This window comes from Cyclobacterium salsum, from assembly GCF_010119245.1.
Taxonomy (GTDB): Bacteria; Bacteroidota; Bacteroidia; order Cytophagales; family Cyclobacteriaceae; genus Cyclobacterium; species Cyclobacterium salsum.
This window is the reverse complement of sequence record NZ_WNKG01000005.1, coordinates 230686-288356: the sequence shown is the minus strand read 5'-3', so window position 1 is coordinate 288356 and position 57671 is coordinate 230686. Positions and strand designations below refer to the sequence as shown.

Below are 57671 nucleotides of genomic sequence, written 5' to 3'. Positions count from 1 at the left end.
TGGTCGTCGGAATGGGCCATGATCAAGGCTCCCATAAGCCGGGTGCTCACGCCCCAGGAAGTGCCCCAAACGTGCTCCAACCCTCCTTCCCGGGTAGCAAATTTCACATCAAAAGCCTTGGCAAAGTTTTGCCCCAGGAAGTGGGATGTTCCGGCCTGCAGGGCTTTGCCATCTTGCATCATGCCTTCAATGCAATAAGTAGCCTCGGCTCCGGCAAACTTTTCGCTTTCGGATTTAATACCTTTGATTACCGGTAGCGCCATGAAATTTTCGGCGAATTCAGCATATACGTTCAGCATTCGTAAAGTTTCCTCCTCTGCTTCCTTTTTAGTCTCGTGGGCGGTGTGGCCTTCCTGCCAAAGAAATTCGGAGGTTCTCAGAAATAACCGGGTTCTCATTTCCCAGCGGACCACATTAGCCCATTGGTTGATTAGCAAGGGCAGATCCCGGTAAGACTGGACCCAGTTTTTATAGGTGCTCCAGATCACGGTTTCAGAGGTGGGCCGAACGATAAGTTCTTCCTCCAACGCTGCTTCCGGGTCCACGATTACTCCTTTGCCTGAGGGGTCTGCCTTTAGGCGGTAATGGGTGACTACGGCACATTCCTTCGCAAAGCCTTCTACATGGCTGGCTTCTTTGGATAAATAGGATTTGGGAATAAATAAGGGGAAATAGGCATTTGAATGCCCTGTCTTTTTAAACATCCGGTCCAGTTCGGCCTGCATTTTTTCCCAAATGCTAAAACCGTAGGGTTTGATCACCATGCAGCCCCGTACTGCACTGTTTTCAGCAAGATCCGCTCTTTTCACCAATTCATTGTACCAGAGGGAATAATCCTCACTTCGTTTTGGTAATCCTTTGCTCATCAGTATTTCTTTGTTGTAATAAAAAAACTCTTTATATTCGATTCTTGATCTCAGGCAAATATAATTTAAAAAATGATAACCCTCCTGCTATATTAGCGTATATAGTATATGAGAAATAAACTGAAAACCCATGATTAATTTCAATCCAATTCGGACCCTAGGTGCATTATCAATTCTTGGCCTCGCTGCATGCAGTACTAGCTACAATGCCAGCAATGGCGGACAAGAAATGGATAATTTGTATTTTATGGCATCAGATGCCCGAATCGCTACTGAATTTGCCGTAAAAAACAACAACCCGGAAAATTTCGAGGAAATAGAGGAAATACGTTCTTTCGACGGAGAAACAGATAATTTCTCTGCCAAAAACGTCAATCCGGAATACATCGCCAAATACCAGCGATCCACCTCCCCTGCCGAAGAAGGCACGGTCTATTTTGACGATTCCCAGTCAGATGGTGAGCAGGCACAAGGTCAGCCAAATATAAATGCCTACGACAACTACCGGGGATCCGGTGGAAACAACCCAGGTATAACCAATAACTACTTCATGAATCCCATGATGGGTATGGGCATGAACCCCATGATGGGAATGGGCGGCATGTTTAACCCTTACTTTGGCTCCGGCTTCGGAGGAATGGGCATGGGCATGTATGACCCTTTCTGGGGCTCCGGCTTTGGTTTCAGGCCCGGATTCAACCTGAGCATAGGCATGGGTATGGGAATGGGCTGGGGAAGCCCGTTCATGAGACCTGGCTTTGGATTCTATGATCCTTTTTGGGGCTCAGGCTTTGGCTTTAGGCCAGGATTTGGAGGTCTCTATGGTGGAGGCATGTGGGGTAGAAATATTTATTCGCCTGTCATCGTTCTTCCCGGAGGTAATGAAGGTAATAGAAGACAGGTGGTTCAAGGTGCCAGACCTGGCAGGGCTTCTTCCCTGGCAAATTCTGCCAGCAGATCTACCAGAAGTGCTGCCCAACCTAGCTCATCCAGAGCTTCTGCAAGAAGAGAGGCTATGAGCAGTAGTGCGGTAAGTAGAAATCGATCCGCAGGTACTACTAATTCCTTCTCTAGATCTCAAAATGATTATTACAATTCGGTGTCTGCTGCGCCATCCAGAAGAAATATTAATTCGCCTGCCATGAATCGGGCTGGAAATACTTCTACCCGCAGCAGCTACAATACACCTAGTCGGAGCAATACGTACAACAGAACGCAAGCGCCTTCGAATTCCAATTCAAGGAGCTACAATTCCCGAAGCAATACGCGTTCAACCTATTCAACTCCAAGATCTAATAGCAGAAGTTCATCTCCTTCCTACAACAGGAGCCAAACTAACAGAACGACGACACCAAGTTATCAACGACGTTCCACCTCCCCCAGCAGAAATTCTTATTCTGCGCCATCGAGGTCGTCTTCATCTTACAGTACTCCTAGCAGGAGTAGTTCTGGTGGTGGAGCTTCCCGAGGAGGTAGCGTAGGAGGCAGTAGAAGAGGGAATTAATTCCCTCTTTTTTTCTCCTTTTGATCTTTTCCTATTTTTTTACTTTCTCGATATGCCTTTCGGATCCCATTTCAGTTAGAATCGTTTTACCTTAACTATCAATCTTTGCGCAGTATTTTTACATTAACTTAATTTCCTGATATCCGTTTCGGATAATAAGTCTTTCTTATTTCGTTCACCCGGTAAGCTGGCAGGAAAATAATCGATCGACGTAATTTGTTAGCTTCAGTAAAACCCAATTCAGTTGATATGAAAGGATTAAAATTGATTTTAGCCTCTTTGGCCATACTTGCCTTTAACGCACCTATTTTAAAGGCTCAAAGTGGGTATGTAGAAGATGCGCTTCGATTTAGCCAATACGGTGCAACCGGCTCTGCCCGGATAAATGCCATCGGTGGAACCCAAAATTCGTTGGGAGGCGATATTAGTAATGTGCATGGAAACCCGGCAGGTTTGGGGTTTTTCCAAAATTCAGAATTTAGTTTTACAGCAGCCTACGGAGATTGGAATTCAGAAACACTGCTGCTGAACCAATCCCGGGGACTCAATGCCACTAATTTTTCCATTCCCAACATAGGTGCGGTTATCAGCAGAACCAAAGGCCCCCTCGAAATTGGTGACTGGAGAGGAGGCTCATTCGGTATCAGCCTCAACAGGCATTCTACCTTCAATCAAAGCTTCGGTTATTTTTCCGATCAATTGGATCAGGGATCCATTTTGGATTATTATACAAACCTGTACAACGATCAGGGGGTCCCAAGTGGAACAGACGGGCTGTTCTTTGAGGCTTTCTTAATCAACCCGGCAAATGGCGGCTATGATTTTGTCCCCAATGCCACGAATGCGCTGGAAAAATCCGAAACCGTGGAAAATGAAGGCAACCTGACGCAGGTTAGTTTCTCTTACGGTGGCAATTATAAAAACAAATTCTTTATCGGTGGATCATTGGGGATCAATACCATTTCATTTCGTTCAACCAGAACCTATGACGAAGAGTTTCTAGACGATGCGAATCAGACCACGCTATTCAGTTCCTTGCAAGAAAACCTATTCCTTGACGGGTCAGGCATCAACCTGGGACTTGGTGTCATCTACAAACCGATAGACCGGTTAAACCTGGGGTTAAATTTTAAATCCCCTACCTGGAATCGCTTGAATGAAGAATATGATGCCGATATTTTTGCGGATTTTTTCCCTCCCTATGAAGACCCTGAATTTGGAACCATCGCCGAGTCAGATGCTGAAACCGATATTTTCATCAGCAGCTATAACCTGAGAACCCCTATGACACTAGGGGCTGGTATGACTTACTTTTTTGGAAAAAGTGGATTCATATCAGGAGATGTCAATTACCTGGACTACAGCACGGCGAATCTCCGTTCTAACGTATTCAATACCGAACAAGACAACACCGAAATCAGCCGGCTGTACGGACAAACTATTAATTACAGTGTTGGCGGAGAATATCGGATTCAAAAACTAAGAATAAGGGCTGGCTATGCCTTTTATGGAGATCCATTCGGCGAGTCAGGTAATTTGGACCGCAGCACTACCCAACTATCCGGAGGAATAGGATTAAAATTACCAGCCTTTAGCATCGATTTTGGGCTGGTTAATCGCCGGTTTAACAGTTATTACACCTCCTACCCAGATGCAGATCTGGCCACTACAGATAATAATCAAATCAGCGGATCGCTGACCCTAGGGTTTAATTTTTAACAAAGGCATCCAGGATGATATCAATAACTCAGGGGAAATATCTTCTCCCCTGAGTTTTATTTTTGCCTTTTCGTAAAATGAACAGCGCTCCACATACATGTTTTTCAACTTCAGGATGATTTCGGACGTATCCATTCCTGAGAACAAAGGCCTTAATTCCACCTGTGTTTGAGTAAGTCGTTCCAGAATATGATTGAGTGGGACATCTAAAAATACCGAAACTGCACTGCCATTGATCAACTCCATATTTTCGTTGTAACAAGGCGCTCCACCACCGGTAGCCAGAACAAAAGCCTCTTCCCTCTGAAGGAGCCCGGACAAGACCGCTGTCTCCAGTTTCCTGAAGTAGCCTTCACCCTTTTCCGGAAACAGGGAGGCGATTTTCTTTCCCTCTTTTTCCTCTATAAGATCATCTAAGTCATAAAATGGAAAATTAAGCCGCTTCGCCAATTCTTTGCCCAAGGTGGATTTCCCACTGCCGGGCATGCCAACCAAGACTATTTTTTTGGGATCTATCATGGTGAAAACAAGTTTTTGGCCGCTTCCGGAGCAGGGGTATTTCGAAAGTGGTATTTGCCCAGCACCGTTCCATCTTCCAGGAACACCAGCCCGGGATTGGAGCGGATGATGGTTTTCACCACCGTGGCATCAGCCATGTAGTACCCCAGCTTCAGGCCATTTTCCGCTAAAAAAGTTTCCATTTCCGCCTCTGATGAGGCAGCCACTAATACCATACGCACATCCGTACCCTGAAATGCATTGATCAGGGCACTGATCTGCTCCATATGGTTGATGGAAAGATCCATTTTGGATATCTGGTGAGAAAGAAGTAACACTTTTTTCCCACTGAGGATTTCTTCCGTATGGTCTCCCTGATCGTTCCAGATGGCGAAATCGGAGATCTTCGGTAGTGCCTCGGGGTTTTTTAGTTGCATTTCCACAAACTCATAGCTTTCATCCGAGGGGTACTGGTCGAAGGTCATCGTTTCACCGTCCTTTTGCATGACATACCGGTACTCCAGGTTTGCCGAGGGCTGCATGGCATTGGAAATATTAACCCCTTCCTTGAATGCCCTGAAATCAATAAAGGGAAGGTTTCGAATGGCGAAAATGGCGAGCAACAAAGAAATAATCAAGGAACCAACGGTCATCCACTTACCAGCGGTACTGCTTCCCTCCGGAAGGTGTTTTCTAAAAATAGCCATGAATAAGATCAGGCCTAAGAGAACCAGATCTTTATAAAAAGACTCCCAGGGGGTCAATTTGATGGCGTCTCCAAAACAACCGCAATCCGTCACCTTATCGAAATAGGCGGAATAAAACGTAAGAAATGTAAAAAACAGAATCATGGCCAATAGCAGGTAGACACCCGTTTTTATCTTCCAGCCCGTCAACACCATGATACCAAGGGCTACCTCCAGTACGACCAGGATTACGGCTACCAGCAAGGAGATGGATTTGAGTGGCTCGAAGAGGGGGGAAATATCGGTGGCAAACACATCAAAATATTCCTGCATTTTAATAGAGGTGCCCACGGGGTCATTCACCTTTATCAAGCCGGAAAATACGAACAGCCCTCCCACCAATAGGCGGGCGACATATAACAAGGTCTTAACGATCATCTTGATTTAATTTTATCATACAAAATACGGCATAATTGAGCATGTCCTGATAATTAGCGGCCACTCCTTCGGAAACCAGTGTTTTACCCTGATGATCTTCAATTTGCTTGACGCGCAACAATTTCATTAAAATGATGTCGGTGATCGATGATACCCGCATGCCTCTCCATGCTTCACCATAGTCATGGTTTTTGTTGGCCAGTAGCTCACGGGTAGCTCCCACCCACTTGTCATAAAGTGGTTCCAATTCCTGAAAATCAATTTCCATGCGATTATCTTCCCGCAAGTCCAGCTGCATTAAAGCAATGAGGCAATAGTTAATTATCCCCATAAATTCATCTTTGATGGGATCGGTCACTTTTTGCTTGCCTTTTTCCTGGATGGAACGAATGCGTTGCGCTTTGATGAAAAGCTGGTCTGTCAGGGAAGGAAGCCTTAAGATTCTCCAGGCAGTACCATAATCCTGCGTCTTCTTCTTAAAAAGTTCTTTACAAAGGCCAATAACTTCATTATATTCGCTTGCGGTTTGCGTTTCCAAAGCAATGGTGTTTTTATGTTAGAAAATCTGCATTCGGATAGTAAGGCCGAAGATACTTTATTTCCTCCAAAAATAACACTACAGATTAAAGGAAACCTCTTCGCTTTGGACAGCCCCTGGATTATGGGAGTCATTAATAGCACACCGGACTCGTTCTTCCCAGGCAGCAGGACGGCGACCATTCAAAAGGAAGTATTGGACAAAGCCGAATCCATGATCAGTCATGGGGCCCGAATTTTAGACATCGGAGGATACAGCACTCGTCCTGGAGCAGCCTTTGTGCCTGAAGAAACCGAACTAAAAAGGGTCATTTCCGTTATCACTGATATAAAGGAAAGGTTCCCCGAAGTACTCCTGTCCATAGATACGTTTCGAAGCGGGATAGCCAAAGAAGCGGTTGCAGCTGGTGCTGATTTGGTAAATGATATCTCGGGAGGTAACATGGACGTGGACATGCACGAAACGGTCGGTAGACTGGGCGTACCTTATATATGCATGCATATGAGAGGGACACCACAAACCATGCAGGCGCAAACCGACTACGATCATCTCGAAAAAGAAATGTTGTATTTTTTTTCCGAAAAAATAAGAAGTTGTTATGAAGCTGGCATAAAAGATGTTATTGTAGATATTGGACTGGGTTTTTCGAAAACGTTGAAGCAGAATTACCGATTGATCCGTCAGTTATCCCATTTCAAAATCTTACAAACGCCGCTGCTGGTTGGATTATCTCGTAAATCAATGATTTACAAACTATTAAACCTTAGCCCCGAAGAAGCGCTGAATGGCAGCACAGCACTTCACATGGCTGCCCTGATAAATGGGGCCAACATTCTCCGGGTACATGATGTAAAAGAAGCAAATGAAACGATAAAATTATATAAACAACTCTATACTTGAATTTACTATTTAAAATAGGCTTCCTGGATGTTTCCCTGGTCAACTTAATCGACATTACCCTGGTAAGTGTTCTCATCTATCAGGTCTATAAGTTGATGCGGGGAAGTGTGGCCATTAAAATCTTTTTAGGATTTTTATCCATCTATTTGATTTATCTGGTGGTAAGTGCGGCTCAGATGGAGCTTCTGACCATCATTTTAGGCCAGTTTATGGGTGTGGGTGTGCTGGCTGCCATTATCCTTTTCCAGCAGGAAATCCGTAAGTTCCTATTAATCGTCGGCAAGTCTTCGATTTTTTCAAATGAAAACCTTTGGCAGGAATTGCTGTTTTGGAGAAAAAGGGAAAGCCTTGCCTTTAACGTGACACCTATTATTGAGGCCTCCAAAACGCTATCTGGAAGTAGCACGGGTGCCCTGATTGTGCTATCCAGAAATTCAGAATTAAAATTCTATGCTGAAAGTGGGGATCTGATTGATGCCGTGGTTTCCAAGCGTTTGCTGGTATCCATTTTCAACAAATACTCTCCTTTGCACGACGGGGGGGTCATTATTTTTAGTGGCAGGGTCAAGGCGGCCCGTTGCATTCTTCCCGTCACAGAGCGAGAGGTTCCGGCCCAGTTTGGACTCCGCCACCGCGCTGCCATTGGCATGTCCGAAGCCACCGATGCCCTGATACTGATAGTCTCCGAAGAAACCGGGCAGGTATCGCTGGCAAAAAATGGGAAAATATTACACAACTTGTCCTTTCAGGAGGTGCGGGAAATCATCAATAACTACCTTACCGGGGAAGAGATTGACGAAAAGTTTGAACCCATCAGCCAGACGGATAAGCCCCGGGATTTTAAAAAACCTACTGAAGTTTAGGGCTTAACTTTTCCAAAGTTTTGAACTTTGGAAAAGCTTAAAATTAAAAGCGAATTGGAAATCCGTGGCCATATGTGGTGAACCAATATTAGGCACCACAGATTACTCAGATTCTCACAGATTGAATGGGTGCCAAGCCCCAAATACCTTTACGAATCGGTAATGATCAACTATGAATCACAAAAGGAGTAACAAAGGTTTCTGTTAGGGTAGTAACAGCGCCACAAAAAAAATCTGTGCGAATCCGTGGCCATCTGTGGTGAACCAATGATAACATCCATTAGCCAATTACACCCAGTTCCTTTCCCACTTCGGTAAAGGCGTCGATGGCTTTTTCCAGGTGTTCTTTTTCGTGTGCCGCCGACAATTGCACGCGGATACGCGCCTCTCCTTTGGGCACTACGGGGTAGTAAAAGCCAATCACATATATGCCCTTTTCCAACAAGCGTTCCGCCATTTTTTGAGCCAGCGGGGCTTCCTGTAGCATGATGGGCACAATGGGGTGCGTCCCTTCCTTAACCGCAAACCCCGCCTTGCGAATACCTTCCCGGAAAAAGCGCGTGTTGGCTTCCAGCCGGTCCCGAAGTGCTGTGGTTTCCGATAACAGGTCAAATACGGCAATGGAGGCCCCTGCAATGGCCGGTGCCAGGGTATTGGAAAACAGGTAAGGCCGGGATTTTTGGCGCAGGAGTTCGATGATTTCCTTTCTGCCGGAGGTAAACCCACCGGAGGCCCCTCCCAGCGCTTTGCCCAAGGTCCCGGTAATGATGTCCACCTTGCCCATCACACCCTTCAGTTCGTGCACGCCCCTACCCGTTTTCCCCATAAAGCCGGTAGAATGGCATTCATCGGACATCACCATGGCCTGGTATTTCGCTGCCAGGGCCACGATTTTATCCAGTTGGGCGATGGTGCCGTCCATGGAAAAGACCCCATCGGTCACGATCAACTTGTGCCTGGCACCTTTTGCCTCCGCTGCCTGGAGCTGCGCTTCCAGGTCGGCCATGTCGTTGTGGCGGTACCGAAACCGCATGGCCTTGCAAAGCCTTACCCCATCAATAATGGAGGCGTGATTTAACGCATCCGAAAGGATAGCATCTTCGGGCCCCAGGATCGGTTCGAATACCCCACCGTTGGCATCAAAGGCCGCGGCATATAAAATGGTATCTTCCGTACCCAGAAATTCCGAGATCTTTTTTTCCAGTGTTTGGTGAATGTCCTGGGTGCCGCAAATAAAGCGAACCGATGAGAGACCAAAACCGTGGCTATCAATGGCTGCTTTGGCCGCTTCGATTACTTTTGGATGGCTGGACAGCCCCAGGTAGTTGTTGGCACAAAAATTCAGAACCCGGCTACCGTCGGCAAGCGTTACCTCCGCGCCCTGAGGGGAATGGATGACCCGTTCTGATTTGTAAAGCCCTGAAGCCTTGAGATTTTCAATTTCTTTCTGCAACTGTCCTTGAATACTGCCAAACATGTTTTTTTCATTTTGTTCCTGATACCCGGGTTCTGAGTGATGAATTTACAATTTTTAAAGAAAAATGACAGCTGATTGTATAAAAATTCTGAAATTGTAGCGTTAAATCACTCAAATCAAAATAAACCCGAATGGAGAAGGTATTGGTAACCGGGGCTGCTGGACAGCTCGGCACGGAATTGACACAGCAATTAACGGAGGTATACGGCACAGAGGCGGTCATCGCCAGCGATATCAATCCGAAAGCAAAAGCCACCTTTCCCTATTGCCGCTTTGTTGTCCTGGACGTCATGGATCGGGAGCGGCTACGAAAATGCATCAAAGAAGAAAACGTAACGCAAGTATACCACCTGGCTGCCGTCCTTTCTGCTTCTGCTGAAAAAAAACCGCTTCTGTCCTGGCGGGTAAACATGGATAGCCTCCTGCATTTGCTGGAACTTGCCCGGGAGTTTAATCTGAACAAGCTCTTCTGGCCCTCCAGCATTGCCGTGTTCGGTCCGGACAGCCCCAAAATACAGACCCCACAGCAGGCCGCCAAGGAGCCCGTCACTGCCTATGGCATAGCCAAGCTCGCCGGTGAGCGCTGGTGTGCCTATTATCACCAGCAGTATGGGGTGGACGTGCGCAGTCTGCGCTTTCCTGGTCTGATCGGTTACAAAGCCCTTCCCGGCGGGGGCACGACCGATTATGCCGTGGCCATTTTTCACCAGGCCCTGGCCGGCAAATCATTTCGGTCTTTCCTGAGAAAAGACACCCGCCTGCCCATGATGTACATGCCCGATGCCATCAAGGCTAGTCTTGCCCTGATGCAGGCCCCCAAGGATAGGATTAGCATCCGCTCCAGCTACAACCTGGCGGCCATGAGCTTCAGCCCGGAGGAATTGTATCAGGGAATCCTACCCTACTTTCCGGAATTTAACATAACTTACGAACCGGATTACCGGCAAACCATCGCAGATGGCTGGCCGCAGTCCATTGACGACCTGGAGGCAAGAAGGGACTGGGACTGGTCCCCGGATTACGAGCTGCCTGCCATGATCCAGGAAATCCTTCAGGAACTGCCGAAATGGATTCAACACAAAAAAAGCGACTTATGAAAAAGCTGGCATACATCCTTCTGTTTGCGGGAGCAATTTCCTGTGACGCTCCTACCGAAGAAAGCCGATACGAGGGAGAAACTGAAGATGAAATGGTAAACCGGGAAGAACTGGTATTGGACAACACCTTTTCCACCTGGATGCATTACGAAGGCCTTCTTCCCTGTGCAGACTGCGAGGGGATCCGGACGGTACTCAAACTGGAAAACAGTCCCGATAAGAAGGAGCGCGCGTATGAACTGACCGAAACCTACCTGGGTACCGAAGACGGGGACCGGGAGTTTGTCAGCAAGGGGATTTACGAAGTGGTCTACGGCCTGGAAAACAACCCCGGTGCCATGGCCATCCGACTGCTGGATGAAAACAGCGCCGCTGTAAAAAGTTTCCGGCAAGATGAGTTCGGCACCTTGCATTTACTAGACGGGGAAGAACAACCCATTGTCTCTGATCTGAATTATTCGTTGAAACTGGTGGAGCAATAGGCCGCCGCTTGTGCTCGCACCCATCCGAACAGTGACAGTCATTAAAAAAGCACAAAAACGGGTGGATTCCCTACCGGGAAAAGCCGTTTTGTGCCTTGTTGTGACCTTTCCAGCGGAAGGTTTGGTTGGATTATTCGCTACCTATGCCTGTTAGCATGGCTCAGGAAACCGGTTTAACCCTTCCATCGTTTGAGTCCATTATCCATTTTAAGCCGGAGCCGGGATCGTTTTTTGACCTTGGGTTGATGCATGGTGATGCAGTGCAGCCCCCCACCACTGTAGTTAAGTTCGGTAGCATGGATCGTCACCACTTTTCTGCTTTTAAACACCTCCTGAAACGCCATTTTTGCCTGTTCGTCCTTTTCCCGGATAAAATCGGGGTCGCCCGGCGTGTAATAGGCGGGTATTACCACCAAGTTATTGGTTAAGACAAAGTTTAGATAGCTGGTGACAGGGGTATAATAAATTGGTTGACCGTTGTATTGTCCCTGATCAAAAATAATCGGGGCCTGCGGTACCCGAATGATCTTAAATGGCTTTCCATCCTGATCCCGGGCATTTTTCAGGATCTGATAGCTTTCTTCCAGCCGTTCGTGCACGACCTGGTAGAAGGGATCCAAGGGGAGATCTGCCGGATCTACCTGAGCCAGCAAGATGGTGTGGCCGTCCGCAAACCGGCAAAACTCATCCAGGTGCCAGTGCACCCCATTGCCGTAAATATTGTCGATCACGGGTCCATGATCAAACAGATCGTCCTGCGGAATACCCCTTTTGAGCCAGATAACATTTTTTTGATTTAGCCGTTTTTTGTATTCGTTCTCAATCTCTTCCAGGCTAAGGTCCGGATTGATGTATTTTTCATGCCCTTCGATTAAAATAATCGTTCCCCGCCCGTTGATCTCCCGACCACCTCCGGCGCTATACAGCCTACTTCTCATGAAAGGGATCCTCATTTTGGTGGCATACTGTTCGCTGAACAGATTGTATTCCAGGTTTTCTTCGTGGGGATAATGAAACGTCACCATTTTCTCCCGACCCGCTTCATCCTGTATAAGGATCGGTCCATAATCTCTGATCCAGATATTGTCCTTTTCCAATTCAAAAGGGGCAAGGCTGACATTTTTTACATTGATTTTCCGCCCTTCTAATAATTTTTGCAGGTTTTCGGGACGGTGATTCCGTTGGTTGTAGAAAAGTGTCACGTGATCATCCCTGGCGATCTCCTGGATGAGTTTCAGGGAGATTTCCTGGAATTGGGCTGTCCAGCAGATAAAGGTGCTCTCCTGTGGATCAAATTCTGCCGCAGGACCAGCCGAGCGTGGTATTTCAGCATCCTGCTGGCATGCATTGACAAAGAACAAGATGCAGGACAATCCTACAACTAGACAGCTACGCAAACCTTGCATCCCTGTCAATCCGGCCATGGTATTCATGTCAGGCCACTGGTTGATCGCATTTTTTATACATGATTGAAAAACCGGCTTCACCGATCAAATTTACTAAAGCAAGTTACAACAAGATTCTAAATAAAATCTGAATTTTACGAAGCCCCGGGGAATTACCACGGGTGCCAATGAAAAGGCAACTAATTGCCCGGCACAGCCCATGACCGCCGATGATGGAAGGCCAGGATATCCTCCGTGTGAAAGGTTCGCTGACTTGGAAAAGCTTTGCTCCAAAGCGAACCGAGCCATGCCCGAGGATAGCCCGTAGCACAAGGATATTCAGGGGTTCGGGGGCTGCCTTTTTGCCAGAAGTTCAGCGGCGACTCTGGCTTGCGGGGAACGCCTACGTGTAATTTCAGAGGGATTCTGTTTTTTTCTGATAAAAAAATTACTATCTTTTTCTCATATTTTTTATACCGATGAAAACCATTGTGTTAAAAAACGCTGTTTTTGAGGGATTGCCGGTGATCTGCCTGGAGTTTCCCTATGATTTTTCTTTAAAGGAGTTGGTCAAAACCTACCCGGAATGTCAGTGGTCCAAAAAGTACAAGACCTGGTGGGTTCCGTATCGGGAGGATAAATTGGATGCTTTGTTGCTGTTTTTCCGCGGCAAGGTCTGGTTGGATTATTCCCAACTTAAAAAAATCGACATTGCGAGGGAATTTCCTAATACCATCAAACTGGATGTTAAAACAGAAACAGAAATACAAATTTTTATAGAATGGATGAGGAATAAGCGCTATGCAGAAAGCACCATCAAAACCTATTCAGGAGCATTGATATTATTTTTTAGTTTTTTAGACAACAAAGAGATAAGCGAAATAGAGAATGAAGATCTCGCCTATTTCAACACCCACTACATTATCCGGAAGGGTTTTTCTGCGAGTTATCAAAGTCAGTTTATCAATGCTGTCAAGCTGTATTTCAGCATCAGGCAACATAAGAAACTAAATCCTGAAATTATAGACAGGCCAAAGAAACCTAAATTGTTACCAAATGTATTGGCTAAGGAAGAAGTAAAAAGGATTTTGAATGCTCACAAAAACCTGAAGCACCAGACCATGCTTTCGCTGATTTATGCCTGTGGACTACGGAGAAGCGAATTATTAAATTTAAAAATCACTGATGTGGATTCCAACAGAGGCTTACTCCTCGTTCGACAGTCCAAAGGTAAAAAGGACCGGGTCGTACCTTTATCAGCAAAAACCGTAGATTTGTTGAGGGAGTATTACAAATTTGAGCAACCAATGGTTTATTTGTTTGAAGGAAAAAAGTCAGGCTCCAGGTACAGTGAGGGAAGCTTGCAAAAGGTATTAAAGTCTGCAATAGCAAAAATTGGGATTAAAAAACCGGTTACCTTACATTGGCTTAGACATAGTTATGCTACTCACTTGCTGGAAAACGGCACCGATCTTCGGTATATCCAAGAGATTCTCGGCCACAGGAGTAGCAGGACGACCGAAATCTATACACACGTAACCGACAACAGTATCAGGAGAATCAAATCCCCCTTCGATGACCTATAATAAAAGTAAACAAAGGTATACAGATCTAACAAGGGATTGTTGGATTTATACACCTTTGGTAAATAGATATACAAGTTGTAGCCAATGATAAGAAAATCAATGCAAACAGAAAATCACTTTTCAAATGACAGCATCTAACACAAAGAATGAAAATAATAATAGACAAAAAAACCGCTGAAGGAATACATCATTCTTTGAAAGCATCATTGAAAACCAAACTAGAAAAAGAAGGGTTTGAATTCAAATCTTATTTCGACAAATCTGTGGGTCAGTTTACACTTAGAAGTTATGAATTTGATAAAGGCTTCAACTTCAATATACTGACAGGGGATATTGCATCATTTTTTGAACTTGAGTTTAAAGAAGATCAAAACAATTATTTACGTTTTTTATTTGTTAAAAGCGGTGAGCTGGTTCATAAAGTCTCTCCAACAATCCGTTATCGAATTACTGATAACTATTCTTGCATGGTAGCTGCAAAAGGGAAACAAAAACAATATTTTGCTTTGCCTATTCAAAAAGACGTTGAAATTCTTTTCCTTCAAATAGAAACAAAAAGTTTTTCTATCGATTTAAAATCTGACTTCTTTCAATTTCCAAGTGAAATTGGAAATGTATTGAAAAATGAAAAAATGGACAGCCATTTTATTTACCACAGCAATTACACGCTGACGATGTCTGATACTATCAATGAAATTCTGAATACCAAAAAACAAGGCATTGTAAAGCGATTCTTTTTGGAGTCAAAAGCTTTAGAATTGCTTTGGTTACAAGCAGAACAATACAATTTGGAAACAAAACAAGGTTACAACCCGAAAGAGTTAAGAAAATATGATATCGGGATTTTGAGGAAAGCTAAGGACTACATTCATGAAAACCTTAACCAAAAACTCACGCTAGCCATAATTGCTCAGGAAGTGGGTACCAACGAAACCAAACTTAAAACAGGTTTCAAAAAACTTTTCGGTAAAACCTTTACCGAAATAGTACAAACAGAACGCATGAATAAAGCCAAAGCTTTACTGGAGGAAGGGCATTTGAGTGTTAAAGAAGTTACTAACTCCTGCGGTTACCAAAGTGCATCCATGTTTAGTGTACAGTTCAAAAAGCGGTTTGGATTGTCTCCTAATAGGTATTTACAATCTCAATAAGGCTTTTATCTGTCTTTATAAGGTATATTTTAATCTTTTTACTATAAGTAAACAGATATTAGATTATTTTTATCTAGCGAAATCCGAAAAGCTTTACGAGTAGGAATAAAAATGAAACCTATATAAAAATGAAAACAATTAAAAATTTAGCAATTATTGGCATTGTGGCACTAATGACATCTTGTGCAAGCACAGCCAAGTTTCCTGTTTCAAGTTCAGTTCCTGCCGCAGACATTACTGCTAAGAAAAAACAAGACAAGAACAATAACTATGTTATTGAAGTAACCGCAAGGAATTTAGCTGAGCCAAGCAGATTGAGCCCCTCTAAAAACAATTACAGTGTTTGGATATTAGTGGAAAACGGTTCCGTTAAAAACCTTGGGCAACTAATCAATAAGAATGCAAAAAAGGCTATTCTGGAAACCACTACTCCTTTTAATGTAAAAGAAATATTTATTACAGCAGAAGAGCAAGGTGATTCCAACTATCCTTATGGGCTAGAAATTTCTAGCACCACTTTCAATAAATGATGAATGAAATTCATTAAATCATTTGTACTACTACTCTTTATAGGAGTAGTGGTCATTTTTATTATACAAAATTTGGAACTCGTTGTTTTGAATTTTGTGGTATGGAAGGCTGAACTTTCCTTGTCTATTGTTAGCCTTTCATTTTACATTTTAGGGGCACTTTCGGGAGGTATAGTTTTTTCTATGCTTAAAAAGCTATCAAGCAACAGTTCTAAAAAAGATACTAATTATTAACAATTAAATACTAAACAAAATGAACAAAGAAGAATTCAAAGCGAAAGCTAACCAAACTATTGATGAAATTTCAGCAAAAATCAATGAGTTAAAAGCAAAAAAAGAATCGGTAAAAGAGGATGCTAAATCCAAATATGAAGAAACTATCAGGGATTTAGAATCAAAGCAAACCGATTTAAAAGCGAAGTACAGCGAGATAGAAAATACTGCCGAAGACAAATTGGAAGAAACCAAAGAAGCGTTTTCATCTGCTTCAGACTCTTTTAAGGAAGGGTTTGATAAATTAAAATCCTTATTTACTGTCGTTGTATTAGCGTTAATTTTAGCGTCTTGTGGTTCGTCTGACAAAGACAATAAAGAAACAACCATGGAAGATGTTAAAGAAGAAATGTCTGACGTTGTGGATGTTTCTAAAGATTTAGCTGCTGAAAAATGGGAAGAACTAAACAAACAAGTGGAAGAATTGAAAGTTGATGTAAAAGCAAAAGCAGATAAAGCTGAGGCAAAATATAATAGTTTGAGTAATGATGCCAAGGAAAAGCTAAAATCTCAAATGCAAAAGTTAGATGAACAACGAGCTGACCTAAACAAAAAAATGGAAGAATACCAAGCAGCAGCAAATGATAAAAAAGAAGGGTTAAAAGCTGAAATTGATCAACTAAAAACTGCTTTAGATGAAAGCGTTTCAACTTTTGAAAAAGAAATGGACGAAGGTAAAAAGTAGTAAATGGAAAATGCTACTCAATTCTACAATGATGTAATTCGCTACTTTGCGGCAAATTACATCAACCTTGCTTTTATTTTAGCATTTGTAGTAGTTGGGTTTATAATTTCCAACTTCCTGCAACGCAGAGTGAAATTGAGGTTAGCAAATAAATCGCCCAATCACATCACGGCTAATTTCACCTCGCAAATAGTAGGGTTTATTCTCAAGTCAATAGTAGTTTTCACTACCCTAAATTTACTTGGGCTAAGTTCTTTTACCAATAAATTACTTGCTGGTGCCGGATTGTTAACCTTTGTAATAGGTTTTGCATTAAAAGATATTGGCGAAAACTTTTTGGCGGGAATTATTCTCGCATTTAAAAGTCCATTTAGGTTGGATGATTTAATTGAAGTAAACGGCATAACAGGTCATGTAAAAGACATTAGCATTCGAGAAACAATGGTGAAAACTCCCGATGGAAAAGATGTTTTTTTACCCAATGCCATTCTTCTCAAAAACCCCTTATTCAACTATACGCTGGATGGGTACTTACGATACGAGTTTACAGTAGGAATTGCCTATGAAAACAACCCAACAGAAGCTATTAAAATAATCATTGAAAAGGTAAGTAAAGTGGAAGGTGTTTTACAAGGTGACAAAAAGCCAACAATAGCGATTGATGAACTGGCTACAAACTCTATCAACATCAATGTGAAATTTTGGATAGACACCTTTAAATCCACCAAACGTTCGGTTCATAACAACATTCGTTCGCAAGTGATGAATGACGTTGTTGAAGCTCTAATAGCAGGCGGTTTTAGTTTGCCTGCATCCATTGTGGAGTTAAAAAATTATGAACCGTATGGAAATTTGAACCTAAATATTGAACAAAAACAAACAAATAAATCATGAAAAACTACAGAAAATTAGGTTTTGACAGTCAAGAAACCGCAGAAATTGCAAAAGCTTTAAATGCATTAATGGCTAACTACCACGTGCATTATCAAAAGCTAAGAAATTATCATTGGAATGTAGAGGGACACGAGTTTTTTGAACTTCACGAGTTTTTTGAGTTAGAGTATAATGCAGTAAAGTTACAAATTGACGAAATTGCTGAAAGAATACGTGTGTTCGGTAAAAAGCCAGTAAGTACATTAAAGGAGTATCTTGAAATGGCAGAAATTCAAGAAACGAGCAATACTCTTGAAGCAAAAGAAATGTCAAAAGAAATTTTAAATGATTTTGAAACGCTTATCTCTTTATGCATTGATGCTCACGAAAAAACATCATTAGCAGGAGATTTAGCAACTTCTGATTTACTGATTGGCTACATTAAAAGAACTGAGAAGAGCCATTGGATGCTAAGCTCATTTATTAAATAATACTTTAAAATCAGCTCAATATGAACACACTAAAATTTGTAGCAATCATTGTAACTTGTGCACTACTTGCATCTTGTTCAGACCCGGTCAAGTTCCCAGTTTCAGGTGATGTACCAGCTGCTGATATTACGGCAACTATAAAAAAGCAAGGTAAACCCAACTATTTGGTTACCATTGAAGCCAATAATTTAGCAGCTCCTCAGCGATTAAAAACACCTAAGAAAATCTATGTCATTTGGGCAGTTTCAGAAGCAGGTGTAGTTCGAAATGTAGGGCACTTCACACAGGAAAATGCCGAGAAAGCCACCTACAAAGCTTCATTTCCCTATCAACCAGTAGAAGTGTTTATAACTGCAGAGAATGAAGAAGGTAATTGCACACCTCAGGGAACAGAAATATCACGGGTAAGGCTGATTAAAACAGATCAAACCAAGAAAAAATAAAACACACAGCGAAATCCGAAAAGCTTTACGAGTAGGAACATTTATTTACAATTAATATTTAAACAAAATGAACAAAGAAGAATTCAAAGCCAAGGCGAAACAATCTATTGATGAAGTTTCAGCAAAAATCAATGCGTTGAAGGCAAAAAAAGAATCTGCCAGTGGGGACGCAAAATCTAAGTATGACGAAGCAATCAGTGATTTGGAGTCAAAACGATCAGACTTGGAAGGTAAGTATGCTGACCTTAAAAATGCCGCTGAAGACAAGTGGGATGACGCAAAAGATGCGTTTTCATCTGCTTCAGATTCCTTTAAGGAGGGATTTGATAAATTGAAGGGCTTATTCTCTTAATTAATCAACAGGGCTTGTAAATCATTTACAAGTCCTGTTTTTATCTAAAAAACGATGAGGGTATCATTTATTTTCACCTTACTTTCTTGCCTTTTATTGTTCCATCAAAAGGCAAACGCTCAGGTTCTACATACCGAGAATTTTAATGTAATTATTGATACTACAAAAGTTCTTAAAGGCAATTTTACACCAAGTTTCAGGTATCGAAACTTAAAAGAAGATTTTCTTGAACTAGCAAATACTGCTGATGTATCTTTTCGCTTTGGGAAACACGCCTTTACTGTAGCAAACAGAATTGAATATAGCTTTCTGGGGGATGAAAATATTTTGAGTGGTGGATTTCTCTATCTGGAATACGTCAACATCCAAAGCAAAAAAATAGCTATTGAACCATTCTATCAAATGCACTGGAATGAAGTTAGAGGATTGGACAATAAATATGCAGGTGGAATGAATTTGCGGTGGAGAGCATTGGTGAAAAACAATACAGGTTTATATTTTGGAATAGGTAGTTTGTATGAATTTGAACGATGGAATTATTCAGGAGTGCCTGATGATTTATTGCCAATAGACCAATCGGCTATTGAAGTGAACCGATTAAGGGGAAATAGTTATGTGAGTTTCAAACAAAGTTTCGGAGATTTATTTGATTTAGACATAAGTGGATACTATCAACCAAATCTTTCTGATTTCTTTAAAAACCATAGACTTGCAAGTAGTTTTGAACTGACATATAATATCACTAAGTATATTGGATTGCGATTACTTTATCAAAATATTTATGACTCTGCCCCTCTGGTACCCATAGATAAGCTTTATCATGATGTAAACTTCGGTATAACCATTTCGTTTTAAAATTAGTAATTATGAAAAAACTGCTCTTTTTTTGGAAAGAATTACTTGCTACGTTTTGGTTTGTACCTGTTATAATTATTGGTTTAGCAGTATTATTGTCAGTAAGCTTAGTTTCATTAGATAATATTGTAAACATTTCGCAAGAAGGTTGGATTCGATTTTTTTTAGTAAATAGCTCCGATTCTGCAAGAAGCATTTTATCCACTATTTCAGGCGCGATGATTGGTGTTGCAGGAACAGTTTTTTCGGTAACACTGGTTGCTTTGACTCTTGCCTCTTCTCAATTTGGCCCGAGACTGATAAAAAACTTTATGTATGTGCGTCTTAACCAAGTTGTTTTAGGCTCATACATTGCCACTTATCTTTATTGTCTACTAGTTTTAAATGCTATCAAAGACGGAAACGGATATACTTTCATTCCATCCTTTTCTATTCTTGTCGCCATTTTAGCTGCCATAGCAAATATTATTTTGCTTATCGTATTTATACACCAAATTGCGGTAAGCATTCAAGCTGACAAGGTGATTTCTGATATATCAGACATTATTTCAAAGCAAGTAGAGACACTTTTCCCAGAAAAAATGGGAGATGAACTGAAGGGAAAAAAAGATTTTGATGAAGACAAAGTAGTTTCCGAATATCAAAAAACTATCTCTATCAAGTCTACTAAGAGTGGATATCTGAGATACATAGACAGCGAAGCGATATTAGAGATAATAGCCGACAATGATTCCTTATTTGAATTAAAACACAGGCCCGGTAGTTTTATAGTAAAAGGTGAAGAGATTGGAGTAGTTTATTCAAGCACGGAATGGCAAGAAGAATCTATAGATGAGCTGGTGTCCCAATTTGTTTTTGGAAAAACAAAAACATCTCAACAGGATTTGGAATTTTCGATTCATCAAATGGTAGAGATTGCGGCCAGAGCATTATCACCAGGAGTTAATGACCCTTATACTGCAATCGCTTGTATTGACAACCTAACAGAGACTTTATGCTATTTGGCGCAAGCTAAATTCCCTTCAAAGTATCGTGTTGACGAAGACGGAAAACTTAGAGTCATTGCTGATGTTTTAGATTTTGAAGGAGTACTGGATGCCGCATTTAATCAAATCAGACAATTTTCAGCAGGAAGCACGGCCGTAATTATAAGGCTTGTGGAAGCATTGACGACTATCCAAAATTTCACCAAAAAAGAAGGTCACAAAAAGGCGATAATTAATCACGTTGAGATGGTGTTGCGATTAGGAAAAGAAACCATAAAAGAAAAAAATGACCTTGACGATTTGAAAAAAAGAGTGAACCAAATTTTAAAATAATGAAGAACCACTGGCTACAACAATGGCTATACGTAATGCGGGCGAAAGTGCTGATATGAAAGTAATTACATTAAATAAACTAGCAGCTAAACGGAAAGTGTAGTGCCTTGAAATCCCGCACTACGCATAGCCGAGACCGTTAGGCTCCAGCAAAAGAACGTTTTAAAATGAAGTCTATATCCAGAATTTTGATAAATTTAAACTATGAAGCATCTAACTTTAACTATACCTGATCATCTTGACCTGGATGAGAGGGAGACAAAAAGATTCCTTGCGGCAAAAATGTATGAATCCGGAAAGCTGTCACTCGGACAGGCCGCAGAATTGGCTGGGTTGTCAAAAGTGGCATTTTCGGAGATTTTGGCTGATTATGATGTTTCTTTAATCAACTATCCACCTTCGGATATCCCAAAAGATGCAGCACAATTCTGATAGTATCATTTCAGATACCAGCTGTTTAATAATTTTGGGTAAAATTGATGAACTTGAATTATTAATGAAGATGGGAAGGAAGGTATTTGTGACTCCGATCATTTTAAAGGAGTTTGGAAAAAGCCTGCCTGATTGGATTTCGGTAGTGTCGCCGGAAAATTCTCACTATCAACAAATTCTGGAAATGGATCTGGATGAGGGGGAAGCAAGTGCAATTGCATTATCCCTGGAAATGAAAAACCCGATCTTAATGATTGATGAACTAAAAGGCAGAAAAGTCGCTGAAAAACTTAGTTTAAGGTATTCCGGAACTTTTGGCTTAATCCTTAGAGCCAAACAAATTGGATTGATAAAAAGCGTAAAACCCATACTTGAAAAAATAAAAACCACCAACTTCAGATTTGATGAAAAGCTTTTTGAAAAAGTTTTGGAACAAGCAGGGGAATGAAAAAAGGAATGCCAGAGCCTAACATCACCTTGGATCCATCAGGGGTCCCGGTAAAGATTTTATTTTGTACTTTTAATAAAATCCGGTCAGGGAAGGAAGCGTAGGTCTCCGAAAAGACCCGTCGGCTCCAAGCTGAGAACCGTTAGCACCAATGCTTAAAAAAATAGAAAAATGAAATATTTTACAATTACAATCGCAATCTTCATCACTTGTCTCACCACTTATGGCCAGGTAGAAGTCAATCCCAACGGAAAGTTCTTTAACTATAACGGAACTAGAATCTATTATGAGGATACAGGTAGCGGGGAACCTCTATTGTTGCTGCATAATTTTTTTAATACGGCCGATTCTTGGGAGCCTCATGTGGAAGTTTATTCAAAGCAATTCAGAACCATTGCAGTCGATATGATGGGCCATGGGCGATCCGATATTTATAATAAAGATGATTCTGCTTTTAGACATGGGGAGTATGCAAAGATGATTTTTGCGTTGTTGGACTCATTAAAATTAGATAAGGTAAGTGGAATTGGAGCAAGTAGCGGTGGTTCCACGCTACTTTACCTTAATGTAATGCAGCCTGATAGGTTTAAATCGGTGATTACTGTCGGGGGTCATCTTTATTACAGTAAGCATGCCAGGGAGTGGATAGAACAAACAGGAATGGACCAGTTTATGGAATGGGCGGCAAATTACGATACCGAAAAACAAGAATATTTAGCAGAGACGTTCTGGGAAATGCGAAAATTTTCTGATGGAGAACCTTCTTTTACTCCGGATATGTTAAATACCATTAAGGCAAAGTGGTTAGTCGTAAACGGTGATAATGACACGCCCGTTCCAATACAGCATGCGTTAGAAATGTATCAAAATATACCCAACAGCAGACTTTGGATCGTTCCTAACGGAGGCCACTTACCTCATTTGGTGCCGGAGATTCAACCTGAGTTTTTAAGGATTTCACTCGAATTTTTGACCGGGACTTGGGATAGGAATAACTAACGCCACTGGTGATAACAGTGGCTATAGCAAATAGGGCGTGAAGTCCTATTCCCATTGGCCTGGGCGTATTTTCGAACACCGCCGAATCTTTTGGATTCGGCATTTATGAAGAATAAGATAAATACGAACGCAAAAGATTCGGCTATGGGCTTGGCGGAATGGCCGGTGCTTGCCGACCGCCCTACTTGCCATAGCCGAAGCCGTTGGGCGTCAGCTTAAAAAAACCGACCCGAACAAAATCACGAAAAATACTGTTTCTATTTTTGGAAACTCTCATTATCTTTGTAACGTTTAACAAGACAGTATTGAATGAGATTTTTCGAGACAAAGTTCTTAGAAGAAGCGGACGAGTTCATGTCGCAACTCAACCCTAAGACAATTAAGAAAATCTTTTACAATATTGACATTGCTGAACAGACGAATGACCCAAAACTTTTCAAGAAACTTCAAAAGGACATTTGGGAGTTTCGGACAAAGTTCGCAGGACTTCAAATCAGACTTCTTGCCTTTTGGGATAAGACAGATAACAAAGAAACTTTGGTAATAGCGACCCACGGTTTTATAAAGAAAGTTGACAAAGTTCCGGCAAACGAAATTGACCGGGCAGTAAGACTGAGAGACAAATATTTTAACAACAAACAAAAAAAATGATCATATGGCACCTAAAGAATTAAAGACATACTCACTTGGCGAAATGAAAGACAAGTATATCGGCAAAGTTGGGACACAAGAACGAGACGAATACGAATACGAACTTCGTATGGACGTTTTGGGTAAAATGATTAAAACAGCCAGACAAGAAAGAAATTTGACCCAAGAAGAACTTGGAAAACTTGTTGGAGTTCAGAAAGCTCAAATCTCTAAACTTGAAAGTAGTGCTAACAGTGCTACCATTGACACTATATTAAAAGTGTTCAAAGCATTAAAAGCAGAAATCAATTTTAACGTAAAACTTGAAGACAATTTTATTAAACTCGCTTGACAGAAAAGAAAGCTGAACGCACAACAGCACCTACCCAAAAGGCGGGGTTTCGTGTTCCAAAGACAGTTTTGTGGTTAATCAAACATTAGTTTTTCAAATCAAGTTTATGATAAAAGCCCTGCCCTTCTTGTAGCTGCAAAACGTTATGCTGCATTTTAAATTTTTCAAACCGGAAACTTTTACTTATCTTCAGCGTTAGTAACGTGAAACAGAATAATTAGTGATAAAATCTTTTGGAGACAAGGAGACCGAAAAAATCTGGAATGGCATGCCATCCAGAAAGCTACCCGGAGAAATACAAAATGTGGCAAGAAGGAAATTAAGGATGATAAACAACGCCCAAATCATCAATGATATACGGATACCACCAGCAAATCACTTAGAAAAGTTAAGTGGAAAATTGGAAGGCTATTATAGCATAAGGATCAATAAACAATGGAGAATCATCTTCAAATGGGAAAATGACACCGCTTTTAAAGCACAAATTGTAGACTATCATTAAGAAAGTTTAAGAAATGGGAAAATTAAAAAACATACATCCAGGGGAAATACTAAAGGAAGAATTTTTAATCCCGCTTGAAATAACTGCTTACCGGCTTTCCAAAGAAACATTTATCCCCCAGACCAGAGTAAGCGAAATCCTAAAAGGAAAACGTCGGATAACGGCTGACACTGCTTTGAGGCTCTCAAAATTTTTCGGGACGTCAGCTAAGTTCTGGCTAGGGCTCCAGGACGATTTCGATCTAGAAGAAGAGAATATTTCAAAACAAACTGAACTCGATAAAATAAGACAGTTTGAAGATCACGCAGCATAACCTTAGCTTGGGGTCAGCGAGCGGTTCCCGGGAAAATAAAAGTTCAGTACTTTAATTAAAATAAAAGAAGCACGATTTGCCAATCGAGTGGATGGCCGCAGGCCATAAGCCTGCGGAGCACCCCTCACGATTTATACCAAGCATCGGGACCACCAAGCGTATGGGTCTCGTACCTGCCCCCCATTTCGGCTCATAGCTAAAATGATTCGCCGCGGCGAATCATTTCTTAACGCTCTGCCCCAGTTCACTGGATTGTAGGTTACGCCCGCCTGAATGACGGCATCGGAAGCACCTCCTACTTTTGTTTGTTATTACGCTTTTGGATCCGTCCGATTCTTTTTAGATAGTCATTCTCGATTTTTCGGAAGTCATCTCTTCTCATTTATTGAAAAATCTACTATCTTGTTAAGGTGTCTGTAACTTACTGATAAGCAGTTAAAGTAGCTGATACCGAAAGCCGGGAAACGGCTGCGTAGCCATGCTACCTTGTACTGCGATAATTTCAGCTGAAGTAATGATCGAAAAATCCCGTTAAACCCGGCCAGCATCCGGAAGCCCATTTCCCGAAACTGGCACGTGAAAAATCCGGAACAACCATTCAAGCAGTTGCCATGGGTCCTAATGATGCTTAAGGCCGGGCTGAGTGGCACCCATCATTCGGTCCGGAAGCTTCAACCCAACATCAACGAATAGGCCTACAGATACAATCGACTTAAAATGACAGAAGGGATGATTGAAATTCTAATGCGACCGCTGGTAGCAAAGCCACCTTATTCGTACAAAGTGTTTAGTTAAAAAGTGCCTTTTCCCATACATTCAACACCAGCAAATGAATTTTCTTTTGAAAACAGAGCGACTTGAGCTGGCACCATTTAAGCGTTCAGACGAAATGCTATTTCTCGCGCTAAATACGAATCCCTACGTTCGAAAGTATTTATGGGATGATCAGGTAATTGATGCAAAAACGGCATCAGAAATACTATGCCAAAACGAAACACACTTCGAACAGGATAAATATGGTCTTTGGAAAATTCACTTGAAGCAAAATGGGGGTCTCATTGGCTATGTGGGTTTATGGTTCTTTTTTAATGAGGAGCAGCCTCAATTAATCTATGCGCTGCTAGAAGGCTTCACCAAGCAGGGATATGCGCAAGAAGCCAGTGCTTCAATTATTGAATATGCTTTCAAGAAGTTAGATTTTAACTATTTGATAGCTGCTACCGATGAGCCACACATTGAATCGCAAAAAGTCGCAAAAAAACTAGGTATGTCATTTATTGAAAAAAGATACGAAGACGAAAAGGCGACGTTGTTCTTCAGATTAGATAAACATTAAGTTAGTTATCAGTAAAGAATAATGACACTACAAGAATTTACAAAACACTTTGAAAGATCGAAACCGCAATTGAAATTATACTTATTTCGTATGACAGCAAGTATTCAGAATACGGAAGACATCGTTCAGGATACCTGGATAAAAGCAAGCTGTAACCTGGCATCATTCAACGGTCAATCAAGCCTGAAAACCTTTTAAATCAACCTGACATTATTTCGTCCTATCTGATAGAGGGTTACCACTACGTAAATTCGTTAAAGTCAAAATAAAGCTAGATGCTATGGAAGCTAAAAAACACGCCGCTGTGATAAGACTACGAGCCGCTTCAATAAATGACCTTGAATTGGTTAACTATTGGGAAACGAAACAACATGTTATTGATTGTGATCCAGACGGTGAGTGGAATTGGGAATTGGAGCTCAACCGGGATCCCGAATGGAGGGAACAGTGGATCGCGGAGTTGAATGGAAAACCGATTGGCTTCCTACAAATAATTGACCCCTACCTGGAAGAAACGCATTATTGGCCACCTGTTCAAAAAAATAAAAGAGCCATTGACATTTGGATAGGGGAAGAAAACAATATGAATAAAGGCTATGGAACCAAGATAATGGAACTTGCCATCGAAAGATGCTTCCAAAATCCAGAAGTGGACGGAATTCTAATTGACCCTTTAAGATCCAATACGAAAGCGCATAGGTTTTATGAGCGCCTTGGATTTGAATTTGTCGAAGAAAGAAAATTTGATGAAACCGCGTGTTTTGTATATGAGTTGAAAAGAAAATCCAGTATAAGGAGGTAACCAAGAGACTGTCCTACCAAAAGTGAAGCGGCTCTGATCCCTATTAAGTTTATATTTGACGTAATTGAGGCAATGAAATGCAACGAGCCGAAACACCAAAATCCACCTTGAAATACGGACGTAACCCTTACGATTTCGAGGAAGGATCGATGGTTTTTGTTGCACCAAATCAAGTAATTTCCTCCGATTCAACAGGTTTTTCAGTAATAGAGGACGATTACACCATCATCCTGCATGCCGACTTTGTAATAGCATGAATATGCACCAACGTATGCTCCAGTATCAATTTTTCAACTACCAGGAAAACGAGGCACTGCACCTGTCGAACGATGAAAAAGAACGTTTGTTCCAGGCCAACGACAGCATTGGCGAAATTGCCTATCCATTGGGTTTCGAATACCCGAACCATTTAAGTAAATTGCTCAACGCAAAAACGGGCATCAGTCCGAAGGAGTTGAGGCGTTTGAATCTATTGTTTGCTGGACGAGCCCGAGGCATTCCGCCAATAGCTGTCCAGTCTTCGACCCAGGCAGGATGGTAAAGGCCTGTAGCAGATTGGTGCCCAGGCACCTTATACCAAGAACCGGATCTGTTGGATGTACATTGGAAGGACTGCAAATCGATTTGCAGGACCAGGATGGTAAAAATTAGTCGGCCGAAAGCTTTCGTATCGAATATTTGAATAAATTTGGCGCAGGCGCTGCCTGGTTTTCCGGAAATAGAAAACAGAACCATAGAAGAAAGTGGGTTCAAGGCAGCACCAACCTAACCGCTAACCGCCAAACCACTCCTACGCATGCGCAAACTTGCACTGCTGCCCGGCAAATTCAGCAATACCGGACACATTCTCGCCTCCGTCGGTGCCGCCGTGGGCATCGCCAACCTGGTACTCTTCCCGGCACGGGTATTCAACTACGGAGGGTTGGCCTTTATTCTGGTATTCGTTTTGTTTACGTTTATTCTGGGCGTTCCATTGATGATCGGCGAAACGGCACTCGGCAAACACAGCCAACGCGATGCCGTATCGGCGTATCGCAGCATCGGGGGGAGAAAATGGGGATTTGCCGGCTTTTTTGGCCTGATTACTTGCTGCTTTATTTTGTCCTTTTACATCGTCGTGGCGGGATGGTCTCTCTACTACCTTTACCTGTACCTCTTTCAGTACCAGGAGATCACTTCTGCTGTGGCAGCGGCCCTGGCAATAGAAGCTCCCTCTGTGGCTGGAGTTGCTGGCCTATTCGGAAAGTTTGTGAGTTCCCAATACCAGGTACTGCTTTTTTCGGGAATCTTCATGGGAGCAACCGTGGCCATTGTCGCCAACAATGTCAAACAGGGAATCGAATGGGTTAGCATGCGCTTCATTCCCATTTTGGTCTTGATGATGCTGGGCTTGATCCTCTCCGTGCCTTTTGTTGCGGGAGATCGGGTGAATTACGCCAATTTTAATTTCGACTTTCCAGCGCTGTTTGCCATGGATAGCAGCGGTAGGATTGGCATCATCGAGGCACTGGGGCAGTCCTTTTTTAGCCTGTCACTGGGTGCCTGTTCCATGGTCACCTACGGTACACATGTGGACAGAAATACCAACGTGGTTTCCAATGCCCATTACATCGTACATAGCGATACCCTGGTGGCACTTTTGGCGGGGCTGCTGATTATCCCGCTTTTTGCTAGCTCCGGACAGGTTGGCCTCAACCCTAGCCTCGTGTTTATCAACCTGGTCGATACCTTTTATGGGTTTGGTGACCCCTGGGGAAGGCTTATCGGAATTGGTTTCTTCACCTTGTTTAACCTCGCCATCGTCACCTCCACCATTTCCCTGCTGGAGCCAGCGGTAAACTATCTTTCCAGGGAAAGTCAAGCCAGGCGTAAAAACTACTCCCTACTAATCGGAGCAGGCATTTTCCTTATCAGCATACCGGCCATCCTGTCTTTTAACCCGGAAAATCCCTCCTTTTTTACCGATTTTCTGGGATACGGAGACAAGCAAAGCGATACCATGGGGTATTTTAACTTTATTCTGGATTTCTTCGGTACCTTTTGCCTGCTGGCAGGGGCTTTTCTTTTGTCCGTTTTTATCCGGAGCACCTGGACGATGGAAAAACTGATCGAGGAGATCACTGTTGTGGGATATTCCCCCGCCAATCCCATCAAAACCTTGCTAAGGCTAACCATATTGTGGATTATCCCCCTTTTGATGCTGCTATTGCTCGGAGCGGAATGCCTCAAAGTAGGGTTCAAAATGGGCCTGATCGACTACTAAATTGTCGCTTTGAATTATTAAAAAAAGGTTCCTACTCACTTACCTGCATCCCAAACCCACGTAAAGAGCAAGGAATACCCTTCCATTTTCCGATAAACGCCTACACTGCTCTTTCGGTCGGGAATCAAACACCTGCCACAAGTTCAACCGGGCCCAAGGATGGGATGCAAACCTGCGATGGGGGCAAGAATAGCCCGCCAGCCGGCAAAACCGGGAATCATTCTTCACCTGTGTTTGATCGCCGCGGGTATTTTTTATAGCTTGGCGACCAATACCGGAGACTGATCACCATCGAAAAAGAGCGGCACTTCCTTTCTCTGAGATCCGTTTCCGGGATGGGGCAGGGATCCATTTCCGGAGGGGCCAGGAGATCCCGTCCCAGTGCTTGCCGCACTAGTTGGCAAATATTAACCAAAAATCAGTACTCTTTCGGACCAGGAGCGGGATTTCCCGACCCAAAGCGACCGCAAAAAAAGAATATGAAATTGAACTTGACTGAAGCCAAGTCTGACGTAAGCGACTCACGGAGGAATCATTATCCAACACCTGGCCGTTAGATAAGTGGGAAATTCTCCCGATTTAGGATCGGGACAGGCATCCCGACCTGCGGTACGGGACAAGTTATGACCTATGAAAAGCAAATTTTAAACAGATGAATTCAATCGAAACGCTCGTACAAAAACTAGACTTAACGCCGCACCCGGAAGGGGGGTATTTTCGGGAAACGTACCGAAGTGCCGGAGAAATTCCCGAAGCCGCTCTTGGTTCGGCCTATACCGGAAAGCGAAACCATTCCACCTGTATCTATTTTCTATTAACTTCCGCCGACTTTTCTGCGTTTCATCGAATAAAGCAGGACGAAATCTGGCATTTTTACGATGGTTCTCCCCTTCGCCTCCACCTGCTCTCCGAGACCGGAGAGCATTCGGTTTACCGGATTGGACGAGACCTGGCAATTGGAGAGGTGCCCCAGTTTGTTGTACCGGGAGGCCATTGGTTCGCGGCAGAGGTCATCGGGCAACACAGCTATTCTCTGGTGGGTTGCACGGTAGCACCGGGATTTAGCTTCGCTGATTTTGAACTCGCCTCCCGAAAAGCACTTAGTACTCGCTTTCCGGAAAAGGAAGAAATTATCCGGAAATTGACCCGCAAATGAGGTGCAAAAAAGCAGGGCGGGCAGTGGATCGGTTGCATCAAGCCGGGAACCACCTACCCTGGCAGGGAAAGTGTTGTCATTTTTAACCTCCCTTCGAAAAGGTTTTCCATCAGACAACTTTGACATGACAGATGGATGGGAATCTGCCATTTTTTTCCTAGCTTATCCGCCAAAAATAAGCAATAGAAAAATTATTCCCCTGTAAATACAACCACCAAATCAACCGGAGCTCCTCCCCCAGGAGGCTGTTCCGGCTAAATGCATGAAAATGAAGCTACTCCTATTACTCTTATTGGTGACACCAATCGCATTTATCGGATGCATCGAGAAAAAGCCCATTGCTGCTTCCGGCAACAAGGGTCTGGAACAATGGTTAGCGAAACCAGTCTCCGCAAGAGAACCCCTGGAAAGCCAGGATTTCGCAAAAGCATCACTAACCAAAACGGAGGCCGAAAAATTCACTACTTTGCTCTTTCAGGACAAACAGCAGCAACTGATAGCCGATTTTAAGCAGCAGTGGGATTCCCGTGAAATCCAGCATTCCGGACTAAAAATGCCCTTCTACTACCAGAAATTTGGTGAAGCACCTGCCGATGGCAGAAGTTTGTTTATATCCATGCATGGGGGCGGCAATACCCGGCCTGAAGCAAACGACCAGCAATTTGACAACCAAAAGCACCTATACGACCAAACCATGGGCGGGATGGAAGGGATTTACCTGGCCCCGCGAGCCCCAACCAATACCTGGAACCTATGGCACGAAAGTCACATTGATGACTTTTTTACCCTGCTCATCCAATTGGCAGTCGCCCTGGAAGATGTCAATCCCAACAAAGTGTACCTGCTAGGCTACTCGGCGGGCGGCGATGGCGTGTATCAACTGGCACCACGCATGGCCGATCGCTGGGCAGCCGCCGCCATGATGGCAGGACACCCGAATGAAACCTCCCCTTTGGGCCTGAAAAATACTCCCTTTGCGCTACATATGGGTGCCCTGGATGCCGCCTACGATAGAAATAGCAAAGCTCAGGAATGGAAATCCCTACTGGACAGCCTGGAAGCCAATGCCCCCGGAAGCTATATCCACCAGGTAGTCCTTCACGAAGGGATGGGCCACTGGATGAAGCTAGCGGATGCGGTGGCCCTGCCCTGGATGGCAAACCATACACGCAATCCCATTCCGGAAAACATTGTATGGAAACAAGACGACCGGCACCACCGCTACTTTTATTGGTTGGGCGTTCCGGAGGATTTGATCGAAACCGGAGGGGAGATTCGTGTGGAATACCATCCCCAACGAAACGAGATAAACATCCTTTCCAACTACAGCAACAGGTTGGAACTGTTCCTAAACGACCAAATGCTGGACCTGGATGCCCCTGTTACCATCAAATACCAGGGCAAAACGCTCGCTGAAAAAATGGTCAAACGCTCCCTTTTACCCCTCCAGCACAGTATTTCCTATCAGGGAGATCCTCACCTGGCCTTCTCCTCCAAGCTAACCGTAATCGACAATGATCGAGTGATGGAATAAGGGAAAAGATCTTTTCCAATTCAGCCGTCAGGCGATCGAAAGCAAATCCTCTTTTATAAAAACGGGAGGTGGCCAACTGGGGGGGAATCCGCTTCGATACAGTCCCCCGAGGCTATTTGAAATTCGCTTGGGCAGGTATCAGAAATGCAGCCATGAATCCCTGTCCCGGCTACCTGGTCGAGGGATGAATCGTGAAATTGCCAGGCGGTGCCCATTTGCGTTTTTTTTCAGTCGTACCTTTAGATCGGCACTGTTGACGGCCGTGGCCATCACCCGTATCAATAGCTCGTTTTTTCCGCAGATGGGTTTGGCATCGTCCTTCAGCTGAAGCACTTACGGCCCCCGTAGTTGCTGCATACAATGGCTTTCATTCCCTAGAAATTAAAACCAAGGTGCAATCCGGGTTCGCCAAATAAAAACTTGGACCATGGATCATCCTGCCGCCTGAACCCATCCGGCATTTTTGTGTGGTAGGGGCGATGTGTAATCGCAATGGACGGTTCGATGGCCTTTTTCGGAACGGAGGAAGTGGGGTTGAACAGTGGCGAAATTGTCCGTGTATACTCCAGCAAATCCTCGATTGTTTTGCAGCAAACCCCTCTTTATTCGCCAGAGCTAAGCTACCGCAGCAACGGTACGGTTTACACCTTGGCCTTTCCCGTCCCGGGTAGAAATGGCATTCGGTTCGAAGAAATCGACGGTTTCGTACAGGCGATTGCGGATATGTATGTTTACCTTTAGGCCGCAGAAATCCCTTTCCGGAACAGCAAGGTCCGGAGAACTTTTCCGAAACCGAGCATGTGTTGGAACCGCATGCGCAGCAAATCCAGGGCCTGGCAGCACACTAGGGACTGGGCCTGTCCGACAGTTATTTGGCCTTCAAACAGCTGCTGATGACCGGTGACCGCGTCGCCGACTACATGTCCCAATCCAACCACCCCAATGCAGCGGGCCATCGTCTCATTACCCTGGAAATCCTGAAGAATCATTAACTCGTTTTAACGGATTACCAAGGCCTCCGACTGCGAGAAAGGGAAGTAGGAACGGTCAATTTTCATTGCTTAATGGGAGACAGACCGGCAGGCCGTTTCCCTTCCGATCACAAAACAAAACGAATAGAGTCTCTGCTCCCCGAAACCTTGCAATTTCAGGCTTTTCTGGCTATTTTCGACTCCGAATAGTGACAAAACGACCCATGAATAAAACCGGCTTTCTTCTTGGAATGACCAGTCTCCTGCTCGCGGGGGTGCTTTTCTATTCACTGACCCAGGAAGAGGAAATTGACTTTAGTACCCAGGTGAAACCCATACTGAACCGACACTGCATTTCCTGCCACGGAGGGGTCAAGAAAAACGGAGGCTTCAGTCTGCTATTTGAAGAAGAAGCCCTGGCGCCGACCGAGTCCGGCCATCCGGCCATCGTTCCGGGAGATGCCCGCGCCAGCGAATTTATCTCCCGCCTGAGCGAAAGCGATCCGGAAGTACGCATGCCTTACCAGAAAGCACCTCTCAGTGAGGAAGAAATCGAAATTCTCACCCAGTGGGTGGAAGAGGGCGCAAACTGGGGGCAACATTGGGCATACAAATCGCCTACAAAACCGGAGGCTCCTGAGGAGGGCCTTCAGGCAGGTTTTCTCCCGGAAGAGGCTCCGCCTTTCATTCAAAATGACATTGACCGGTTTATTGCCGAAGGGCTGACCCGGCAAGAACTTAGCCCTTCCCCCGAGGCAAGTAAAGATATCCTTATCCGTAGGCTGAGCCTGGACCTTACCGGACTGCCGCCTGATGAAGCCCTGGTAAGCCAGTGGAAATCCGGTCGGATAAGCTATGAGGAATTGGTAGATGCGCTACTGGAAAGTCCCGCTTTTGGTGAAAAATGGGCTTCCTGGTGGCTGGACCTGGCCCGCTACGCTGATACCAAAGGATACGAGCGAGATGTCAGCCGGGAGATCTGGGCCTATCGGGACTGGGTGATCAAGGCACTGAATGCGGACATGCCCTTCGACCAATTTACCGTGGAACAGCTTGCCGGAGATTTATTGCCCGAACCGGATTTAGATCAACTCACCGCCACGGCTTTTCATCGCAATACCATGAATAACGATGAAGGCGGTACACAGGATGAAGAATTTCGGGTGACCGCCGTAGTCGATCGGGTCAATACCACCTTTGAGGTGTGGCAAAGTACAACCATGTCCTGCGTACAGTGCCACAGCCACCCTTACGACCCATTTAAACATGAGGATTATTACCAGCTCATGGCTTTCTTCAACAACACCCGGGATGAGGACACTCATGGAGAGGAGCCCAAATTAAAATTCTACACCGGCGAAGACAGCATCCGCATGGAAGAAATAAAATCCTGGGCTGCCCGACACGGAAACCCTACCATCGAGGATAAAATGGAGGACATTCTACGATACCAGGAACCCAAATACCATGCACACGTCGCCGAGGATTTTGAAAACGGCGAATTGATCGATACTAAATGGCTCGGTCTCTGGGACAATGGGTCCTGCTACCTCCGGGACGTCTACACCGAAGGCTCGCCCTACGTTTATATTAACTACTGGACGGGAAACGAAGGAAACCGGCTAACGATTCGTAATGGCGGTCCAGAGGGGGAAATTTTGTCTCAATTCACCCTGGGAAAAACGGAAGGCAGGGAAATTCGCCGGTTTCCCATCAAAGAGCTACATGAAAAGATAGACCTCTACCTCCATATGGAGAACAAATCCCTGAAACCGCAGCAAACCAGCTCTACCATCAATTGGTTTGGCTTTTTCCCGGAATTACCAGGGGAAAAGCAAGCCGGGCATGAAGAAATGGACCGCGATTTTTTAGCCTTGCTCAACAAAAACACCCCTTCCGTTCCGATCCTCGTAGAAAACCCGGATTACATGAAGCGGGAAACCCATGTGTTTGAAAGAGGCAATTGGATGCTCAAAGGGAAAGCCGTAAAACCGGATGTCCCCGCCGTTCTCAACACCTGGGATCCGGAATGGCCTGAAAATCGGCTTGGCCTTGCCTACTGGCTGACCAGCAAAGAAAATCCGCTGACGGCCCGAACCCTTGCCAATCGGATTTGGGCACAGTTATTTGGCCGGGGACTGGTCAGCACCCTGGAAGATATGGGTACCCAATCAGCCCTTCCCAGTCATCAGCAATTACTGGACTGGTTGGCCATACGACTGATGGAAGACCATGATTGGAAGCTAAAACCGCTTATTAAAGACATGGTTTTGTCAGGCACCTACCGGCAGTCCTCTGTTTCATCTACCCTACTACATGAAAAAGACCCTGAAAACAAATGGTACGCCAGAGGCCCAAGATTCCGACTCAGTGCCGAGCAAATCCGGGATCAGGCACTTGCTACCTCGGGACTGCTAAGCGGAAAAATGTATGGCAAACCGGTGATGCCTCCCCAACCGGGCAATGTATGGCAAACCGTCTACAACGGAGAATCCTGGGAAACCAGCGAGGGCGAAGACCGGTACCGACGGGCTGTGTACACCTTTCTGAAGCGCACCAGCCCCTATCCTTCTTTTATTAGCTTTGATGCAGGTAGCCGGGAAGTTTGCACCATTAGCCGTACCGTAACCAATACTCCCTTGCAGGCGTTAGTTACATTAAACGATCCGGTTTACCAGGAGGCCGCATTTCACCTGGCCCTTCGCATGTACCGGTCCGATGCTGCGGACCCCATTTCCTGGGCATACGAAAAGCTTTTATTGCAGCCCATCAGCCCTGAAAAACACCAACACCTTCAATCATTGTACGCATTCGCCCTGGAAGATTTCTCCACCGATACCGAAGCAATGGAGGAGTGGCTGCAATTTGCGGAAGAGGATCAGAAAAACCCGGAACTGGCTGCCCTGGCACTCATCGCCAATGCGCTGATGAATTTGGATGAATTCTTAACCAAATCCTGACATGGACAAGATCAAAAAATTACTGGCTGAAAAACTGGAACGAGAACTACAATCCCAAACCCGCAGGCATTTTATACAAAGCTGTGCCAGCGGTCTGGGGGGGTTGGCACTGGGCTCGCTGGTCGGATGTCAAGCCCCCGAACCCCGGGGCATGCAACTTTCCGAGCGGGATCTTAATCCCCTTTCAGCAGCGGCCCCTCCCTTTGCGCCCAAAGTCCAATCAGTAATTTACCTGCACATGGCAGGAGCCCCATCCCAACTGGAAATGTTTGACTACAAACCCGAGCTTGTCAAACTACATAATCAGGAATGCCCGGAATCCGTGCTGCAGGGAAGAAAGTTTGCCTTTATCAGGGGCCGGCCAAACCTGCTCGGACCACAGGCTGAATTTGAGCAATCTGGGGAATCCGGCAACTGGGTATCTGACTACCTGCCACATTTCAAGCAGGTGGTGGACGAGGTAGCCTTTTTGAAAGCAGTACATACCGACCAGTTTAACCATGGCCCGGCCCAGCTTTTCATGCAGACCGGCAGTCCGCGGTTGGGCAGGCCCAGCATTGGTTCCTGGGTAACCTACGGCCTGGGGTCGGAAAACCAAAACTTGCCAGGCTTCGTGGTGCTTACCTCTGGAGGAAAAACCCCGGATGCCGGAAAGAGTGTTTGGGGCAGTGGCTTTTTACCCTCCGTTTACCAGGGGGTGCAATGCCGTTCCAAAGGGGATCCGGTATTGTACATCGAAGATCCGAAGGGAATGTCCCGATCCATGAAACGAAAATTACTGGACGCGATCAACGCCGTTAACCAGGAGGATTTCCAACACTATGCAGACCCTGAAATTTTAGCCCGTATCAACCAATACGAGATGGCTTTTCGCATGCAGATTGAGGTGCCGGAAGTCATGAACATCAACGAGGAGCCGGAGTACATACACCAGCTTTATGGTACGCAACCTGGAGAAGAATCCTTTGCCAACAATTGCCTGCTGGCCCGAAAAATGGTAGAAAAAGGCGTGCGTTTTGTTCAATTATACGACTGGGGCTGGGATGCGCATGGCACCGGTGAGAGCACTGCCATTGACCTGGGCATGAAAGATAAATGCACGGAAATTGACCGCCCCATCACCGCGCTGCTGACCGACCTCAAACAAAGAGGCCTGCTGGATCAAACTCTGGTGGTATGGGGAGGAGAATTCGGCCGCACACCTATGCAGGAAAACCGGGAGGGAAAAACCCAACGTTACATGGGCCGGGATCATCACGTAGATGCCTTCACCATGTGGATGGCCGGGGGAGGTATCAAAAAGGGAGCCTCCCATGGACTGACAGACGAAATTGGCTTTTCCGGGGTAGAAAACAAGGTGTCCGTACATGACGTACACGCCACCATCCTCCACTTGCTGGGATTTGACCACGAACAATTTACCTTTGACTTTCAGGGCAGGCCATTCCGCTTAACGGATGTGGAAGGACATGTGATTCGGGAAATCTTAGCCTGAATAAATCCAAAAACGCCCGTCTTACCAAAACAACTTTAGAAAACATCCAATGGACCGAAGAAAATTTATTCAGCAAAGCAGTTTACTTTCACTGGGATTAGCCAGCACCCCCTATCTAAGCCATGCCGCCCCAAATTTACAGGAACGAAAATTCCGTGTGAGTTTAAATCCCTACGCCATCGGAGTATCCATTGATCAGGAGGAGATGATTGATAAGGCTGTTGCTTATAATTTTGAAGCCATCTTACCCGTAGCTGCTCAATTGATGGAAATGTCTCCTGGAAAATTGGACGAATTCCTTGCTAAAAAGGAAACCCACCACCTGACCTGGGATGCGGCAGGACTACCGGTTGATTTTCGAAAAGACAAGGCTACATTTGACGAGGGAATTAAAGACTTACCGAAGGTAGCCGCCACTTTGCGAAAAGCGGGGGTAAGCCGGGTGAGTACCTGGATCATGCCCAGCCACGATGAACTGCCCTACCTGGAAAACCTGAAGCAGCACAGCCAGCGGCTGGGTTTGGCTGCCCAAATTTTGGGAGAAGAAGGGCTTAAACTCGGATTCGAATATGTGGGCACAAAAAATCTGAAAATCATCAACCGCTATCCCTTTGTCGGAACCCTGAAAGAAGTGCAGGACCTCATCGCGGAGATCGGGCGGTCGAATGTAGGGGTACAGTTGGACAGTTTCCATTGGTACACTTCCAGTGAAAGCGTCGCAGATCTGAAGAAACTGACCAACGAGCAAATCGTGACCTGCGACCTCAACGATGCCACCGCCGGCAGAAGCATTGCCGAACAGATCGATGGTGAACGTCAACTACCAGGCGATAGCGGCCTGATAGATTTGAAGGGATTTATGCAGGCCCTGGTGACTATTGGATACGATGGACCGGTCAGGGCGGAACCGTTCAATGCGAAATTGAATGCCATGGAAAATGAGCAGGCTCTGGCCGCCACCTCCAAAGCCATGTGGAGAACGGTGAACCTGATTTAAAACAGGGAAAACTTCAGTTTATCGGTAAGCAGCTCCAAGGCCTTGATCGCTTTTACGGAGTTTCCTTTCTCGTTTAATTCGGGAGACCAGACGGCGATACTGAATTTGCCGGGCATGACTGCCGCTATTCCGCCCCCCACGCCACTTTTGCCGGGTAATCCCACGCGAAAAGCAAATTCACCAGATTCGTCGTAAAATCCGCAGGTAAGCATGAGTGCATTGACCCGCCGGGATTGGCTTTCATTTAAAATTTCCCGTTTGGCAAAAATAGAATACCCGTCGTTTGCCAGGTAGGAAAAAGCCTTTGCCAGTTCCTCGCAGCACATTTCTATGGAACATTGAGATACATAGGTCCGGATCACTTGCTGGATGTCGTTCTCAAAATTCTTATAGGCCTTTAGAAAATAAGCCATGGCGGTGTTTCTCTCCGCATGCAGTAGTTCCGATTGCATCACCTCCTCATTTATACGGACGCAATGCTGTCCTGCCAACTCATCTATAAATTCCCGTATACTCTGAATTGGATGTTCAAATTTACTCGTTAGGGCATCGGTGATCACCAAAGCCCCTGCGTTCAAAAAGGGATTTCGGGGGATGCCTTGTTCATATTCCAATTGCGCAATGGAATTAAACGGATTTCCACTTGGCTCCACATTCACCCGTGACCAGAGTTTACTACGAAACCTATGAAAAACCATGGTTAGGGTAAATACCTTGGAAATGCTTTGAATGGAAAAGGGCTCTTGATAATCCCCTACCCCATAGACCTTCCCTTCCAGATCTACCAAAGCAATACCAAACCGGTCTCCGGATACCTTTGCCAGTTCGGGAATGTAATTGGCAACGTTCCCCTTTAGGCCCAGTTGATTTACTTCCTGATATACTTCTGAAATTAATTCCTGATAATCCATGATGGCTTCGTTTGATCACGGGTAGGTCCCGTATATCAAAAGTAACCCTATTTTATAGAAGGTTCCCATTTGAAACGGATCAAAAAAAAACAGCTGGCCAATTTATCAGCCAACTGTCTTTCTACTGAGACATCCTCCGGAAGGGTTAACGAAAACCAAGAGTTGCTGGATTCGCTTATTCCACGCCTACCTCATCCACATTTTTAAAGTAAACCTGCCTATCCGCATCCAGGTCTACCAATACAGCACTGTCATTTTTGATGTAACCACTCAATATTTGTTTAGACAATTCATTCAATACCAGTCGCTGCATGGTACGTTTTAAAGGCCTGGCACCAAACTGCGGATCAAAACCAACGTCCCCCAGGTAATCCAACACCTCCTGGGTGGCATCCAGTTGGATACCTGATTCGGCAAGTCGGCTCCGGACTTCCCTCCATTGGATGTCCACAATTTTTCGCAAGATTTCCTTATTAAGCGGTTCGAACATGATGGTCTCATCGATACGGTTAAGGAATTCCGGACGCACTGATTTTTTCAACAATCCAAAGACCTCTTCCTTCGTTTCTTCCATCACCTGCTCTTTGTTCCATTCCTCCATGCCATCAAATCGCTCCTGAATCAGCGTCGAGCCAATATTAGTGGTCATGATGATGATGGTATTTTTAAAATTGGCTATTCTTCCTTTATTGTCGGTTAGCCTGCCATCGTCCAGGACCTGTAGCAGGATATTGAATACATCCGGATGGGCTTTTTCGATCTCGTCCAGCAGGACCACCGAATAGGGTTTTCTTCTCACCGCTTCGGTCAATTGCCCTCCTTCGTCATAGCCTACATAACCTGGAGGTGCTCCTACCAGGCGACTGACAGAATGCCGCTCCTGGTATTCCGACATGTCAATTCTCACCATGGCATTTTCGTCGCTAAACAGGTATTCCGCCAGGGCTTTCGCCAATTCGGTTTTTCCCACGCCGGTGGTTCCCAGAAAAATGAAGGAACCGATAGGGCGCTTGGGATCCTGTAAGCCCGCACGGCTTCTCCGGACGGCATCAGAAAGGGCAACAATCGCCTCCCGCTGCCCGGCAACGCGCTTACCCAGTTCCTCTTCCAAATGCAGTAATTTTTCGCGCTCGCTCTGGATCATTTTGGACAGGGGAATGCCCGTCCACTTGCTCACCACGGCTGCAATGTCTTCATGGTCCACTTCTTCCTTTAACAAAGGCGAGCCTTCCTGCATTTCTTTGAGTTGCTCTTGGAAAGACGCTAGCTTTTTCTCGGTTTCACCGATTTTTCCATACCGTATTTCAGCTACTTTACCAAAGTCTCCCGCTCGCTCCGCTTGTTCTGCTTCCAATTTGAATTTATCGATGCTTTCCTTCTCGCGTTGGATACCTTGGATAACCGCCTTTTCGCTTTCCCATTTGGCCTTGATTTCCTGCCTTTTTTCAGAAAGTTCCGCTAATTCCTTACTCAGTACGGCCTCCTTATCCTTGTTTTTTTCCCTTCGGATGGCTTCGCGCTCAATTTCCAATTGCATGATTCGGCGATTAAGTTCGTCCAACTCCTGAGGCAGGGAATCGATCTCCATCCGCAACTTAGCAGCCGCTTCATCCATCAGGTCGATGGCCTTATCGGGCAAATAACGATCTGAAATATAGCGCTGGGATAGTTCCACCGCTGCTATTACCGCATCGTCCTTGACGCGGACCCCGTGATGCAGTTCGTATTTGTCTTTGATTCCCCGCAAAATAGAGATGGCATCCATTACGTCGGGTTCGTCGACAATGACCTGCTGAAACCTTCGCTCCAGGGCTTTGTCCTTTTCAATGTACTTCTGATATTCCTTCAGCGTGGTGGCTCCGATGGCATGAAGCTCTCCCCTGGCCAAAGCAGGCTTTAGCAGGTTCGCCGCATCCATGGCCCCTTCTCCGCCGCCACCGGCACCGATCAGTGTATGAATTTCATCTATAAACAAAATGATTTCTCCATCCGAATCGGTTACTTCTTTGATTACTGCTTTTAGTCGCTCTTCAAACTCCCCTTTGTATTTGGCACCTGCCACGAGTAATCCCATATCCAGGGAAATCAGCAATTTACTTTTTAGATTTTCCGGCACATCCCCACTTACAATTCGTTGGGCAAGACCTTCTACTATTGCCGTTTTACCCACACCCGGTTCTCCCAGAAGAATGGGGTTGTTTTTGGTCCTTCGGGCAAGTATCTGCAATACCCGCCTGATTTCCTCATCCCGGCCAATAACCGGATCTATCTTGCCTTTCTTGGCGAGTTCGTTCAGATTTTTGGAGTATCTTTCCAACGACCTGTACTTCGATTCTGCGTTTTGATCTGTCACTTTATTTCCTTTTCTAAGTTCTTTGATGGCTTCGATTAGCTTTTTTTCATTCAATCCCTGATCCTTCAGCAACTGGGCGGTAGCATCCGAACCGGCCAAAATACCCAATACAAGGTGCTCTACGGCCACATACTCATCCCCGAAAGTTTTTAGGTACCCCTTCGCCTTTTCCAGCACCTGATTGGTGGCATTGGAAAGATAAGGTTGTTGCCCACTTACTTTTGGGAGTTGACGGATGATCTCCTCCAGCTTTTGAACAATCAGACCGCTATTGACTCCCAACTTTTTAAATAAAAAGTCGGTTACATTACTATCCTCCTGAATGATTCCCTTGAGCAGGTGCGCAGGCTCTATAAACTGCTGCTGCTCGGCGGTACATAGCTCAAGTGCCTTTTGAATGGCTTCCTGAGACTTGATGGTAAATTGCTTAAAATCCATAATGGTCCGGGTTATGTTGTTTCGCTGTTATTCTTTTCTCTTACTACACCGATCAAATATGTAACCAAACCGGATCTGCTGTAAAACCCTGAAAAAATGTCCGGTTTCGAACAGGAAAAATAACATTTACAGACTTTTTGGCAGTATATTGGTTCGCAGTTGCTGGAAAATCAGCAAAAGCGAAATACAGTATTCTTCCATTTTTCTATCTTTGTCCCATGAAAAAAGGCATGCTAGATTCCATGAAAAAAAGTATACTTATTTGGTTCCTGTTTTGCTGCTTTTCCTGTGGTAAAAAGGAAGTAGAAAAACCAAATATTGTCGTCATTCTGGTAGACGACCTGGGCTGGGCCGATGTGGGTGCCAATTTCCCGGAAACGTTTTACGAAACCCCAAATCTGGACCGGATGGCGGCCAATGGGTTGCGTTTTTCTCAGGCATATTCAGCACATCCGGTTTGCAGCCCTACGCGAGCTGCATTAATGACCGGAATACATCCAAACAGACTTAACATCACCGACTGGATCCCGGGTTTCAACCGGAATAAAGAGGATTGGCCGCTTTCCACGCCGAGTATTAACCATCAGTTGGAGTTAGAAGAGACCACCCTTGCCGAAAAATTTAAAGCATCAGGGTATCAAACGTTTTTCGCCGGCAAATGGCATTTAGGAGAAGACGATAGGTATTGGCCCGAACACCAGGGTTTCGACCAGAATATAGGTGGATGGAGCGTGGGAGCACCACAACTGAGGAAGGGAGAGGCTAATGGCTATTACGCTCCTTATGGAAATCCACGGCTAGAAGATGGTCCTGAAGGGGAGTACCTGACGGAACGGCTTACCGATGAAAGCATCCAATTCCTCCGGGAAAAAGGAACGGACCCCTTTTTTCTTTATCTATCCTTTTACACCGTCCACACGCCTATTCAGCCAGCTCCTAAAAAGTACGATTATTTTCTTCGCAAAAAAGAAAAAATGACCGCCCCCTCGGGGTTCCAAGCTTACCGGCAGGAAGGCACAGGGCAGACCAAACTCATCCAGGACAACGCCGCCTATGCGTCCATGGTCGCCTCCATGGATGAAAACGTCGGGAGAGTCCTTCGGGCACTCGAAGAAGAGGGACTGGATAAAAATACTTGGGTACTCTTGACCAGCGACAACGGCGGGCTTTCCACCTTGTTTAACGAAGGAGCACCCACGGCAAATGGACCCTTACGCGCTGGCAAAGGCTGGTGCTACGAAGGAGGCATCCGGGTACCCTTGATCGTTCAGGGTCCCGGACTTTCGGATAAAGGGAGGGTATCCGATACTCCTGTGGTCAGCATGGACCTATTTCCCACCCTGCTTAGCCTGGCCCAAATTCCGCATCAAGCCAACGATGGCAAAGACTTGTCAGGACTGATCCGCAACGACGATACCATCGAGCGTGAATCATTGGTTTGGCATTATCCGCATTACCATGGAAGTGCCTGGAAACCTGGCTCCGCCATACGGGAGGGCCAATGGAAATTAATTCACTTTTATGAAACCGGAATCAGCGAACTCTACAACCTGGAAAATGACCCGGGTGAAATGGAAAATCTGGCCAAGGTGTATCCCGATAAAACAGAAGTACTGCAGCAAAGCCTGATGCGAAAATTAAAGGAATCTAATGCCAGGTTTCCCGAATCCAGGCCTTGAAAGAGGTCCATTTTCAGGTGGAAGGGGTTGGAATCTGAACCAATCTGTAAGTGTTTTATGTTTTTGAAAGTCCTGAAAGAAAAGAAACCATGCAACAAGTCAACAAACAAGATATTCGTAAGTTAAGTCTTCAGGAGTTAGAGCAGTATTTTGAGTCGGTGGGAGAAAAACGGTTCCGGGCCAGGCAGGTCTACGAATGGTTATGGAGCAAATCTCTCAAAAACTTTGATGACATGACTAACTTATCAAAGGCCACCAGAGAGCATTTAAAAGAAAACTTTGACATCAACCACATCCTAGTAGACCAATTTCAACGGAGCGATGACGGGACGATCAAGAACGCTGTCAAATTATTTGATGATCAAATCGTGGAATCGGTCCTGATACCAACCTCAAAAAGAATCACTGCCTGTGTATCCTCGCAGGTTGGATGCAGCCTGGATTGCAATTTTTGTGCGACCGCCAGGCTAAAACGAATGCGTAACCTGAACCCGGATGAGATTTACGATCAGGTCGTCGCCATCCAGGAAGAAGCGCGTCTCTATTTTGACCGTCCTTTGACCAATATTGTCTTTATGGGGATGGGAGAGCCCTTGCTCAACTACCAGAATGTACTGGCAGCAATCGAGCGAGTCTGTTCGCCTACAGGCTTGGGGATTTCGCCAAGGCGCATTACCTTGTCTACGGTGGGGATTGCGAAAATGATCCGAAAACTAGCCGACGACGGTGTTCGGTTTAATCTGGCCCTTTCCCTGCACTCGGCTATTAATGAAACCCGAACCCGGCTGATGCCTATCAACCAGACCAATACCGTAGAAGAGCTAGCAGACGCATTGAAATACTGGTATTCCATCACCAAACGAAAGGTTACGTATGAATACGTCATTTGGGACGGCATCAATGATGACGAACGGCATGCCCGGGCGCTCGCCAAATTTTGCAAGCACATCCCCTCAAAAGTGAATATCATTCAATACAATCCGATCGACGAAGGGGAATATCGGCAAGCATCTCCGGAAAAAGTTTCTCTTTACCTGCGGATTCTGGAAGATTCCGGGATCGTGGCCAAGGTACGAAAATCCCGGGGACAAGATATTGATGCGGCCTGCGGGCAATTGGCCAACAAAATAGATTGGTAATTAGCTACTTACTTTTCTGGCAGATGTTGTGAATATGAATTCCTTTTTTTTAACTTTGAAATACGTATTAAAGTACAGAAATGACTCTTCAAACCATTATAGAGAAATCCCTCCTCGTATTAAATGACCGTGGATACCATGACACGGATATAGACCGGATTTTGGAAAGTCTCCAGGTCAGGCCCTCAGATTTCTACCGAGACATACGGGACTTTGATGATTTGATCGTACGCATTTTTTATCGTTTGTGTAACGAATCGGATGCGGCATCGGCTGAAATTGACCTTTCTAGCCCTTCCCTTGAAATTTTATATTCCAGCATTATCAGCTCTTACCGCATACAGGTGAAATACCATTTTTTATTTGCAGACCTGGGAAGCATCATCCAACGGCATGAAAGGGTAAAAGACCGTTATTTTGAGTTGATTTCACTCCGAAAAGCGCAACTGATCCAACTCTTTCAAAAATTGAAGGAAGAGCATATTTTTAAAAAAGAAAATTTTACCGGAAGTTATGAAAACCTGGCCAATCAAATGACCATGCTTTCCGATTATTGGCCCAGCCATAATCAAATAATTTTTGGTCAGGAAACCTTCCACTACCAATATTACAGCAAGCTGGTCTTTTCCATGGTCTTGCCCTTTCTGACAGACAGTGGATTAGAACTATACAAAAAAATCTTAGGCTACGATCGGTAGCAGGACTTATACGTCCTTATTGCTAAAATCAAATAACTTACGTTTTTCCTCTTTACTTAGGTTATCGTATCCCTTTTCCGCTATTTTATCCAGGATACGATCGATTTCTTCCTGTGTACTTTTCCCTCCTCCTGTATTTGAAACGGTGGAGCTGCTACTACTTTTATTTTTGGCGGATTCCGGCCCCCTTCGGTAGGTTACTTTTACCTTTGATTTCTGGGAAAAGAGGTTTTCAAAGAACAACCCTACGCTTTGAACAGGCTTTCCCAAATCGATCCCTTTCTGGAGTTGTAAAATATAGAAGTAACCCAGTGCTGCGCCACCCAAATGGGCCAGTTCGCCACCTGCATTTGAGCCTGCAGAATTAGCAAAAGCTATTAACACATAGAAAATCGCGATGTATTTAATTTTTACCGGTCCAATCAGGATGAGGTGGAACTGGGTGTCGGGCCTTAGCGTGGCAGCAGCTACGACGATGGCATACACTCCTGCACTGGCACCCAGCATCAGCGAACCGTCGACCTTGTCACTAAAATACGGGGCAATATTGTAGAGTACTACGTACAACAGCCCCCCTGCGATACCGCCGAGTATATAAAGATTGACCAATTTTCGATTCCCCAGGTACTCCTGAACCAGCAATCCAAACCAGTATAGAAAGAGCAGGTTAAAAATGATATGGAAGAAACCCTCATGCAAAAACATATAGCTGAGCAAGGTCCAGGGTTGGGTCAGCAGCCTGGGTAAGGAAGCTGGCATCATGAAGTAAGAAACAATCGAACGGTACAGATCCTCAGCCCCTCCGATGGTAAGAAATACCCTCATGACCATCAAGACCAGAAATGCGAGCAAATTTATGGCTATGATTTTATACAGACCATTATCTTTATGGTCAAAGGCATGCCTTATATGATACCAGAATCCTCCGTACATGATGTATTAATAGAAATTTCTCCTGTCCTTCTTCCAATAGGTGACCAATACCGCACCGATGACCAAGCCCGATAGGTGCGCAAAATGCGCCACGTTATCCATCGGATTCGATACAAATATATTATAAACCGTGTATAGTCCATAGAACAAAACAAGGTATTTTGCTTTGACGGGCATGGGCGGGAACAGCAAGAACAGCTGGGTATTGGGAAAAAGCATGCCAAAGGCAATAAGAATTCCGAACAAGGCTCCCGATGCTCCCACCATGGGAATATTCACCTGCCTGTCCCGTATATCCAGCATGGTTCGCTTGGCCGCGGAAACCAGTTCGGTACTTTCCGGATCTCGGCTATATTTGTCAATAAAGTCATAAATGGCCGGATTGAACAGATGCCGGTTATCTGAAACAAAGCGATTGAATGTTTCCGGATCCGGATCGTTGGTAAAGGCTTCTATCCGGTCGTTCAGGTTTCCCATTTTATACGCATTGTATCCGGAATACAATACTCCGGAACCAATGCCACACACCATCCAAAGGATGAGTATCTTTTTCGGCCCCAGAAACTGCTCCAGCAGCGGGCCAAAAATAAAGAGACCAAACATGTTGCCAAGCAGGTGCCAGAAGTCGGCATGCATAAACATGTAGGTCACAAACTGAAAAGGCATAAAAAACCTACTTTCCACATAATAGAGCGCAAAAAGGTTTTTTAACTGAGGAATAAAAAAGGAAGCAATTACATGCATCCCCACCGTGATTAACAGTAAATTTTTCACAATGGGGGTAAGGGATCTGAACATAGGATTCCGTTTTACTTAATCAATAGAAAAATTGCTCTATTTTGTTTACATCTAATTTAACAAAGGTCTTAATGCCCTCCGGACTGTAATTTGGATTTTGGCAGGCAAACAGTTGTCCGGCCAGATTTTCCATTTCCTGGGTTTTTAACCTATCCCCCCTTTTAATAGCCGTTTTCTTGGCCAAGGATCTTGCCAGATTTTCCTTTCTGCCGAGGGAAAGTTCATTTTTAAAATGTTTGAATTGCTCCAGCAATTCTTCAAACAGCACTTTTTCACTGGATATCGAAATGTCCGCCGGAACCCCGTTGATCAATAGCGAGTGCTGCCCAAAAACCGTCAACTGAAACCCTAAATCATTCAGCTCCTCATTTAAATCCATCACCAGCGCAAAGTCCGCTGGACTCAAGGTAATGGTTTGTGGGAAAAGACATTGCTGAGAAGCTCCACCGGCCTGTTCCAACTGCCGGAAATAGCGCTCGTACAAGATGCGCTGATGAGCTGCCTGCTGGTCAAAGATAAGTAATCCGGAGGAAGTCTGCGCTATAATGTACGCTTGTTCTACCTGAAAGGTCTTCCCGGATCCCATAGATACCTCCGGGGAGGCAGATTGGGAATCCTCCTTTTCATTGGCTTTACTGGAAAAGGTCACCAATTGCCCCTCTTCGGGATCGCTTCGATCCGGGTCAAATTGGAGGGCCCGGTCTTCCGGATTCTGCCGAAATAGCTGCTCCCAACCTTTGGTACTTTTATTTTCCAGGGCAGGGCCTCGGTAAGTTCGGTAATCGTTTTCGGCTCCTATTTCCTGCCGCTTTGCGCCATCAGTACTCCAGTTGTTGGCTAAATTCACATCCATGCTAAAATCGATCATGGGAACTACATGGTGTGCTCCCAGGGCTTGCTTGACTGCAGATCGGACCACTCCGTAAATGGTCCTTTCATCGTCAAACTTGATTTCTGTCTTCGTCGGATGAACGTTAATGTCAATGTGCTTGGGATCTATTGTCAGAAACAACACGTAAAACGGGTGTTGGTCGGAGCTGATCAGGGCCTCAAATGCGTTCTGCACCGCATGGGCCAGGTAGGTGCTTTTTATAAAGCGATTGTTGACAAAAAAGTACTGTTCTCCCCGGGTCTTTTTGGCCTGTTCCGGTTTCCCTATATACCCTTTGATAGAAATATGAGGTGATTCTTCCTGGCAGGCGATGAGTTGATTCCGGTATTGCTTTCCAAAAACCCCTAGAATTCGCTTGCTGAGCTTTCCTTCGCTTAGGTTAAAGAGTTCCAGGTCATTTTGAAAGAATGAAAAGGCTACCTCCGGATAAGCCAGTGCTACGCGCTGAAACTCCTCCACTAAATGCCGGGTTTCAACTGCATGAGATTTTAAAAAATTTCTTCTGGCGGGTACATTAAAAAACAAATTCTTGACGGAAATGGAAGAACCGTCCCGAAACACGACCGGCTCTTGCTTTTTCACCATTGATCCTTCAATGACGATGCAGGTTCCCAATTCATCCTCTGCCCGTTTGGTCTTCATCTCTACTTGTGCCACCGCAGCGATAGATGCCATGGCCTCTCCCCTGAACCCATGGGTCCGGATGGCAAACAGATCATCTGATTTCCGGATTTTTGAAGTGGCATGCCTTTCAAAACACATGCGCGCATCGGTGATAGACATCCCCATACCGTCATCGACCACTTGAATCAGTGATTTGCCTCCATCTTTGACCACCACGGAAATGTTCTTTGCCTTTGCATCAATGGCATTTTCCAACAATTCTTTCAATGCTGAAGCCGGTCGTTGCACCACCTCTCCTGCAGCAATTTGGTTGGCAATTGCATCGGGCAACAGCTGAATCAGGTCATTCATTTATTTTTTTTGGGTTTTAATTTGAACAAACCAATGAGTAAGGCCACTGAGACTCCCAGGTATAACATGTAATAGAAAAAATCAGGACCCAAGTACAGGTATCCCACAAAGCTACCGACCAGCAGCACAAAAATAATCGTGCGCATCATACCGGCACTCTGCATCACCGACGATGGCTGCTTTTTGATTGGGCTCCCACTGGTGAATGCGCCCCTGATACTGGATCCATGAGAATAGCTACTATCTGCCTTTAATTTCTCTTCGGATTCAAGAACCCCTCTGGCTTCCAACTCCCTTTTGATATTTTGCGTTCGCTGATCAATCTCTTCTCTTACAGGATCGTAATGCCTGGGATTTATTTGAAATCTTCTGGGTTGGTTGGTCCGGAATATAGATGGAAATTTCATTGTTCTATTGATTGAATGCCCGGGATCGGCTAAGATGAATTTCATCGGCTTTTCCTCTTCTCAAGTAGGTCAAACCAAAAGTGGCTGAAACCGAACTTACTTAACTATTGTTTTTTGAATAAAATAAATTCTGCTCATCACTTTTAAGTAGGTAGCTGATCGGAATTTATGTAGTTTTGGTTAACTCTTTAGCCTATTGAATGCAAAGTTATTCTTATTATTATAATCGATAAAATTTTAACACCCCCATGTGTCAAAAAGTTTATGCATTGCCTTTTTGTTTCCTTTTGTTGCTAGCTTACTTTACGGGTACCGGGTTGCAGGCAGCTTCCGATCCTTTCCCCGGGGAAAACAGCCCGAAACAGCAGCATTGGGTTGATAGTATTTTTAATTCCCTGAGTTTTGAAGAACGCCTGGGGCAACTGTTTATGGTGGCGGCTTACTCGAATAAAGGATCCGCACATCAAGAAGAAATTTCACACCTGATTCGCGAGGAGAATTTGGGCGGCTTGATATTCTTCCAGGGAGGCCCTGTCAGGCAGGCGCATCTGACCAATCATTATCAGCAACTAGCTAAAACCCCCCTTTTTATTGCCATGGATGCGGAATGGGGTATGGGGATGCGTCTGGACAGCGTATTGCAATTTCCCAAACAAATGACCCTGGGTGCAGCCACCGATGATGGGCTGGTCTACCAAATGGGCAAGGAAATAGCAAGGCAGTTTAAGGAAATGGGCATGCATATTAATTTTGCCCCGGTAGTGGATGTCAACTCGAATCCGGAGAACCCGGTTATTGGTTACCGGTCGTTTGGAGAACAAAAAAACCTGGTCAGTAGAAAATCCCTGGCGTATATGAAAGGGATGCAAGATAATGGCGTAATGGCCAATGCGAAACATTTTCCAGGACATGGGGACACAAATGCAGACTCTCACTATACCACTCCTGTAATTTACAACAGCAAGGAACGGATTATGGATATTGATTTATATCCCTATCGGGAACTAATCGATGAGGGACTAATGAGCATTATGGTGGCTCATCTGCATATCCCCAGCCTGGGAAGTGAGGCGGACCTTCCTACCACGCTTTCACCAAAGGTGGTCACTGGCTTACTTAAGGAGGAAATGGGGTTTCAGGGACTGATTTTCACTGATGCCCTGAATATGAAAGGGGTTAGCAATCTATACAAGCCAGGGCAGGTAGACTTAATGGCCCTGCTGGCTGGAAATGATATCCTGCTTTATGCAGAAGATGTGCCCAAGTCCAAAGCCCTAATCCTGGATGCCGTGGAATCCGGTATAATCACCCAAGAGGAAATAGATTTCCGTATACGCAAAATACTCCATGCAAAATACTGGGCCGGATTGCACCAAAAACAAGAAGTATCCACCCAAAAACTGGTAGAGAGAATCAGTAATTTTGGTACGCAGGCACTGATAGAACAGCTCTATGCTGCTTCCATTACGGTAGTCAACAACCAGGAGCAAGCTATCCCTGTACGGCACCTGGATATGGAAAATATGGCCTCCCTTACATTGGGCAGCAAGGGGGAAACCTTCAAAAACTACCTGGACAAATATACTGAATTTACCCATTTCACTTTGCGACCAAACAGTAATCGAGACAATTACGCTGCCATGGAGCGCAACCTGAAGGGTTTTGGCACCATCGTGGTCGGGGTGATGGGCATGAGCAATAATCCGCGGCGGAATTTTGGACTAAATACCGAGGAAATTGAGTTCATTAACCGCTTACAGAACGACCATAAAGTCATTACAGTGGTTTTCGGCAATGCCTATGCGGCTGAAAATTTCGAGGGACAGGATAATCTCATTTTAGCCTACGAGGAGAACGATTTCACAGAGAGCCTGGCGCCTCAGGTGATTTTTGGCGGAAGGCCAGGAACCGGAAAACTCCCCATTAGTCTCTCCCAAACCTGGAGTCAGGGGCATGGCATCGCTACGCCACATCTGGACCGGCTGGCATACAGCACCCCGGAAGCCCAACAGATGGACAGTCGGGTTTTGATGAAAATTGACGATCTGATGGAAAAGGCCATTTCATCGAAAGCCACCCCGGGCGGCACCGTACTGGTCGCTAAAAATGGTGCGGTGGTCTTTGAAAAATTCTATGGGCACCTGGATTACGAAAAAAACGTACCTGTCACCGACAAAACCATGTACGACCTGGCTTCCCTTACCAAGGTGTTGGCTACCACACAGGCCATTATGTTTTTGGAAAACCGAGGATTTATTTCGTTGGACGAGCCTTTGCAAACGTATTTACCGGAGCTTGAGGGAACCAATAAAGCACCGCTACGCATCCGGGATATTTTAACCCATGAAGCCGGATTGGTCCCCTACATCCCCCATTTCACCAACACCCTGGAAGGAACCGAATGGAAGGAAGAATACTACAGCAGGGAACTTAAATCCCCGTATACTATTCCTGTAGCCAAGGGCGTTTTTGCCCACCATTCCCTTCCGGACAGTGTATGGAAATGGACGCTTGCCTCAAACCTCCGGTATGTCCGTCCCCGGAATGGAAAATACAGTTATCGGTATTCAGACGTGGGAATGTACCTGCTGCACCGCTTGATCGAGACACGGGTAAACCAACCCATGAATGAGTTTTTGGAACAACATTTTTACCATCCGTTGGGCATGTACCGCTTTGGGTATTTACCCTTACAGAAATACAAACCAAAGGAAATCGCTCCTACCGAAGACGATCGCATCTTCAGAAAAACCCTGGTACAGGGATACGTACATGATCCGGGAGCCGCATTGTATGGCGGAGTGGCCGGTCATGCGGGACTCTTTGGCACCGCAAATGATCTGGCCAAAATAATGCAAATGATGCTTCAGGACGGAAAATATGGTCCGGTAGAACTGCTCAATTCCGAAACGATAGAAAAATTCACCAGTAAGCAATCGTTCCGCAGCCGGCGTGCATTGGGTTGGGACAAACCGGACCCGGAAAAAGACAAAGGCCCCACGGGTAACCTGGCTTCCTTGAGCACCTTTGGCCATACGGGTTTTACCGGTACGGCCGCCTGGGCCGATCCGGAAAATCAGTTGATTTATGTTTTTTTATCCAACCGGGTACACCCTGATGCGGGGAATAATCGACTACTACGCGAAAACATTCGTTCAGACATTCAGGACATTATCTATAAATCCATAAAAAGTGAGTTCCTTTTGGCGGGAAAATGAACAAAACAATATAGGTATGGTGTTGAACTTGGATAAAATAGCCTTCACAAAAATCTTTTAGGATGAAAATCGGGATCGTCTGTTACCCCACCTTCGGTGGAAGCGGAGTAGTCGCAACTGAGTTAGGCAAAGCGCTAGCCGCTAAGGGTCACCAGATTCATTTTATCACCTACAGCCAACCCACCAGACTTGATTTTTTCAGCGAAAATCTCTTTTACCACGAGGTGGATATTAAGAGTTATCCGCTTTTTGAACACGCCCCATACGAACTGGCCCTGGCCAGCAAAATGGTAAACGTGGTTAAATACGAGCAATTGGACTTGCTTCACGTCCATTACGCCATTCCTCATGCATCAGCGGCCTATATGGCCAAACAGATATTAAAACGGCAGGGAATCATCATTCCGGTAGTTACCACGCTACACGGCACAGACATTACCCTGGTGGGAAAAGATCCCAGCTATGAGCCTGTCGTTACCTTTAGCATCAATGAATCGGATGGGGTAACGGCCGTTTCGGAAGACCTAAAAAAGGACACCTTATTGCACTTCGACGTGGATAACCACATAGAGGTTATCCCTAACTTCATCGATCTAAATCGCTTCAAAAAACAAAAGAAAGAACATTTTAAGCGCGCCATATGCCCAAATGATGAAAAACTCATGGTTCATACGTCCAATTTCCGCAAGGTAAAGCGGGTGGATGATGTGATTCGGGTTTTTTTTGAAGTTCGAAAAGTCATCCCTTGTAAACTATTATTGGTAGGAGACGGTCCGGAAAGGGATAAAATGGAGAGGCTTTGCCGACAACTGGGGACCTGCGAGGACATCCGGTTTCTAGGCAAACTGGAGGCGGTAGAGGAAGTGCTGTCCGTAGCGGATCTATTTATCATGCCTTCCGAAAAAGAAAGTTTCGGATTGGCCGCCTTGGAAGCCATGGCCTGTGAAGTCCCCTTATTGACTAGTAACGTAGGCGGAATACCCGAATTGAACATCAACGCCGAAACGGGATTTTTATGCGAAGTGGGAGATATCGAAGGGATGACTGAAAAGGCACTAATTATTCTGGATGAAAAGAACCTGCCCGTTTTTAAAAAAAATGCCCTTGCCAGAGCAAAGAAATTTGATGTGACGGCAGTTTTACCCTTATACGAGGCCTTTTATGCGAAGACCATCGAGAATACCCTGCTCGCCGAAAATCAATGAGTAAATTCAGGTATGTTTTTTGCTAATTTTGAAACCAGCTACGGCCCTCAATACGTTAAATTGACAAATAATACCAAATGATGGTTTTAATGCCTACATTAGGTAGTAAAAGAACGCACATTGACCAAAAGTTATATAAAGAATGAAAAAAATTGGAAGATTGGACCGGCCAGATAATAGCGGTTCCGCCAAAATGTTTACCAATCCCGCATTGGAAAAACTAAGCAGAACCCATATCAGCATACCTATCGCCATTTTTCTAGGTGTAGGCCTTTTTTCGTTATATTTTGGAATTTTTACAGCCAGTATTTCCTTCTGGAAAGGAGCCGGGCTGCTATTGAGTGGTTTTTTGTTTTTTACGTTCGTGGAATACCTGTTGCACCGGTACCTTTACCATATGGTTCCAGATACCCGCTGGAAGGATAAATTACAATATTCCGTCCACGGAGTGCACCACGATTACCCCAAAGACAAAGACCGCCTAGCCATGCCTCCGGTTATATCGGGGCTTTATACGGTAATACTCTATTTCCTTTTTGAGTTTATCATGGGAGATATGGTCTTCTATTTTCTCCCCGGATTCCTAATGGGCTATGCCCTGTACCTCGGGGTTCATTACACCGTTCATGCGTACCAACCACCAAAAAATTTCCTCAAGATTTTATGGGTCAATCATTCGATTCACCATTACAAAGACCCGGATGTAGCATTTGGAGTGAGTACCCCGCTTTGGGATTATGTATTTGGTACCGCTCCTAAAAAGCATTAAATAAGCAGCCTTTTCCGCGATCCCGAGCGGACTGAGTAATCACTCATTGAAGGTGATTTGACCGGCTTTTCAAATCAGGCCAACTCACCCTTTCCAATTTCGGATAGAAATCGTTTTTTTCGAAAACTAAAAATAATGACTATAAGTATAATTGGATTAGGCTGGCTGGGCCTTCCGCTGGCCGAATTTCTTCAACAGAAGGGGTTTTCAGTAAAAGGCAGTACCCGCAGCCAGGAAAAAAAAGCGCAACTGATTCGGCAGGGAATTCAGGCGGATCAACTGCTGCTCAGTCCCGGCCTTGCCAGTACTTTCCCCTCGCAACTTTTTGAGACCGATCTTTTATTTATCAATATCCCACCATCCCGCCGCACCAAGTCAGATGATTTTCACCCCCAGCAGATCAAGTACCTTAGGCAAGTAATCAGGGAACTTGGCATTGGAAAGGTGGTCTATGTGAGTGCTACTTCCGTTTACCCCAGCCAGAATCAAATCGCCCGAGAAACCGATGAACTCACGGGTGAAACTACCGGGAATCCGGCTTTATGGCATTCAGAACGGCTTTTGTGGGAAGAAAAAACCTATGACCTATCGGTTCTTCGGTTTGGAGGACTATTGGGGGATGACCGTGTTCCAGGAAGGTATTTTTCCGGAAAAGAAAATGTTCCCGGACATCCTCCGGTCAATTACATTCACCGGAAAGATGCAGTCCAGGCCATTTATTGGCTAATCGATCAACACCTTTGGAACGAAACATTTAACATTGTGAGTCCCGAACACCCCGCTAAAAAAGTCCTTTTCGAAAAAAATGCAGCTGAACTTGGTTTTCCACCTCCTGCCAGTTATGAAAGTCCTCCTACACAAAAATGGAAAGAAATATCCAGTGAAAAATGGCAGCAAACCGGTTTTCAGTTTGAATATCAAAACCCTTTGGATTTTACCTATTTCGGGTAAGGATGCCAGGTAAACATGCTCCAACCCTCGATCCCCTTCCGGTTTATTGCTCGGAAATCAGCCCATTTATCAAAATCTCATCTTTTTTTGACCCAATCCAAGTCCTGATATCAAGGAATTCAGAATCAACTTTTACGAAAGGCATAAGAAAAAAAGGATATACTACCGTATTTACAAATACAAACTATTATATGGATGTCAAAAAACGGAAATGCTGATTATCAGTAATATTTGTATAACCGCATATGCGGTTTTTATTAAATAACATAATGACTTAATTTTGATCTCTGAACATATCAAACTATGGATAAATATTCTTATATCTCCAATGCCCATGTAGCCTATATCGACGAGCTGTATGAGGATTACCGAACAGACCCAGAATCCATTGATAGCAGTTGGAAGGCATTCTTCGATGGGTTTGAATTTGCAATAAACAAATACGGGGAAGATGAAAATGGAGGTGCCGAAGCGGGGAGCAGTCCTGCCGTCAATGGCAACCTGGCTACAAAAGGCACCATCATGGACATGGAGCGATTGCCAAAGGAAATAAAAGTCAGAGCGCTGATTCATGCCTACCGCTCCCGGGCACATTTGCGCTCTAAAACCAATCCGGTAAGGGAAAGGAGAGACCGGAAGGCTCTTTTGGATCTGGATGACTTTGGGTTAGATAAAAATGATCTGGACACGGTATTCCAGGCTGGAAACGAGATCGGTATAGGTGATGCGAAGTTATCCAAAATCATTGAGTCTCTGAAAATCATCTATGAAGGATCCATGGGTTTTGAATACCTCTACATACGCGATCCCGAAATGCTCGATTGGTTTCGGATCAAGGTAGAAAAGGAAGCCCTGGAATTCAATCCTCCGCTGGAAGATAAAAAAAGAATTTTATCCAAGCTGAACGAGGCCGTTGTCTTTGAAAATTTTCTCCATACCAAGTATTTGGGGCAAAAGCGATTTTCATTGGAAGGTGGAGAGAGCACTATCCCTTTTTTAGATGCTCTTATCAATAAAGCGGCTGATCTGGGAGTGGATGAAGTGATGATCGGAATGGCCCACCGGGGTCGTCTGAATGTCCTGGCAAACATCATGGGAAAAACCTATGAGCAAATCTTCTCTGAATTTGAGGGAACGGCAAAACCGGACCTGACCATGGGGGATGGAGATGTGAAGTACCATATGGGATTTTCTTCGGAGGTACCTGCCAAAAACGAAAAGCTGATGATCCTGAAACTGGCGCCAAACCCTTCCCACCTGGAAGCGGTCAACCCGGTGGTAGAAGGCTTTGTACGTGCTAAGATAGACGATCATTACCAGGGTGACGAAGACAAAATGATTCCGATCCTGATACATGGCGATTCCGCCGTAGCCGGACAAGGAATCGTATATGAAGTTACCCAAATGGCGAATCTAAAAGGCTACTACACCGGGGGTACCATCCATTTCGTTATCAATAACCAGGTAGGGTTTACGACGGATTTTGACGATGCACGAAGTTCCATCTATTGTACGGATGTAGCCAAGATCATTGATGCCCCGGTTATCCATGTGAATGGAGATGATCCGGAAGCGGTGGTTTATGCTGCCAAACTTGCCGTCGAATTCCGCCAGAAATTCAACCAGGACATTTTTATAGACATGGTCTGCTACCGAAGGCACGGTCACAACGAATCGGATGAACCCAAATTTACGCAGCCGGAATTATACAATCTGATTTCCAAACACCCCAACCCAAGAGAGATTTATAATAAAACCTTATTGGAACGGGGGCAGGTAGACGCGAAGCTGGCCAAGCAAATGGACAAAGAGTTTCGTCAACTACTTCAGGATCGCCTGAATATGGTAAAAGAAAAACCCTTACCTTACACCTCCTCTCCTTTCGAGAAAGCCTGGGAAGCTTTGCGCAGGGCCAAACCGGAGGATTTTGAGAAATCCCCGGAAACGGCCATTCCCCAGGAAGATTTAGAAAAGGTCGCCGAAGCACTTACCTATCTGCCAAAAGGCTTTAAACCCATCAAGCAGATTGAAGCCCAGCTCAAGCAACGAAAGGAGATGTTTTTCCAAACCAAAACCCTGAATTGGGCGGCGGCGGAGCTACTAG

General features: G+C 44.8%; 58 protein-coding genes (2 of these 58 only partly in view). 44 read left to right on the top strand and 14 right to left on the bottom strand.

Annotated features, from left to right (window positions below; translation table 11 throughout):
* Positions 1-866, bottom strand: partial view of a proline--tRNA ligase gene (proS, locus tag GJS45_RS10470; protein ID WP_162341670.1) — the 5' portion only. 616 nt of this gene lie to the left of the window's left edge; only the first 866 of its 1482 coding nucleotides appear in the window; its start codon is at positions 864-866; its stop codon lies off the left edge, out of view.
* 130 nt (positions 867-996) lie between these two features.
* On the opposite strand from proS, the gene GJS45_RS10465 reads away from it, so the two are divergent.
* Both GJS45_RS10465 and GJS45_RS10460 read left to right on the top strand, forming a co-directional pair.
* Positions 997-2370, top strand: coding sequence for a hypothetical protein (locus GJS45_RS10465; RefSeq protein ID WP_162341668.1), 1374 nt, complete (start codon positions 997-999; stop codon positions 2368-2370).
* 249 nt (positions 2371-2619) lie between these two features.
* Entirely contained in the window at positions 2620-4089 is a 1470-nt protein-coding gene (locus GJS45_RS10460) for an OmpP1/FadL family transporter (protein WP_162341666.1), read from the top strand.
* On the opposite strand, the gene GJS45_RS10455 is transcribed toward GJS45_RS10460, so the two are convergent.
* Genes GJS45_RS10455 through GJS45_RS10445 form a run of 3 tightly spaced genes read right to left on the bottom strand, consistent with a single transcriptional unit; the run spans position 4072 to position 6249 of the window.
* Positions 4072-4608 (bottom strand): shikimate kinase, encoded by a 537-nt coding sequence (locus GJS45_RS10455; RefSeq protein WP_162341664.1) that lies wholly within the window; start codon positions 4606-4608, stop codon positions 4072-4074. The two genes, GJS45_RS10460 and GJS45_RS10455, sit on opposite strands and share 18 nt — an antisense overlap.
* Positions 4605-5711, bottom strand: a complete 1107-nt coding sequence (locus GJS45_RS10450; protein WP_162341662.1) for a BT_3928 family protein — start codon at positions 5709-5711, stop codon at positions 4605-4607. Before GJS45_RS10450 ends, GJS45_RS10455 begins: the two co-directional genes overlap by 4 nt.
* Complete coding sequence (locus tag GJS45_RS10445; protein ID WP_162341660.1) at positions 5701-6249, bottom strand: DUF1599 domain-containing protein; 549 nt, start codon at positions 6247-6249, stop codon at positions 5701-5703. The genes GJS45_RS10450 and GJS45_RS10445 overlap by 11 nt, the downstream gene beginning before the upstream one ends.
* 15 nt (positions 6250-6264) lie before the next feature.
* Here GJS45_RS10445 and folP point away from each other — a divergent pair, with 15 nt between their 5' ends.
* Positions 6265-7149, top strand: coding sequence for a dihydropteroate synthase (gene folP / locus GJS45_RS10440; protein ID WP_162341658.1), 885 nt, complete (start codon positions 6265-6267; stop codon positions 7147-7149).
* Positions 7146-8012 (top strand): diadenylate cyclase CdaA, encoded by an 867-nt coding sequence (cdaA, locus tag GJS45_RS10435; RefSeq protein WP_162341656.1) that lies wholly within the window; start codon positions 7146-7148, stop codon positions 8010-8012. The genes folP and cdaA overlap by 4 nt, the downstream gene beginning before the upstream one ends.
* A 280-nt stretch (positions 8013-8292) precedes the next feature.
* Here cdaA and kbl read toward each other — a convergent pair whose 3' ends face one another.
* Positions 8293-9489, bottom strand: coding sequence for a glycine C-acetyltransferase (kbl, locus tag GJS45_RS10430; RefSeq protein ID WP_162341654.1), 1197 nt, complete (start codon positions 9487-9489; stop codon positions 8293-8295).
* Between the two features lie 131 nt (positions 9490-9620).
* Here kbl and GJS45_RS10425 point away from each other — a divergent pair, with 131 nt between their 5' ends.
* Entirely contained in the window at positions 9621-10586 is a 966-nt protein-coding gene (locus GJS45_RS10425; protein ID WP_162341652.1) for an NAD-dependent epimerase/dehydratase family protein, read from the top strand.
* Complete coding sequence (locus tag GJS45_RS10420; RefSeq protein ID WP_162341650.1) at positions 10583-11068, top strand: copper resistance protein NlpE; 486 nt, start codon at positions 10583-10585, stop codon at positions 11066-11068. Before GJS45_RS10425 ends, GJS45_RS10420 begins: the two co-directional genes overlap by 4 nt.
* Before the next feature lie 173 nt (positions 11069-11241).
* Here GJS45_RS10420 and GJS45_RS10415 read toward each other — a convergent pair whose 3' ends face one another.
* Entirely contained in the window at positions 11242-12501 is a 1260-nt protein-coding gene (locus GJS45_RS10415) for an agmatine deiminase family protein (protein ID WP_162341648.1), read from the bottom strand.
* A 431-nt stretch (positions 12502-12932) separates the two neighbouring features.
* Between GJS45_RS10415 and xerA the strand changes: the two genes are divergently transcribed.
* The 24 genes from xerA to GJS45_RS10295 all read left to right on the top strand — a co-directional run bounded on the left by xerA (position 12933) and on the right by GJS45_RS10295 (position 29088).
* Entirely contained in the window at positions 12933-14039 is a 1107-nt protein-coding gene (xerA, locus tag GJS45_RS10410) for a site-specific tyrosine recombinase/integron integrase (RefSeq protein WP_162341646.1), read from the top strand.
* Positions 14040-14185: 146 nt separating this feature from the next.
* Positions 14186-15190 carry a helix-turn-helix domain-containing protein gene (locus GJS45_RS10405; protein WP_162341644.1) on the top strand — a complete coding sequence of 335 codons (1005 nt, stop codon included), beginning with the start codon at positions 14186-14188 and terminating at the stop codon, positions 15188-15190.
* Between the two features lie 128 nt (positions 15191-15318).
* Complete coding sequence (locus GJS45_RS10400) at positions 15319-15720, top strand: hypothetical protein (protein ID WP_162341642.1); 402 nt, start codon at positions 15319-15321, stop codon at positions 15718-15720.
* Between the two features lie 3 nt (positions 15721-15723).
* Positions 15724-15954 carry a lipopolysaccharide assembly protein LapA domain-containing protein gene (locus tag GJS45_RS24095; RefSeq protein WP_162341640.1) on the top strand — a complete coding sequence of 77 codons (231 nt, stop codon included), beginning with the start codon at positions 15724-15726 and terminating at the stop codon, positions 15952-15954.
* Positions 15955-15973: 19 nt separating this feature from the next.
* A complete protein-coding gene (locus tag GJS45_RS10390) occupies positions 15974-16678 on the top strand; it encodes a sll1863 family stress response protein (RefSeq protein ID WP_162341638.1) in 705 nt (234 codons plus the stop codon).
* Between the two features lie 3 nt (positions 16679-16681).
* Complete coding sequence (locus GJS45_RS10385) at positions 16682-17572, top strand: mechanosensitive ion channel family protein (protein WP_162341636.1); 891 nt, start codon at positions 16682-16684, stop codon at positions 17570-17572.
* Positions 17569-18042 (top strand): Dps family protein, encoded by a 474-nt coding sequence (locus GJS45_RS10380; protein WP_162341635.1) that lies wholly within the window; start codon positions 17569-17571, stop codon positions 18040-18042. Before GJS45_RS10385 ends, GJS45_RS10380 begins: the two co-directional genes overlap by 4 nt.
* A 20-nt stretch (positions 18043-18062) precedes the next feature.
* Positions 18063-18485 (top strand): hypothetical protein, encoded by a 423-nt coding sequence (locus tag GJS45_RS10375; protein WP_162341633.1) that lies wholly within the window; start codon positions 18063-18065, stop codon positions 18483-18485.
* A gap of 67 nt (positions 18486-18552) precedes the next feature.
* Positions 18553-18837 (top strand): sll1863 family stress response protein, encoded by a 285-nt coding sequence (locus tag GJS45_RS10370; protein ID WP_162341631.1) that lies wholly within the window; start codon positions 18553-18555, stop codon positions 18835-18837.
* A gap of 54 nt (positions 18838-18891) precedes the next feature.
* Complete coding sequence (locus GJS45_RS10365; protein ID WP_162341629.1) at positions 18892-19692, top strand: DUF481 domain-containing protein; 801 nt, start codon at positions 18892-18894, stop codon at positions 19690-19692.
* An 11-nt stretch (positions 19693-19703) separates the two neighbouring features.
* Positions 19704-21011: a DUF2254 domain-containing protein gene (locus GJS45_RS10360; protein ID WP_162341627.1), complete on the top strand. Its 1308-nt coding sequence runs from the start codon at positions 19704-19706 to the stop codon at positions 21009-21011.
* 204 nt (positions 21012-21215) lie between these two features.
* A complete protein-coding gene (locus GJS45_RS10355; protein ID WP_162341625.1) occupies positions 21216-21443 on the top strand; it encodes a UPF0175 family protein in 228 nt (75 codons plus the stop codon).
* A 64-nt stretch (positions 21444-21507) separates the two neighbouring features.
* Positions 21508-21891 carry a DUF3368 domain-containing protein gene (locus GJS45_RS10350; protein ID WP_235954709.1) on the top strand — a complete coding sequence of 128 codons (384 nt, stop codon included), beginning with the start codon at positions 21508-21510 and terminating at the stop codon, positions 21889-21891.
* A 171-nt stretch (positions 21892-22062) separates the two neighbouring features.
* On the top strand, positions 22063-22890 hold the full coding sequence (locus GJS45_RS10345; RefSeq protein WP_162341621.1) for an alpha/beta fold hydrolase: 828 nt from the start codon (positions 22063-22065) through the stop codon (positions 22888-22890).
* Between the two features lie 309 nt (positions 22891-23199).
* Positions 23200-23541 carry a type II toxin-antitoxin system RelE/ParE family toxin gene (locus GJS45_RS10340; protein WP_162341620.1) on the top strand — a complete coding sequence of 114 codons (342 nt, stop codon included), beginning with the start codon at positions 23200-23202 and terminating at the stop codon, positions 23539-23541.
* 4 nt (positions 23542-23545) lie between these two features.
* On the top strand, positions 23546-23872 hold the full coding sequence (locus GJS45_RS10335) for a helix-turn-helix domain-containing protein (protein WP_162341618.1): 327 nt from the start codon (positions 23546-23548) through the stop codon (positions 23870-23872).
* Positions 23873-24092: 220 nt separating this feature from the next.
* A complete protein-coding gene (locus tag GJS45_RS10330; protein ID WP_162341616.1) occupies positions 24093-24374 on the top strand; it encodes a type II toxin-antitoxin system RelE/ParE family toxin in 282 nt (93 codons plus the stop codon).
* Positions 24375-24387: 13 nt separating this feature from the next.
* Positions 24388-24687: a HigA family addiction module antitoxin gene (locus GJS45_RS10325; RefSeq protein WP_162341614.1), complete on the top strand. Its 300-nt coding sequence runs from the start codon at positions 24388-24390 to the stop codon at positions 24685-24687.
* Positions 24688-25528: 841 nt separating this feature from the next.
* Positions 25529-26023: a GNAT family N-acetyltransferase gene (locus GJS45_RS10320; RefSeq protein ID WP_162341612.1), complete on the top strand. Its 495-nt coding sequence runs from the start codon at positions 25529-25531 to the stop codon at positions 26021-26023.
* Positions 26024-26044: 21 nt separating this feature from the next.
* Complete coding sequence (locus GJS45_RS23945; protein ID WP_262887935.1) at positions 26045-26221, top strand: sigma factor; 177 nt, start codon at positions 26045-26047, stop codon at positions 26219-26221.
* Positions 26222-26303: 82 nt separating this feature from the next.
* A complete protein-coding gene (locus GJS45_RS10310) occupies positions 26304-26825 on the top strand; it encodes a GNAT family N-acetyltransferase (RefSeq protein ID WP_235954706.1) in 522 nt (173 codons plus the stop codon).
* 77 nt (positions 26826-26902) lie between these two features.
* Complete coding sequence (locus GJS45_RS10305) at positions 26903-27082, top strand: hypothetical protein (RefSeq protein WP_162341608.1); 180 nt, start codon at positions 26903-26905, stop codon at positions 27080-27082.
* Positions 27083-27096: 14 nt separating this feature from the next.
* Entirely contained in the window at positions 27097-27366 is a 270-nt protein-coding gene (locus tag GJS45_RS10300; RefSeq protein ID WP_162341606.1) for a hypothetical protein, read from the top strand.
* A gap of 255 nt (positions 27367-27621) precedes the next feature.
* Entirely contained in the window at positions 27622-29088 is a 1467-nt protein-coding gene (locus GJS45_RS10295; protein ID WP_162341604.1) for a sodium-dependent transporter, read from the top strand.
* 254 nt (positions 29089-29342) lie between these two features.
* Here the strand turns inward: GJS45_RS10295 and GJS45_RS10290 are convergent, their stop codons facing one another.
* Positions 29343-29492 carry a hypothetical protein gene (locus GJS45_RS10290; RefSeq protein WP_162341603.1) on the bottom strand — a complete coding sequence of 50 codons (150 nt, stop codon included), beginning with the start codon at positions 29490-29492 and terminating at the stop codon, positions 29343-29345.
* A 248-nt stretch (positions 29493-29740) separates the two neighbouring features.
* Between GJS45_RS10290 and GJS45_RS10285 the strand changes: the two genes are divergently transcribed.
* The 3 genes from GJS45_RS10285 to GJS45_RS10275 all read left to right on the top strand — a co-directional run bounded on the left by GJS45_RS10285 (position 29741) and on the right by GJS45_RS10275 (position 32519).
* Positions 29741-30244 (top strand): cupin domain-containing protein, encoded by a 504-nt coding sequence (locus GJS45_RS10285; RefSeq protein ID WP_162341601.1) that lies wholly within the window; start codon positions 29741-29743, stop codon positions 30242-30244.
* A gap of 268 nt (positions 30245-30512) precedes the next feature.
* The gene (locus tag GJS45_RS10280) at positions 30513-31778 is read left to right on the top strand and encodes an alpha/beta hydrolase family protein (RefSeq protein WP_162341599.1); all 1266 of its coding nucleotides are present in this window, start codon (positions 30513-30515) and stop codon (positions 31776-31778) included.
* A 492-nt stretch (positions 31779-32270) separates the two neighbouring features.
* A complete protein-coding gene (locus GJS45_RS10275) occupies positions 32271-32519 on the top strand; it encodes a hypothetical protein (RefSeq protein WP_162341597.1) in 249 nt (82 codons plus the stop codon).
* Here GJS45_RS10275 and GJS45_RS10270 read toward each other — a convergent pair.
* Positions 32516-32734, bottom strand: a complete 219-nt coding sequence (locus GJS45_RS10270) for a hypothetical protein (protein ID WP_162341595.1) — start codon at positions 32732-32734, stop codon at positions 32516-32518. The genes GJS45_RS10275 and GJS45_RS10270 overlap by 4 nt on opposite strands.
* Before the next feature lie 239 nt (positions 32735-32973).
* Here GJS45_RS10270 and GJS45_RS10265 point away from each other — a divergent pair, with 239 nt between their 5' ends.
* From GJS45_RS10265 to GJS45_RS10255, 3 genes are read left to right on the top strand one after another with little or no spacing between them, the layout of a single operon-like run.
* The gene (locus GJS45_RS10265) at positions 32974-35709 is read left to right on the top strand and encodes a PSD1 and planctomycete cytochrome C domain-containing protein (protein WP_162341593.1); all 2736 of its coding nucleotides are present in this window, start codon (positions 32974-32976) and stop codon (positions 35707-35709) included.
* 1 nt (position 35710) lies between these two features.
* On the top strand, positions 35711-37204 hold the full coding sequence (locus GJS45_RS10260) for a DUF1501 domain-containing protein (protein ID WP_162341591.1): 1494 nt from the start codon (positions 35711-35713) through the stop codon (positions 37202-37204).
* Between the two features lie 49 nt (positions 37205-37253).
* The gene (locus tag GJS45_RS10255) at positions 37254-38201 is read left to right on the top strand and encodes a sugar phosphate isomerase/epimerase family protein (RefSeq protein ID WP_162341589.1); all 948 of its coding nucleotides are present in this window, start codon (positions 37254-37256) and stop codon (positions 38199-38201) included.
* Here the strand turns inward: GJS45_RS10255 and GJS45_RS10250 are convergent.
* The gene (locus GJS45_RS10250) at positions 38198-39112 is read right to left on the bottom strand and encodes a glutaminase (protein ID WP_162341587.1); all 915 of its coding nucleotides are present in this window, start codon (positions 39110-39112) and stop codon (positions 38198-38200) included. The genes GJS45_RS10255 and GJS45_RS10250 overlap by 4 nt on opposite strands.
* A 175-nt stretch (positions 39113-39287) precedes the next feature.
* Positions 39288-41903 (bottom strand): ATP-dependent chaperone ClpB, encoded by a 2616-nt coding sequence (gene clpB, locus GJS45_RS10245; protein WP_162341585.1) that lies wholly within the window; start codon positions 41901-41903, stop codon positions 39288-39290.
* A gap of 242 nt (positions 41904-42145) precedes the next feature.
* Between clpB and GJS45_RS10240 the strand changes: the two genes are divergently transcribed.
* From GJS45_RS10240 to GJS45_RS10230, 3 genes are all read left to right on the top strand, one after another.
* A complete protein-coding gene (locus GJS45_RS10240) occupies positions 42146-43582 on the top strand; it encodes a sulfatase (RefSeq protein WP_162341583.1) in 1437 nt (478 codons plus the stop codon).
* Between the two features lie 89 nt (positions 43583-43671).
* Positions 43672-44721: a 23S rRNA (adenine(2503)-C(2))-methyltransferase RlmN gene (gene rlmN / locus GJS45_RS10235; protein ID WP_162341940.1), complete on the top strand. Its 1050-nt coding sequence runs from the start codon at positions 43672-43674 to the stop codon at positions 44719-44721.
* 80 nt (positions 44722-44801) lie between these two features.
* Positions 44802-45419: a TetR/AcrR family transcriptional regulator gene (locus tag GJS45_RS10230; RefSeq protein WP_162341581.1), complete on the top strand. Its 618-nt coding sequence runs from the start codon at positions 44802-44804 to the stop codon at positions 45417-45419.
* Between the two features lie 6 nt (positions 45420-45425).
* Here GJS45_RS10230 and GJS45_RS10225 read toward each other — a convergent pair whose 3' ends face one another.
* Genes GJS45_RS10225 through GJS45_RS10210 form a run of 4 tightly spaced genes read right to left on the bottom strand, consistent with a single transcriptional unit; the run spans position 45426 to position 49424 of the window.
* Positions 45426-46352, bottom strand: a complete 927-nt coding sequence (locus GJS45_RS10225; RefSeq protein WP_162341579.1) for a rhomboid family protein — start codon at positions 46350-46352, stop codon at positions 45426-45428.
* A 6-nt stretch (positions 46353-46358) separates the two neighbouring features.
* Positions 46359-47150, bottom strand: a complete 792-nt coding sequence (locus tag GJS45_RS10220; protein ID WP_162341577.1) for a rhomboid family intramembrane serine protease — start codon at positions 47148-47150, stop codon at positions 46359-46361.
* A gap of 19 nt (positions 47151-47169) precedes the next feature.
* Positions 47170-49017, bottom strand: coding sequence for a DNA mismatch repair endonuclease MutL (gene mutL, locus GJS45_RS10215; RefSeq protein ID WP_162341575.1), 1848 nt, complete (start codon positions 49015-49017; stop codon positions 47170-47172).
* Positions 49014-49424 carry a hypothetical protein gene (locus tag GJS45_RS10210; RefSeq protein ID WP_162341573.1) on the bottom strand — a complete coding sequence of 137 codons (411 nt, stop codon included), beginning with the start codon at positions 49422-49424 and terminating at the stop codon, positions 49014-49016. Before GJS45_RS10210 ends, mutL begins: the two co-directional genes overlap by 4 nt.
* A 248-nt stretch (positions 49425-49672) precedes the next feature.
* Here GJS45_RS10210 and GJS45_RS10205 point away from each other — a divergent pair, with 248 nt between their 5' ends.
* The 5 genes from GJS45_RS10205 to GJS45_RS10185 form a co-directional block, all read left to right on the top strand.
* Positions 49673-52642: a glycoside hydrolase family 3 N-terminal domain-containing protein gene (locus GJS45_RS10205; protein WP_162341571.1), complete on the top strand. Its 2970-nt coding sequence runs from the start codon at positions 49673-49675 to the stop codon at positions 52640-52642.
* A gap of 62 nt (positions 52643-52704) precedes the next feature.
* Complete coding sequence (gene bshA, locus GJS45_RS10200) at positions 52705-53847, top strand: N-acetyl-alpha-D-glucosaminyl L-malate synthase BshA (RefSeq protein ID WP_162341569.1); 1143 nt, start codon at positions 52705-52707, stop codon at positions 53845-53847.
* A 142-nt stretch (positions 53848-53989) separates the two neighbouring features.
* On the top strand, positions 53990-54616 hold the full coding sequence (locus GJS45_RS10195) for a sterol desaturase family protein (RefSeq protein WP_162341567.1): 627 nt from the start codon (positions 53990-53992) through the stop codon (positions 54614-54616).
* Between the two features lie 135 nt (positions 54617-54751).
* Positions 54752-55567 carry an NAD(P)-binding domain-containing protein gene (locus GJS45_RS10190; RefSeq protein WP_162341565.1) on the top strand — a complete coding sequence of 272 codons (816 nt, stop codon included), beginning with the start codon at positions 54752-54754 and terminating at the stop codon, positions 55565-55567.
* Between the two features lie 303 nt (positions 55568-55870).
* Positions 55871-57671, top strand: partial view of a 2-oxoglutarate dehydrogenase E1 component gene (locus tag GJS45_RS10185; RefSeq protein ID WP_162341563.1) — the 5' portion only. The gene runs 992 nt beyond the window's last position; 1801 of the gene's 2793 nt are visible here — the first part of the coding sequence; its start codon is at positions 55871-55873; its stop codon lies off the right edge, out of view.

Excerpts from the sequence above, each read along its gene's own strand:
- GJS45_RS10465 (WP_162341668.1), top strand. The coding sequence starts at position 997 with ATGATTAATTTCAATCCAATTCGGACCCTAGGTGCATTATCAATTCTT.
- GJS45_RS10460 (WP_162341666.1), top strand. The coding sequence starts at position 2,620 with ATGAAAGGATTAAAATTGATTTTAGCCTCTTTGGCCATACTTGCCTTT.
- GJS45_RS10455 (WP_162341664.1), bottom strand. The coding sequence starts at position 4,608 with ATGATAGATCCCAAAAAAATAGTCTTGGTTGGCATGCCCGGCAGTGGG.
- GJS45_RS10450 (WP_162341662.1), bottom strand. The coding sequence starts at position 5,711 with ATGATCGTTAAGACCTTGTTATATGTCGCCCGCCTATTGGTGGGAGGG.
- folP (WP_162341658.1), top strand. The coding sequence starts at position 6,265 with ATGTTAGAAAATCTGCATTCGGATAGTAAGGCCGAAGATACTTTATTT.
- kbl (WP_162341654.1), bottom strand. The coding sequence starts at position 9,489 with ATGTTTGGCAGTATTCAAGGACAGTTGCAGAAAGAAATTGAAAATCTC.
- GJS45_RS10425 (WP_162341652.1), top strand. The coding sequence starts at position 9,621 with ATGGAGAAGGTATTGGTAACCGGGGCTGCTGGACAGCTCGGCACGGAA.
- GJS45_RS10420 (WP_162341650.1), top strand. The coding sequence starts at position 10,583 with ATGAAAAAGCTGGCATACATCCTTCTGTTTGCGGGAGCAATTTCCTGT.
- GJS45_RS10415 (WP_162341648.1), bottom strand. The coding sequence starts at position 12,501 with ATGAATACCATGGCCGGATTGACAGGGATGCAAGGTTTGCGTAGCTGT.
- xerA (WP_162341646.1), top strand. The coding sequence starts at position 12,933 with ATGAAAACCATTGTGTTAAAAAACGCTGTTTTTGAGGGATTGCCGGTG.
- GJS45_RS10405 (WP_162341644.1), top strand. The coding sequence starts at position 14,186 with ATGAAAATAATAATAGACAAAAAAACCGCTGAAGGAATACATCATTCT.
- GJS45_RS10400 (WP_162341642.1), top strand. The coding sequence starts at position 15,319 with ATGAAAACAATTAAAAATTTAGCAATTATTGGCATTGTGGCACTAATG.
- GJS45_RS24095 (WP_162341640.1), top strand. The coding sequence starts at position 15,724 with ATGAAATTCATTAAATCATTTGTACTACTACTCTTTATAGGAGTAGTG.
- GJS45_RS10390 (WP_162341638.1), top strand. The coding sequence starts at position 15,974 with ATGAACAAAGAAGAATTCAAAGCGAAAGCTAACCAAACTATTGATGAA.
- GJS45_RS10385 (WP_162341636.1), top strand. The coding sequence starts at position 16,682 with ATGGAAAATGCTACTCAATTCTACAATGATGTAATTCGCTACTTTGCG.
- GJS45_RS10380 (WP_162341635.1), top strand. The coding sequence starts at position 17,569 with ATGAAAAACTACAGAAAATTAGGTTTTGACAGTCAAGAAACCGCAGAA.
- GJS45_RS10375 (WP_162341633.1), top strand. The coding sequence starts at position 18,063 with ATGAACACACTAAAATTTGTAGCAATCATTGTAACTTGTGCACTACTT.
- GJS45_RS10370 (WP_162341631.1), top strand. The coding sequence starts at position 18,553 with ATGAACAAAGAAGAATTCAAAGCCAAGGCGAAACAATCTATTGATGAA.
- GJS45_RS10365 (WP_162341629.1), top strand. The coding sequence starts at position 18,892 with ATGAGGGTATCATTTATTTTCACCTTACTTTCTTGCCTTTTATTGTTC.
- GJS45_RS10360 (WP_162341627.1), top strand. The coding sequence starts at position 19,704 with ATGAAAAAACTGCTCTTTTTTTGGAAAGAATTACTTGCTACGTTTTGG.
- GJS45_RS10355 (WP_162341625.1), top strand. The coding sequence starts at position 21,216 with ATGAAGCATCTAACTTTAACTATACCTGATCATCTTGACCTGGATGAG.
- GJS45_RS10350 (WP_235954709.1), top strand. The coding sequence starts at position 21,508 with ATGAAGATGGGAAGGAAGGTATTTGTGACTCCGATCATTTTAAAGGAG.
- GJS45_RS10345 (WP_162341621.1), top strand. The coding sequence starts at position 22,063 with ATGAAATATTTTACAATTACAATCGCAATCTTCATCACTTGTCTCACC.
- GJS45_RS10340 (WP_162341620.1), top strand. The coding sequence starts at position 23,200 with ATGAGATTTTTCGAGACAAAGTTCTTAGAAGAAGCGGACGAGTTCATG.
- GJS45_RS10335 (WP_162341618.1), top strand. The coding sequence starts at position 23,546 with ATGGCACCTAAAGAATTAAAGACATACTCACTTGGCGAAATGAAAGAC.
- GJS45_RS10325 (WP_162341614.1), top strand. The coding sequence starts at position 24,388 with ATGGGAAAATTAAAAAACATACATCCAGGGGAAATACTAAAGGAAGAA.
- GJS45_RS23945 (WP_262887935.1), top strand. The coding sequence starts at position 26,045 with ATGACACTACAAGAATTTACAAAACACTTTGAAAGATCGAAACCGCAA.
- GJS45_RS10310 (WP_235954706.1), top strand. The coding sequence starts at position 26,304 with ATGGAAGCTAAAAAACACGCCGCTGTGATAAGACTACGAGCCGCTTCA.
- GJS45_RS10305 (WP_162341608.1), top strand. The coding sequence starts at position 26,903 with ATGCAACGAGCCGAAACACCAAAATCCACCTTGAAATACGGACGTAAC.
- GJS45_RS10300 (WP_162341606.1), top strand. The coding sequence starts at position 27,097 with ATGCTCCAGTATCAATTTTTCAACTACCAGGAAAACGAGGCACTGCAC.
- GJS45_RS10295 (WP_162341604.1), top strand. The coding sequence starts at position 27,622 with ATGCGCAAACTTGCACTGCTGCCCGGCAAATTCAGCAATACCGGACAC.
- GJS45_RS10285 (WP_162341601.1), top strand. The coding sequence starts at position 29,741 with ATGAATTCAATCGAAACGCTCGTACAAAAACTAGACTTAACGCCGCAC.
- GJS45_RS10280 (WP_162341599.1), top strand. The coding sequence starts at position 30,513 with ATGAAGCTACTCCTATTACTCTTATTGGTGACACCAATCGCATTTATC.
- GJS45_RS10275 (WP_162341597.1), top strand. The coding sequence starts at position 32,271 with ATGGACGGTTCGATGGCCTTTTTCGGAACGGAGGAAGTGGGGTTGAAC.
- GJS45_RS10270 (WP_162341595.1), bottom strand. The coding sequence starts at position 32,734 with ATGGCCCGCTGCATTGGGGTGGTTGGATTGGGACATGTAGTCGGCGAC.
- GJS45_RS10265 (WP_162341593.1), top strand. The coding sequence starts at position 32,974 with ATGAATAAAACCGGCTTTCTTCTTGGAATGACCAGTCTCCTGCTCGCG.
- GJS45_RS10260 (WP_162341591.1), top strand. The coding sequence starts at position 35,711 with ATGGACAAGATCAAAAAATTACTGGCTGAAAAACTGGAACGAGAACTA.
- GJS45_RS10255 (WP_162341589.1), top strand. The coding sequence starts at position 37,254 with ATGGACCGAAGAAAATTTATTCAGCAAAGCAGTTTACTTTCACTGGGA.
- GJS45_RS10250 (WP_162341587.1), bottom strand. The coding sequence starts at position 39,112 with ATGGATTATCAGGAATTAATTTCAGAAGTATATCAGGAAGTAAATCAA.
- clpB (WP_162341585.1), bottom strand. The coding sequence starts at position 41,903 with ATGGATTTTAAGCAATTTACCATCAAGTCTCAGGAAGCCATTCAAAAG.
- GJS45_RS10240 (WP_162341583.1), top strand. The coding sequence starts at position 42,146 with ATGAAAAAAAGTATACTTATTTGGTTCCTGTTTTGCTGCTTTTCCTGT.
- rlmN (WP_162341940.1), top strand. The coding sequence starts at position 43,672 with ATGCAACAAGTCAACAAACAAGATATTCGTAAGTTAAGTCTTCAGGAG.
- GJS45_RS10230 (WP_162341581.1), top strand. The coding sequence starts at position 44,802 with ATGACTCTTCAAACCATTATAGAGAAATCCCTCCTCGTATTAAATGAC.
- GJS45_RS10225 (WP_162341579.1), bottom strand. The coding sequence starts at position 46,352 with ATGTACGGAGGATTCTGGTATCATATAAGGCATGCCTTTGACCATAAA.
- GJS45_RS10220 (WP_162341577.1), bottom strand. The coding sequence starts at position 47,150 with ATGTTCAGATCCCTTACCCCCATTGTGAAAAATTTACTGTTAATCACG.
- mutL (WP_162341575.1), bottom strand. The coding sequence starts at position 49,017 with ATGAATGACCTGATTCAGCTGTTGCCCGATGCAATTGCCAACCAAATT.
- GJS45_RS10210 (WP_162341573.1), bottom strand. The coding sequence starts at position 49,424 with ATGAAATTTCCATCTATATTCCGGACCAACCAACCCAGAAGATTTCAA.
- GJS45_RS10205 (WP_162341571.1), top strand. The coding sequence starts at position 49,673 with ATGTGTCAAAAAGTTTATGCATTGCCTTTTTGTTTCCTTTTGTTGCTA.
- bshA (WP_162341569.1), top strand. The coding sequence starts at position 52,705 with ATGAAAATCGGGATCGTCTGTTACCCCACCTTCGGTGGAAGCGGAGTA.
- GJS45_RS10195 (WP_162341567.1), top strand. The coding sequence starts at position 53,990 with ATGAAAAAAATTGGAAGATTGGACCGGCCAGATAATAGCGGTTCCGCC.
- GJS45_RS10190 (WP_162341565.1), top strand. The coding sequence starts at position 54,752 with ATGACTATAAGTATAATTGGATTAGGCTGGCTGGGCCTTCCGCTGGCC.